Source organism: Aeribacillus sp. FSL K6-1305 (assembly GCF_038050115.1).
GTDB lineage: Bacteria > Bacillota > Bacilli > Bacillales > Aeribacillaceae > Aeribacillus > Aeribacillus composti.
In genome coordinates, this window is the sequence record NZ_JBBOQV010000002.1 from 1,340,858 (window position 1) to 1,398,528 (window position 57,671).

The window sequence follows — 57,671 nt, forward strand, 5'->3', positions numbered from 1 at the left end:
GGATGCCGTTCTTCAAGGCTCTGCAATATGGGATTCCAAGTGGCGTGAAGAGCGTGCAAGAGCTTATGGAATTTCACCGGATGAATTAGAAGATTATTATAAAAAACGAACAACATTATTAGTAAATGTGTATCCTGAAGACATTGCAGAGGCGATTGCATTTTTTGCATCTTCTAAAGCTGAAAAAACAACAGGATGCATGATCACAGTTGACGGAGGTGTTCCAGCGGCATTTACTAGATAATCTTTCGACAATACAAAAGAGCAATAGCCTATTGGCCATTGCTCTTCATGAAAATTCTCCACATAACAGTTATCGGTTATTATAACGAATTCGTGAATAAGAAAGATTTAATCATTGCAGCAGGTCATCCCCCTTCAACAACGTACGGAGACTTAACCATCAGGAGGCTTCCGGAAAGCGGAAAAGGGCATAAAAACCTTTTCCGCTTTAAAAGATAATAGATGCGCTGTGAGAAAACTGCTTTGAGCCTGATGCGCTAAAAATATTGGTGACAATGATTTAATGATTCATTTTATAATGTGGTATATTATTTTCTGGCAGCGCTTGAAATCTTTAGGACATATTGGGGTAATGTGGTATATTATTTTCTGATAACTATTGAAAAACTTTTGAACATATTGGGGGGACGTGCAAGGTGCTTGTAGCCGAAAGACATAGGAAAATAGTTGAAATCGTTAACAAAAAATTAAGTGTACGAGTATCGGAGCTTAGCAAAATGTTTTCAGTCACGGAGGAGACGATACGAAGAGATTTAGAAAAGCTGGAAAAGGAAGGGAGGCTTCTGCGCAGCCACGGGGGAGCGGTCAGCATTGAAAGAGACCAGCAGCTCGAATTGTCCTATTTAGAACGTGAAGTCACAAATGCCAAAGAAAAAAAAGCAATCGCTGCAGAAGCAGTTAAGCTCATACAACCAGGAGACCAGATTGTTTTAGATGCAAGTTCGACGGCATGGTATATGGCAAAGGAACTGCCAAATGTACCACTAACAGTTATAACAAATTCCATTAGAGTAGCAATTGAATTAAGTGTCAAAGATCAAATTAAAGTCATGTCAACCGGCGGAATGCTCTCTTCAAAATCATTATCGTATATTGGTCCTCTCGCAGAACGATCTTTGGAAACATACCATGTCAATAAAGCTTTCCTATCCTGTAAAGGTGTGCATCTTGAAGGCGGACTCAGCGATTCGAATGAATGGCAAGCATTAATAAAAAAGCAAATGATGGAGATAGCAGATAAAACCATTTTACTAGTTGACTCCAGCAAGTTTGGCGTTAGGACGTTCGCTTTAATCAATCATATTGAGAAAGTGGACGAAATTATTACAGATTCCAATATCCATCCAGCATATAAAAAAGAGTTTGAGGGAAAAAACACAAAAATCACAATCGTTCCTTTATCGTAAAAGGGGTCAAATTGTTTCAAAATAAAACAAAAAAAAAAACAAAAAATTTTTTATAATAGCACTCTTTATTTTTTTTGGTATATTTGATAATATAAAAACAAACAAAAATAAACAAAGGTTGTGTAAGCGTTGTTAAAAGGTATTCCAAAGAATCTTTCTCCTGAGCTGTTAAAAATTTTGATGGAAATGGGCCATGGTGACGAAATTGTCATTGCAGACGGGAATTTTCCGGCAGCAAATTTTGCTCAAAGATTGGTTCGAGCTGACGGACATGGTGTTCCTGAGCTGTTGGATTCTATCTTAGATTTGTTTCCGTTGGATACTTTTGTGGATAAACCGGTGGCTCTCATGCAAGTAGTAAACCAAAATGAAAGCAAACCGGCCATTTGGGACGAATATAAAAAACTTCTGGAGAAAAAATGTTCCGAACCATGGGATATAGAATTTATGGAGAGATTCAGCTTTTATGAAAGAGCCAAAAATGCTTATGCAATTATCGCAACGAGCGAGAGTGCGCTTTATGCCAATATCATTTTAAAAAAAGGTGTCATTTCATAATAGATTTCATTGGGAAACTAGTACATTTTCCGTTCAAGATGGAAGCGATAGGATGGTGGAGACAATATGGTGCAAAAATTTATTCTTGCTCATGATCTTGGGACAAGCGGAAATAAATCCACATTAATATCGCCGGACGGTGAAATCATAGCTCATACTACCTATCAATATTCCACCATTTTTTTGAAGCAGCATTGGGTTGAACAAAATCCGAATGATTGGTGGGATGCCGTGGCAAATGCATCAAAACAACTTATTGCAGAAGCAAAAATTGATCCGAAACAAATTGCATGCATTACGTTCAGCGGCCAGATGATGGGGGCTGTCCCAGTCAATCATAAAGGAGAAGCTGTAAGAAATGCAATTATTTGGGCTGATATGCGTTCGGCGCAAAAAACAGAAGCAATTGCAGAAAAGATAGGAATGAAAGAACATTATGAAATTACTGGAAACAGATTATCCCCATCCTATTCTGCAGCAAAAATTAATTGGATTCAAGAAAATGAACCAGCTGTTCATAAAGAAACATTTAAATATTTACAAGCAAAAGATTATATAATTGCTAAACTAACGGGTAAATTTGCCACCGACTATTCTGATGCAAGCGGCACGAATCTATTAAATATTAAAAAGAAAGAGTGGTCGGAAGAATTAATAAAATTATGGCAAATTGATGATGAAAAATTGCCTGAGATTTTGCCTTCAACAGCGGTTGTTGGTGAAGTTCATTCAAAGGCGGCGGAAGAAACAGGTCTGATGCCTGGTACACCTGTTGTAATGGGCGGTGCAGATGGGTGCTGTGCTGCATTAGGTGCAGGTGCGATTGATGAGGGAGATATTTTTAATTACATTGGCTCTTCTTCCTGGATCTCATTTTCGTCATCTCGTCCAGTTTTTGATCAAGAAATGCGGACATTCAATTTTATCCATTTGGATGAAAATAAATATATTCCCATCGGAACGATGCAAGCAGCAGGGACTTCCTTTCAATGGTTAAGAGACATACTGTTTCAAGACGTTTTGAAAACGGATGCAGCGAAGCATATTTATGAAATGATGAATGAAGAAGCTGAAAGCTCACCAATCGGCTCCAATCAATTGATTTTTCTTCCGTATTTAATGGGGGAGCGGTCTCCTTGGTGGAATCCAAACGCAAAAGGCAGTTTCATAGGATTGACGATCAATCATAAACGATCTGATTTGATTCGTGCTGTTTTGGAAGGGATTTCAATGAATTTAAAACTTATTTTCGATGCTCTGCAAGAAAATTATGATCGGCCATTTCAAGACATATGGCTGTTTGGAGGCGGAGCGAAAAGCAGAATATGGCGGCAAATGCTGGCTGATCTTTTCGGTGTTACCATCCGTATACCGAAAATTTTGGATGAAACGACCTCAATGGGCGCTGCGGTTGCAGGCGGTGTAGGAGTAGGCCTTCTGAAAGATTTGACAGCAGCGAAAGCTTGGTGTGTTGAAGCTGAATCATTTGAACCAGATCAACGCAACCATCAATCTTATCAAACAGCTTTGAAAGCGTTTAAACAAGTTTATAAACAAGTGGAGCCGATTTTTAATCAATGGAACGGGATTGAATAAATGTACAAACAATTGTGCGAGAAAGGGGGAAAATCATGGACATTTATTTAGACACCGCAAATGAACAAGAAATAGAATTTGCTTCAAAATATGGCTTTTTAGCAGGGATTACAACAAATCCAAGCATTATTTCAAGAGAAAATAGAGAGTTTCGGCAAATTATTGTGGATATTTCCTCCAAAATTAATGGAGAAGTCTGGTGCCAGGTAACAGGAGAAACAGCTGAAGAAATGATCCTTGAAGGGAGAGAAATGTCCACATGGGGAAAAGATATTGTCATTAAACTCCCGATGACTGAAGAAGGATTATCCGCAGCTTATCAATTGAAACAGGAAGGCATAAAGGTGAATATGACTCTTATTTATACACTGCCTCAAGTTGTATTAGCTGCCAAAGCAGGGGTGGATTTTATAAGCCCTTACATCGGAAGAATGGATGATCATGCGATTGACGGGCTGCAATTTATTAAAGAGGCAAAAGAAATTATTCATCAAATGCATGCGGAAACGAAAGTTATTGGAGCAAGCATCCGAAATCCGCAGGTTGTCGTTGATCTTGCAAAATCAGGCGCAGATGCTGTAACGATGCCATTTTATATTTTTAAGAAAATGTTTGCGTCAGATCTTACAAATATCGGGTTAAAAGGGTTTTTAAATGATTGGAAGCAGTACCAATCCGCGAAAAAATCTGAAAAATCTTATTAATGTAAAAGTGGAACAAAAATTCAGGACGGATAATGACAGTTACGTAAAGTAGGTGATAGGATGTCAGCTCAATTATTAAGAATGGAAGGGATAAGCAAAAGTTTTCCTGGAGTAAAGGCATTATCAAAAGTTCGACTGGATTTAAATTATGGGGAAGTTCTAGCATTAGTTGGCGAAAATGGTGCTGGAAAATCGACTTTAATGAAAATTTTGTCTGGAGTCTATCAAAAAGATGAAGGTGAAATCTACTTAGAAGGCAACAAAGTTGAAATTCCTAATGCGAAAGCAGCACAGGAAATGGGCATTAGCATTATACACCAAGAACTAAATTTAATGCCTGATTTAACGGTTGCCCAAAACATTTTTATTGGCAGGGAGCCTCGCACCGGATTTAATTTCTTTTTGAAGGAAAAGGAATTGAATGAAAAAACAGCAGAGTTGCTTGAGAAACTCAATATTAATTTAAATCCTAAAGAAACAGTATCAGATTTAACAGTGGCAAAGCAGCAGATGGTGGAGATTGTGAAAGCGTTATCTTACAATGCGAAAATTATCGTGATGGACGAACCAACTGCCGCTTTGACGGAATCTGAAATTAAAACATTATTTGATTTAATTGAAAATTTGAAAAACAAAGGTGTTGGCATCATTTATATTTCACACAGAATGGAAGAATTGAAAGTCATTTCTGACCGAATAACAGTCATGCGCGACGGTCAATACATCGACACGTTATATACGAAAGATACAGATATGAAAAAGGTGATTTCGTTAATGGTAGGCCGTCACATCCAGGATGAATCTCGCCCTACAACGACGGTTTCAAAAGAGGCTGAAACAGTCCTGGAAGTGAAAAACTTATCGACCAAAAACTTTTTAGAAAATATCAGCTTTACTTTGAAAAAAGGAGAAATTTTAGGCTTTGCCGGTTTAATGGGAGCTGGACGCACAGAAGTAGCAAGAGCCATTTTCGGTGCTGACAAAATCGATGAAGGGCAAATTTTTATCAATGGAAAAGAAGTGAAAATCAATAAGCCTGAAGATGCAGTAAAGCACGGAATCGCCTATTTGTCTGAGGACAGAAAACGATACGGCTTAATGCTTGAAATGGACGTGAATTCGAATATTTTAATTTCTTCACTGAGCAATTATGTGAATTGGCTGACCTTTGTCAATGACTCAAAAGGATATGTAACATCAGAAGAGTATGTAAAGTCGCTGAAAATTAAAACGCCAAGCATCAAACAGCTAGCGAAGAATTTATCGGGAGGAAACCAGCAAAAAATTGTCATTGCCAAATGGCTTGCTAAAAACTGCGACATTTTAATCTTTGATGAACCTACACGCGGAATTGATGTTGGGGCGAAAACTGAAATATATCAGCTGCTAAATGAACTGGCTCAGCAAGGAAAATCCATTATTATGATTTCTTCCGAATTACCGGAAATATTAAGAATGAGCCATCGAATCATCGTCATGTGTGAAGGAAGAATCACCGGAGAGTTGACAAACGAAGAAGCATCTCAAGAAAAGATTATGGATTATGCAACACGAACTAGATCATAAATTGTAAGTTCGATTGAAGTGTCCTTTATGTCAAAAGGATTTGGAATACAAAACGAGGAGGATCAATATGAGTACAGGAACTGCACCTAACACAGAGACAAAAAAGAGTGGAAATCTATTAAAATCCAATGCACTGCAACAAATATTGGCATTTGCTAGTTTAATTGTACTTATTCTGTTTTTTACCATTTCCTCCGATAACTTTTTAAATTGGACTAATATTACTGGGATATTATTATCAACGACAGTTATCGGAATCATGGCGTTAGGAACTACATTTGTTATTATGACTGGAGGAATTGACCTTTCCATTGGTACAGGAATGACGCTATGTGCTGTTATGACAGGGGTATTTATCGTCTTTTGGGATTTGCCAATTATAGTCGGCATTTTAGGCGGAATTCTGACTGGTGCATTAATGGGATTTATAAGCGGATTCAGTGTTTCAAAATTAAAAATTCCTCCATTTATTGCAACATTGGCGATGATGATGATCGCGAAAGGATTAGCACTTGTTATTTCAGATGCAACTCCAATTTATTTTAGTGATAAACCTAGCTTCAGTGAAATTGCATTAGGTTCAATTATACCAGGATTTAATTTGCCTAACGGTGTCCTAATTTTCATTATTATGGCAATTATTGCAGGAATTTTATTAACGAAATCTATTTTTGGCCGCTTTACAACTTCTATTGGAAGCAATGAAGAAGCGACAAGATTATCCGGTATCAATACGGATAAATGGAAAATCATCATTTACACGGTTGCAGGTGTGTTTACAGGAATAGCAGGAGTTTTAATGGCTTCAAGGCTTAATTCAGCACAGCCTGCTTTGGGAGCCGGGTATGAGTTGGAAGCAATTGCAGCTGTCGTTATCGGAGGGACTTCGTTAAGTGGTGGTAAAGGAACTATTTTAGGAACAGTTATTGGGGCTCTTATTATGAGCGTATTAACAAACGGTTTGAGAATTATGTCAATCCCTCAAGAATGGCAGACAGTTGTTGTTGGATTTGTCATTTTGGTTGCAGTTTATATCGATATTATCCGTCGAGGCAAAAGCAGTTAAATTCCGTTTTTTATCTCTAGTTACAAACTAGAGTTAAAAAATAAAAAAATTATAAGGGGGAAAATTCAGTGAAGAAATGGTTGTTAACTCTATGCGGTATTTTAATGTTGTCGCTCATTTTGTCAGCATGCGGAAGCTCCTCGAAAAACGAGAGCGAAGGAAGCTCTGAATCCGCAGGAGGCGACAGTGGAAAACCCTATATCGCTATTGTTTCTAAAGGATTCCAGCATCAATTCTGGCAAGCTGTTAAAAAAGGTGCTGAACAAGCAGCAAAAGAGTTTGACGTAGAAATTACGTTTGAAGGTCCAGAAAGTGAATCTCAAGTCGACAAACAAATTGAAATGTTAAGAACAGCTATTGATAAAAAGCCGGATGCAATTGGTTTTGCTGCTCTAGACAGCCAAGCATCAATTCCTTTATTAAAAGAAGCGGATGAAAAAGGTATTCCGATTATTGCATTTGACTCAGGGGTTGACAGCGATATTCCTTTGGCAACTGCATCTACAGATAACAAAGCTGCTGCAGCGTTAGCGGCAGACAAAATGGCTGAAAAAATTGGAGGCAAAGGAAAAGTTGCGCTAATTGTTCACGACCAAACAAGTATAACTGGTGTTAACCGCCGAGATGGATTTGTTGAGAGAATAAAAGAAAAATATCCAGATATTGAAATTGTCGACATTCAATATGGCGGCGGTGACCAATTAAAATCTACAGACTTAGCGAAAGCAATCATCCAAGCGCACCCTGACTTAAAAGGGATCTATGGTGCCAACGAAGGTTCAGCTATCGGTGTAATTAATGCAGTAAAAGAAATGAATAAACAAGGCAAAATTGTTGTCATCGGCTTTGACTCTGGTAAACAGCAAATTGAAGCGATTAAAGACGGTACAATGGCAGGAGCCATTACACAAAATCCGGTCGGTATCGGCTATGAAACAGTAAAAGCTGCTGTTCAAGCAATCAATGGCGAGAAAGTAGAAAAGGTTATTGACACAGGATTCTATTGGTATGACAAAACCAATCTTGATAATGAAGAAATTAAATCTGCCATTTACGAATAATAACCTGAAAGCTGGGGATGTATTTTGCAGCCCCAGTTATACAAATACTTGAAGGGGAAAAAGATTAACCAGCTCATAAAAACAGGGTGAAACGAAACTTAAAAATTGTTTTCAAGATGATAAACATATACTAGAGGTGGAATTTAATGTCATCAGTAATCGGAGAACTAAAAAAATATGCACATAAAATTGTAGATGCTGGTTTAGTTGTTGGAGCCGGTGGAAATCTCAGCATGCGTGATGGTGAATACATGTACATTTCACCAAGCGGCTTTGATTTAAAGGAGATTGAAGATGATCAATGGGTTAAAGTAAAAATTGACACTGGAGAAGTTTTTGGAGATTTAAAACCTTCCTCCGAATTGCTCATGCATTTAGAATGCTTTCGGCGAAATCCAGAAATCAATGCAGTGTTGCATGCGCATCCTAGCTACTCTGTTGGAGTCTCTAGTGCAGGGAAAGATATCCCAATGCTTTTCCCCGATTTTCCTGCAATGGTAAAGAAAGTTTCCTACTTAGATTATATTATTCCTACAACCAATCTTTTAGCAGAAGCTGTTGGAGAAGTCATCCATGACAGCGATGTCATTGTGATGAGGAATCATGGGGTGCTCACAGTCGGCAAAACGATGAAAGAAGCATTTTTTTATATGCAATTAACCGAAGAATCAGCCAAAGTATTTACCATCGCTTCAACTGTCGGTACTCCGAGAATTTTAACGGAACAAGAGTGCGAAGATTTACGAAATTTATCATCCGAAAAGTATCGGGCCAGTCTGTTAAAGAAGAAGTCATAAACAGGCTTATTTTACGGGAGTGCGTATGACATGAAAAGAGTACTAGCTTTTGATTTGGGTGCTTCGAATGGTCGATTAATACTCGGAGAATATGAAAATAAAAAATTAAACATAACAGAAATTCACCGTTTTCAAAATAACCCCATCACGATCGGAGATCATTTGCATTGGGATTTAAACTACTTATTTACTGAAATGAAAAAAGGAATAAAAAAATTTGTCGAGGTTTATGGAAAAAGGATCGATGGAATTGGTTTTGATACGTGGGGAGTAGATTTCGGTCTCATTTCCGAGGAAGGAGATCTATTAGAAAACCCGTATTCTTATCGGGATACACATACCGTTCTCTTTATGGATGAAGTCCATGAGAAGATAGATAAGAAAAAACTTTTTCAAATGACTGGCGTAGAGCCAGCTGCCATCAATACGCTTTATCAGCTGTATGCGATTTTGAAAACAAGGCCTGAGCTAATAGAAAAGGCAAAATATATATTAATGACACCGAGTCTGTTCGCCTATTTGTTTACAGGGGAAATCAAAAATGAATTTACAATCTCGTCGACTTCTCAACTATTAAATTGGGAAAAAAAAGATTGGGATGAGACGATTTTAAATAAGCTGTTTGCAGATAAGGTGAATTTTGCACCTCTGGTAGAAACGAATCGCATTTTGGCCAAAACGAAAGCATCTATTAATAAGGAATTAGGGATCGATCCGGCCAATGTCATCGCGGTTCCAGGACACGATACAGCTTGTGCTTTAGGTGCCATGCCGATCCAAAATGATCAAACAAGCTGTTTTATGAGCTGCGGAACATGGGTGCTGATCGGTGTGACGGTTGAAAAGCCGGTTGTTTCAGATGAAGCTTATGAATGGGGCTTCACAAATGAAGGGACATTTGACGGGAAGTTCCGTTTGCAAAAAAACAATACCGGCTTATGGTTTATTCAACAGTGTAAAAAAGAATGGAACGATAATGGCGAAGGCATCTCCTATGAAGAAGAAAGCCGGCTGATAGAAGAAGCAGAACCGTTCCGTTCTTTTATAAATCCAAATGATCCATCGTTTTTTAACCCGCCAAGCATGCTGAAAGCTATTCAAGATTATTGTCAAAAAACTTTACAGCCTATTCCGGAAACGAAAGGGCAATTTTTGAGATGTATATTGGAAAGCTTAGCTTTTCAATACCGTTTCGTGATCGAACGGCTGGAAAATTTAATCCACCATAACATCCGGTCGATTCATATGGGAGGCGGGGGAATACAAAACAAATGGTTTTGTCGATTTATTGCTGGCGCCGCAAAGCGTACCGTTTATGCAGGGCCGGTGGAAGCCAGCGCAATCGGCAATATGCTTTCTCAATTAATTGCCCTTGGAGAAATTGCAGACTTAGAAGAAGCAAGAAAAATTGTTACCAACTCCTTTAGCTTTAAAACATATGAACCCGAAAACTGTGATCATTGGGAAAAACATTATAAATCATTTCTAGCAATCATTAAATAAATAACATACAGGAGGAATGAAAGATGGCAAAAGATCCACGATATGTAGGAAATCTACCAAAGATAGGAATACGCCCGACGATCGACGGCAGAAGAAAAGGAGTTCGTGAATCATTAGAAGAAACAACAATGAACATGGCAAAAGCTGTAGCTAAATTACTGGAGGAAAATGTTTTTTATTATAATGGACAGCCAGTGGAATGTGTGATTGCAGATACATGTATTGGAGGAGTAAAAGAAGCGGCAGAAGCAGCTGAAAAGTTTGCAAGAGAAGGCGTTGGCGTTTCGATTACTGTTACTCCATGCTGGTGCTATGGAACTGAAACAATGGATATGGATCCTCACATTCCGAAAGCAGTTTGGGGATTCAATGGAACAGAAAGACCTGGCGCTGTCTATTTAGCTGCTGTTCTAGCAGGTTATAACCAAAAAGGACTTCCTGCCTTTGGAATTTACGGTAAGGATGTTCAAGATGCAGGAGATACGAATATACCTGAAGATGTAAAAGAGAAGCTCATTCGTTTTGCAAAAGCAGGACTGGCTGTTGCTATGATGAAGGGTAAATCTTATCTCTCCATTGGATCTGTATCAATGGGAATTGCAGGAAGTGTTGTGCAAGAAGACTTTTTCCAAAACTATCTTGGAATGAGAAATGAATATGTTGATATGAGCGAATTCGTGCGCAGAATTGAACTGGAAATTTACGATAAAGAGGAATATGAAAGAGCCTTAAAATGGGTGAAGGAAAACTGTAAAGTTGGTCCGGACAACAATCGCGACGACTTTAAAAGAACAGAAGAGCAGAAGGAAAAAGATTGGGAAATCAGCGTAAAAATGGCTCTTATCGCACGCGACTTAATGGTTGGCAATAAAAAATTAGAAGAAATGGGATATGGAGAAGAAGCTCTAGGAAGAAACGCCATTGTTGCTGGTTTCCAAGGACAGCGTCAATGGACCGACTATTTCCCAAATGGAGATTTTATGGAAACGATTTTAAATTCATCTTTTGACTGGAACGGAAAAAGAGCCCCATATATTTTTGCAACGGAAAATGATAACTTGAACGGCATTTCCATGTTGTTCGGCTACCTTTTAACTAATACGGCGCAAATTTTTGCCGACGTGAGAACTTATTGGAGTCCGGAGGCTGTCAAGCGGGTAACTGGCTATACTCTTGAAGGGAGAGCGGCAAACGGAATCATCCATTTAATTAATTCTGGAGCGGCTGCATTGGATGGAACAGGAGAACAAACAAAAGACGGCAAACCAGTTATTAAACCATACTACGAATTGACAGATGAAGATATTAAAAAATGCTTGGAAGCAACACAATTTAGACCTGCTTCAACTGAATACTTCAGAGGCGGCGGATATTCAACTGACTTTTTAACAAAAGGCGGCATGCCTGTAACGATTTCGCGCTTAAATATTGTTAAAGGGCTGGGTCCTGTTCTGCAAATTGCAGAAGGATATACGGTTGATTTGCCGGAAGAAGTTCATGACGTGCTTGACAAACGGACCGATCCAACTTGGCCTACCACTTGGTTTGTTCCGAATCTAACCGGAGAAGGTGCATTTAAAGATGTTTACTCGGTTATGAATAACTGGGGAGCCAACCATTGTTCCATCAGCTATGGTCATATTGGAGCCGATTTAATCACGCTGGCATCCATTCTTCGCATTCCGGTAAATATGCACAATGTACCTGAGGAAAAAATATTCAGACCAGATGCTTGGAGCATGTTTGGAACAAAAGATCTTGAAGGCGCTGATTACAGAGCATGTAAAAACTTTGGGCCGATCTATAAATAACAAGTAACAAAGGAACGGGATGCTTATGAAAAAATACGCAATCGGAGTAGATTTTGGGACTGAATCTGGAAGAGTTGTCTTAGTAGATGTTGCAACTGGTGAGGTTGCTGGTACTCATTCCACACAATATAAACATGGAGTCATAACGGAAACTCTTCCTCATAAGCAGGTGAAGCTGAAAAACAGTACAGCTCTTCAGCACCCGCAAGATTATTTAGATGTGCTGGAAACGTCCATCCCGAGAGTATTAGAGGATTCCGGGGTGAGCAAAGATGATATCGTCGGCATAGGAATTGATTTTACATCCTGTACAATTCTGCCTGTCGATGAACGATTAACACCATTATGTTTTCAGGAAAAATGGAAAGATGAGCCGCATGCATGGGTAAAATTATGGAAACATCATGCAGCGCAGCCAGAAGCAGATACAATTAATCAATTAGCAAGCGAGTCGAATGAAGAATGGTTAAAGCGTTATGGTGGAAAAATTTCGTCAGAATGGATGCTGCCGAAAATATTAGAAATTATACATGATCGTGAGGAGCTCTATCATGAAGCGGCATTGTTCCTTGAAGCAGCTGATTGGCTGACGTCGCTGATGGTCGGTGAAGTGAAACGAAATAGCTGTTCTGCCGGCTATAAAGGAATGTGGCATAAACAGGAAGGCTATGTAAGAAAAGAATTTTTAAAAAGACTTCATCCATTGATGGAAAATATTTATGAAACAAAACTGTCGGGTGAAGTGGTTCCGATCGGCAGCAAGGCTGGCGAGCTGACGGAAGAGTTTGCAGCAAAAATTGGACTAAAACCAAAAACACCGGTTGCCATTGGAATTATAGATGCTCATGCTGCTGTTCCAGGTGCAGGAGTTACCGCACCTGGAAGCATGGTTATGGTTATGGGAACCTCCACCTGTCATATGCTGTTAAGCACAAAAGAAGAGTTTGTCGAAGGAATCAGCGGAGTCGTCGAAGATGGAATAATCCCTGGCTACTACGGATATGAGGCAGGCCAGGCTGCTGTTGGCGACATTTTTGCATGGTTTGTCAAAGAGCTTGTGCCGGGTTATGTCGAAAGAGAAGCGGAGGCCAAAAATCTATCCATTCATCAATATTTGGAGCAAAAAGCCAGCACATTGCCTCCAGGATCAAAAGGATTGCTGGCATTGGATTGGCATAATGGAAATAGAACTCCGTTAGTTGATGCCAATTTGTCAGGTTTATTAGTCGGTCTTACGCTGAATACAAAACCTGAAGAAATTTACCGTGCATTAATTGAATCAACAGCATTCGGGACACGCTTGATCATTGAAAGCTTTGAGAATGCAGGAATCGAAATTAATGAATTGGTTGCATGCGGCGGACTGCCTCATCAAAATGAAATGCTCATGCAAATATATGCAGATGTAACGGCAAGACCAATCAAGATCGCATCTAACAAAATCACATCAGCCATCGGAGCTGCAATGTTCGGAGCTGTTGCTGCAGGATCAAAACTAGGTGGATACGATACGATCGAAGAAGCAGCAGCAAATATGGCCAAATTAAAAGACAAAGTTTTTTATCCGAAACAGGATCACGTAGAAAAATATAATTTGTATTATGAAGAGTATAAAAAATTGGTAAACTATTTCGGCCGCGGAACGAACAATGTGATGAAAAAAATAAAAAATTAATACAAAATACGGGGGTGTCTAATAAGTCGCTTTTACGGCTTATTGATGCCCCCTTTAATGTTTTGAAACGTTGATATATCGATGTTTATGATTTTTTGCTTTCAATGGGGCCTGATTTTATGGAGGCTTCTTTTTTTATTTTGCACTGGCGCACAAAACTACTGATGCTAAATGTTTTAATAGAATCAAAGCTTGATGCAAAATGGCGATTATGTTTCTATTAAATCAATATAATAATTAGTTTGGTCAAATTCACTCTTTTTGTTTATAGGTTTCAAATTATATCCATTTTATTTTACTTCAATCATCACGGCATCTCCCTGACCGCTTCCAGAACAGATCGCTGCGATTCCAATCCCTCCTCCGCGACGGCGTAATTCGTACGCTAGTGTCAAAAGAATACGCGCGCCGCTTGCGCCGATTGGGTGACCAAGGGCAACAGCACCGCCATTTACATTCACTTTTTCCGGATCGATTCCCGCAATTTTTATACTAGCGAGTGCAACTACTGCGAATGCTTCATTAATTTCGAACAAGTCGATATCATCGACAGATTTCCCCGTCTTTTTCAATAGCTCAAGAATGACAAGGCCCGGTGTTATTGGAAAATTTTCTGCTTCAACCGCAACTTCTGCATGGCCAATGATGGTTGCAAGAACGTTTTTACCTTCTCTTTTTGCCCGTTCATCGCTCATCAGTACAAGCGCTGCTGCCCCATCATTAATTCCAGGTGCGTTGCCGGCTGTAATCGTTCCATCTTTGTCAAATACAGGAGGTAATGTTGCCAGAATCTCTTTCGTTGTGTCTTTTCGCGGTGATTCATCTTTATAAACGACAAGCGGGCTGCCTTTACGCTGCGGAATTTCAACCGCTGCAATCTCTTCTGCCATCTTGCCTTCTTCGATTGCTGCAATTGCTCTTTTATGGCTTCTCACAGCCCAATTGTCCTGTTCTTCACGCGATATTTCATACTCTTTCGCAATTTTGTTTCCGTACGTCCCCATATGAACACCAGTAAAACTGCATGACAGGCCATCATGAATCATTAAATCAACCATCTGTGCATTACCCATTCTTAACCCCCATCTTGCGTTCTTCAATGCATATGGAGCGTTTGACATTGACTCCATGCCGCCTGCCAAAATGATTTCTTCGTCGCCTGCCCGAATGATTTGATCAGCCATTGTTACACTGCGAAGACCGGATGCACAAACTTTATTCACTGTTTCTGTTTTAATGCTCCAAGGAATACCTGCTTCACGTGCTGCCTGGCGCGACGGGATCTGTCCCTGTCCAGCCTGAAGAACATTTCCGAAAATGACTTCATTCACATCTTCAGGCTTTACTTCTGCTCGCATTAAAGCCTCTTTCATCGAAATACCGCCAAGCTGTGATGCTGTTAATTGAGCAAGCGATCCGTTAAATTTTCCAATCGGGGTACGCGCTCCTTCTAAAATAACTGTCTTTACCATTTAATTCACCTCCGAAAGTTCAGGAGAAACTGTGAATTTTGCCTCTGTTTTTGCTATCACTTCATCAACTGAAACACCATCCATTGTTTCAATCAGCACCATCCCTTGATCTGTAAAGTCAAACACGGCTAAATCGGTAATCAATCGATGGACGACGCCTTTTCCAGTAAGTGGAAGTGTACATTCTTTCTTCACTTTCGATTCCCCGCTCTTGTTCAAATGTTCCATAATGACGATGACGCGTTTCGCACCGTTTACAAGATCCATTGCTCCGCCCATACCTTTGACCATTTTTCCTGGAATCATCCAATTGGCTAAATCGCCGTTCTCTGAAACTTCCATACCTCCTAAAATAGCAAGATCAATATGTCCTCCACGAACCATTGCAAATGATTCGGCACTGTCAAAAAATGAAGCGCCGAGCACTGTAGTAATCGTTTCTTTACCAGCGTTAATCAAATCGGGATCTTCCTCCCCTTCAACCGGATAAGGTCCAATGCCAAGCAGCCCATTTTCTGAATGTAATAAGATGTTGAAATTGGACGGAATCTCATTGGCAATAAGTGTTGGCATTCCGATGCCAAGATTGACAATCATTCCGTTTTCAATTTCCTTTACCGCACGCTTAACAATCTTTAATCGATTGTTAGACATCCTGATCACTCCTTCTTTTATTTAGTAACCACTGTTCTCCGCTCAATGCGTTTTTCATAATTCGTTCCTACCAGTAAGCGTTGAACATAAATACATGGTGTGTGAATTTCGTCCGGATCAAGTTCACCAGGTTCAACAATTTGTTCCACTTCCGCTATGGTGATTTTACCTGCCATTGCGGCAAGCGGATTAAAATTTCGCGCTGTTTTCCGATACACAAGATTCCCATAAGTATCAGCCTTCCACGCTTTTACAAAAGCAAAATCTGCAACGATGGCTTCCTCTAGCAAATATGTTTTTCCGTTGAACTCTCTTTCTTCTTTTCCTTTTGCGATCGGCGTTCCGACACCTGTTGCGGTATAAAAAGCCGGAATTCCTGCTCCGCCTGCTCTCATTCGTTCTGCAAGAGTACCTTGTGGAATAAGTTCTACTTCTAAATCGCCGCTTAAAAATTGCTGTTCAAAAATTTTATTTTCCCCGACGTAGGAAGCGACCATTTTTTTGATTTGTTTATTTTTGAGTAGAAGACCAAGTCCCCAATCATCGACACCACAATTGTTGCTGTAAATAGTCAAATTCTTTGTCCCCTTGTCACGTAAAGCTTGAATAGTCTTTTCTGGAATTCCGCACAACCCAAATCCGCCTACAACAATGGATGCACCGTCTTGAATGTCTGAAACCGCTTCCGAAAATGAATTCATGATTTTGTTCATGAAACATCTCCTCCTTTCTTTGTCTTATGTAAGAGTTTACATTCCCATTATCTATAAGTAAAATAGATAAAAAGAATACAATTTATTCCAATATTGAATAAATAAGGGGGGAGTATGGTGGAATTTCGTGATATTCAATCTTTCATTGATGTTGCCAATCATAACAGCTTTACAAAGGCTGCTGAATATTCCTACTTATCACAGCCTTCATTGAGCAAAGCCGTTAAAAAGCTTGAAGCTGAGCTGCATGTTGAACTGATCGAAAGGTCAACTCGTCATCTCCGTTTGACAGATGCAGGTCAAATTGTATATCAGCAAGGAAAAAAATTGATTGAAACGTTGGAAGAAATGAAAATGTTATTAGATGAACTTTCTAATCTTGCGACCGGAGAGATTAAGATGGGGGTTCCGCCGCTCATTGGAACTTTGTTTTTTCCTTCTATTGCTAGAATGTTTCATCAAAACTATCCGAATGTGAAACTTGAACTTATAGAGCTTGGGGCAAAGGTCATCGAACAATTAGTGGAAGAAGGAGAGATTGACATTGGCATAGTTGTACTGCCTATAGACGAATCCGTTTTTCATATTCATCCGTTTATTACAGAAGAATTTGTCTTGTTTATTCATCGCGACCACCCAATTGCACAAAAACAAACAGTTTCAGTACATGAATTAAAAGATGAACCGTTTATATTGTTTTCGAAAAACTTCAAACTCCACGATTACATCATCAACACATGTAAAAATGCAGGATTTACTCCAATTGTTTCATATGAAAGCTCGCAATGGGATTTAATTCTTGAGCTTGTTTCATCAAAACTAGGTATTACTTTAATGCCGAAAATGATTTTTCATAAACAGAACAGCCCCAACATCACGATTGTTCCGCTTAAAGATCCGCCTCTTCTTTGGAGACTCGGCATCATTACGAGAAAAGGCAGATATCACTCATTTGCTTTAAAAAAATTGCTGGAAATGCTTAAAGAAAATCCATTATGATTTTTCAAACGTATTTATCGTTTCGATAATGGGGACTTTCATCAAAGTATCAACTGTTTCCGGTGAAAATTTGAGAACATTCAAACTTGTTTTTTACTTAGAAACAAAATGAAACTACAGTTACTGTTCATCAAATTTTCCATCATAAAATTAGGACGGTACAATAGTGGCTTTGTCATTCAAGTCGTCTTTGTTGTCCCTTGGAAAATTCCTTGTCGTTATTTTTATGTTTACTAGACTAAAAGATGGTCTATTTTTTTACAAAAAATCTCTTGATCGAGCTTAAGCTGTCTGTCGAATAGTATGGAGCAAGCAACAAAATTCTATTGGCGAATTGCAACAAATTCTTTTTTAGCTGTATTGTTGTACGAAAAAATTGTAGCGAAACAGTGTAGCGATTCGCTACAATTCATCATTCTCTTTCACCATTCTCTAATTTTCGAAAGCCTTTTCTCTTCTTAATTTTTTGATAATTTTTAATATTGGCACGAATGTTGCAAAGTAAAAAGCGAAAACAAAATCAATTTTTGAAAAAAGAAAGGAGAGAAATGGATGGAAGCAGTAACAACTCGCAATGCACAAATACTTGCTATCGATGCAGGGGGAACGATGACAGATACCTTCATTATTGACGACAATGGTGAATTTGTCGTCGGAAAAGCACAATCCACACCTGAAGATGAATCAATTGGTCTTCTCAACTCTGCAAGGGATGCACTAACTTACTGGAACACAACAGTAGAAGAAGAATTTCCTAAATTGCTTGCGGGTGTCTACTCCGGAACAGCGATGCTGAATCGTCTCGTGTCAAGGAAAGGACGCCGCGTCGGTCTGATCGTTAATAAAGGGATGGAGGATTTCCATCGAATGGGCCGGGCGATCCAGGCTTACCTAGGATATTCTTATTCAGACCGTTTACACTTGAATACTCATCGTTACGATCCTCCACTTGTACCGAGAGAATTGACAAGAGGCGTAACAGAAAGAGTCGATTTATTTGGAAACGTTGTCATTCCACTTTATGAACATGAAGTGGAACCAGCAGTATTGGACCTTCTGGAACAGGATGTCGAAGCAATTGTGATCAGTTTGCTTCATTCTTACAAATATCCGCAGCATGAACGAAAAATTAGGGATATTGCAAAGGAAGTCATGAAGAAAGTCGGAAAAGAAGTGCCTGTGTTTGCATCGGTTGATTATTACCCTGTTAGAAAAGAGTCTCACCGCACAAATACAACCATTATTGAAGCATATGCAGCAGACCCGTCTCGGGAGACATTGTCGAAAATTGATAACATGTTAAGAAATCACGGGGCAAAATTTGATCTTCGGGTCATGGCCAGCCACGGTGGAACGATAAGTACGCGTGCAAATGAACTGGCAAGAACGCTCGTTTCAGGTCCGATTGGGGGAGTAGTTGGCGCGAAATATCTTGGTGAACAACTTGGTATTCGCAATATTGCATGCTCGGATATCGGCGGAACAAGTTTTGATATGGCTCTTATTACTCAAGGGGATTTGAGTATTAATACAAGCCCAGATATGGCAAGGCTTGTACTATCATTACCGCTTGTTTCCATGGATACTGTTGGAGCTGGGGCCGGCAGCTTTGTGCGAGTGGATCCGAACTTCAAATCATTAACACTTGGACCGGACAGCGCAGGTTCGAGAGTCGGCGTTTGTTATCCGGAGGGCGGCATAGAAACGGTAACAGTAACCGACTGCCACGTGGTTCTTGGACTAATCAACCCGGATAATTTCCTTGGCGGCGAGGTTAAGCTATATCCGGAAAGAGCTTATGAAGCATTGAAGAAGCAGGTCGCCGATCCGCTCGGATTATCTGTTGAAGACGCAGCATACGGTGTTATCGATCTGCTTGAGTCGCAACTGCGCAATTACCTTGAATCTATGATCCTTGGAAAAGGGTATTCGCCATCTCAATATGTATGCTTCTCTTATGGAGGCGGCGGTCCGCTTCATACTGCCGGCTACACAAAAGGTCTTGGCTTTGAAGATGTTCTAGTACCGGCGTGGGCAGCTGGATTTTCTGCTTTTGGCTGCGGTGCGGCAGACTTTGAATACCGCTATGATAAAACACTTGATATCAATGTAAACAACGGAGATGAAGACAGCAGTAAGCTGAAGGCAGGTAAAGAATTGCAGGATGCTTGGGATGAACTAATCGAAAAAGTGGAAGCTGAATTTGAGAAAAATAACTTTAAACGACAAGATGTGAGTTTCCGTCTTTATTTCCGCATGCAGTACCAAGGTCAGTTAAACGACCTTGAAATTGAATCGCCGATTCAAAAGTTTAAGGATATTAACGACTGGGAAGAGCTTGTCAAAGCATTCGAAGAAACGTATGCGAGAATTTATGCAAAAGCGGCCAAATCGCCTGAACTCGGTTACAGCATCACAGGAGCAATCGTACGCGGTATTGTTGAAGTGGCAAAGCCGAAAATTCCTGAGGAGCCTTTATCTGGAGAAACTCCGCCGTCAGAAGCGTTTCTTGGCCAGCGTGATGTGTATTGGAAGGGCGAGTGGATCAAAGCAAACATTTGGGAAATGGAAAAATTGAAGCCAGGGAACAAAATCGGTGCATTTTCAATTTTAGAATCTCCAGCCACAACGTTTGTGATTCCGCCTGGTTTTGAAACATATCTTGATGAGCATCGCATTTTCCACTTAAAAGAACTTTAAGGAAAAAGGAGGGTATTTTTTCATGACGATTACTGAAAAAACAATACAAAGCCAGAAAAATATTGGTTGGCACGGAAAAACACTCAAGCAAATGCGCAAAGAAATTGATGAAATCAGCCGAGAGACAGGACATTACGCAGGTTTAAAAACATTGCCATTAAAAGAATCATATCCAATCCGCTATGAAAAGATCTTTTCAAAATTGCGGGGAGGAGTTGTGCATGCAAGGGAAACGGCCAAAAGAGTGGCGGCCTCCCCGATTGTTGAGCAAGAAGGGGAATTATGCTTTACTTTATACACTCCGGAAGGAGATTCGATTGTAACTTCTACTGGAATTATCATTCACGTCGGGACGATGGGCGCAGCGATTAAATACATGATTAAAAACGATTATGAAGAGAATCCGGGAATTGAAGACGGAGATATTTTCTGTAACAATGATTGCCAGATCGGAAATGTGCACCCATGTGACGTTCATACAATTGTTCCAATCTTTTACGAGGGCGAGCTGATAGGCTGGGTTGGCGGAGTTACCCACGTAATTGATGTTGGGGCGACTGCACCAGGAAGTATGACCGTTGGACCAGTTAGCCGTTACGATGACGGTTATCAAGTGGCCTGCCGTAAAATCGGTAAAAACGATACGCTCTTAAAAGATTGGCTTATTGAAAGCCAGCGTTCTGTTCGAACAACAAAGTACTGGCTTCTTGATGAACGGACTCGCGTTGCCGGCTGCCATATGATCAGAGATCTTGTCCTTGATATTGTCAAGGAGGAAGGCGTCGACACTTATAAACAATTTATTCGCGAGGTAATTGAGGATGGACGGCGCGGTTTTGTCAATCAAGTAAAAACGTTGCTGATTCCGGGTAAATACCGCCAAGTTTCATTTGTGGACGTACCATATAAAAACCTTGATGTTCCTCCTTACGCTCGTGTAAACACGATTATGCATGCCCCAACAGAACTGACTGTTCACAAAGATGGCAAGTTCCAAATCGACTTTGAAGGCGTTAACAGATGGGGATGGCACAGCTACAATGCTACACCTGTTTCGATTACGAGCGGAATATGGGTCATGATGTCGCAAACGCTCATCCCGAACGATCGGGTTAATGATGGCGCTTATTATGCGAGCCAGTTCGACTTGCCTTACGGTTCATGGCTAAATCCGGACGATATTCGGACCGCTCACAGCTATGCATGGCACTTCCTTGTATCTGCATGGAGTCCGTTATGGCGTGCACTTAGCCGCAACTACTTTGCACGCGGGTATTTAGAAGAAGTTAACGCCGGAAATGCCAACACTTCTAACTGGCTGCAAGGAGGAGGATATAACCAATTTAACGAAAATCATGCCGTTAACAGCTTCGAATCAGCAGCCGAAGGGGTCGGAGCAAGTGCGGTAAGAGACGGTATTAACCATGCGGCAGCCATCTGGAACCCTGAAGGTGATATGGGAGATATGGAAATTTGGGAGCTCGCAGAACCGCTTCTTTATTTGGGACGAAGCATAAAACCAAATACAGCAGGGTATGGAAAATACCGGGGAGGCAGCGGCTACGAGACTTTGCGGATGGTATATGGTGCAAAAGACTGGACGATGTTCTTTATGGGAAATGGCTTTATGTCAAGTGACTGCGGTTTAATGGGAGGCTATCCAGCAGCATCAGGATACCGTTTTGAAGCACATGGAACGAATTTGAAAGAACGGATCGAAAAAAGACTGCCTATTCCTACAGGGGGAGACAGTGATCCAGATAATCCAGAATACGATACTTTAATGGAAGCAAAGGAAATTATCCGTGATAAGCAATCCATTACAACAGAAACAATTTTTGAAAATTACGATCTGTATTTAAATTACCTTCGTGGGGGTCCTGGTTTTGGGGATCCGCTTGAGCGCAAGCCGAAAATGATTGAGGATGATTTAAATGAAGGACTGCTGCTGCCGCGTTATGCAGAAAGCGTTTACGGAGCAGTTGTCAGCAAAAATGAAAAAGGCAAGTATATCGTTGATGAAAAAGCGACAGAAAAACGCCGCAAAAAAATAAGAAAAGAGCGTCTAAAGCGCGGGGTTCCTGTAAAAGAATGGATGGAGCAGGAGAGACAAAAAATTCTAAACAAAGAAGCGGCTGTGCAGGTTCGTCATATGTATGCCGGCAGCTTTGCCTTAAGTGAAAAATTTGCGAATGAGTTTAAACAGTTCTGGAATCTGCCGACAGAATGGCATTTATCAGAAGATGAGTTAGGTGTACCAACCTTTGGAGCAAAAATAAATCATCAGAAAAAAACGGGGTGAGAACATGGCACAATATGATCGTAAGACGATTGAAGAGCTGATCGACGGAACAATTGATTTTTACAAATTAAAAGAAATGCTTTCAAATTTTAAGGATACTGACCGATTTGATAAATATATCAGCATTTTGCAGGAAAGAGTTCCATGGGATGATCCAATTCTATTGCCGGCTGGACTTCACCTTTATATCGTTTTGAAGCCAGATGGCAAACGAGTCGTAAAGTGTGATTGCGGACATGAATTTTGTGAGGCAAGTGACAACTGGAAACTTCATGCGCTTATACACGTTCGTGATACAGAGGAAAAAATGGTGGAGCTGTATCCGAAGCTGCTTGCTCCAGATCCGGAGTGGCAGGTTATACGTGAATACTATTGCCCAAATTGTGCAAGTCAACTGGAGGTAGAAGCTGTAACACCTTGGTATCCAATCTTAAAAGATTTTGAACCAGATATTGATGCATTTTACAATGAATGGCTGAAGCGTCCGATACCTCAAGTGAAATAAACCATCAACCAGGAGTTCGTTTCTGACTAAAGTCTGACACAATCGAACAGCAAGTGGATAACCTAGTGTTTTCATCACAAAGGTTATCCACTTTTATTTAAAGCAGTTTTAAAAAAACTATAGAAAGTTGACACATTATTTCATTTTTAGAGAGAATACCATAAAGAAACAGAATTTTTTACGACAAGCAGTTCAAAACGTATTGCTCAAAATTAATCTGTCGCATGCACACTTGAGCAAATGCGTTAAACATTTGACATCGTTTTGATAAAGCGATGGTGAACGCATGAATTTGATTCAAAAGATTAAAAATGCGAATCTAGACACTTGATATCTTCGAGTAAATACGTTAATAATTGTGGTAACACTTGTCACTTCCTTGCTTATCATCACTGGTGTGTAATTCCTTAAGAACTACGGGGGTGGTAAGTTTTTTACTTTTAAAGCCCCGAATAAAGTATTTTTATAATCTATTTTCGAAAAATTTCGATAATATGTTCAAGAGGAGGGGGGAGTACATGGGCAATCCATATATATCTATTTTCTCTACGCACAACTTGCCAGATAAAAAAAGAGATTTGGAAACTTTATGGGAAATGTTTGTGGAAAGATCGTGGGAAGATAAAATATCGGGCAAAATACGAAAAAATGTTTTAGATTCTTGGAGCCGCTGTCAGGAAACTGGAGTTGACCCGATGCAATTGCAAACGAAGGCAGCTTTAACAGAATACGAATTAAATCATCTGTTAAAAGGATCTGAGCTATATCAAATTGCGAAACCGATTATTGATAATTTATTTTATAAGTTGAAAGGTACTCGGTATCTTATCACGCTGACAGATGAAAACGGTTGCATAATTTATTTGAAAGGTGAACCGTATGTTTTGCGGGAAGCGGAAAAAATGAATTTCACAGTTGGCATGGACTGGAGCGAAAATGCAGCAGGTACAAATGCGATTGGAACGTGTATCGTCACCCAAAATCCCATTCAAATTTTTTCTGCAGAACACTTTTGTCAAGGATGTCATCCATGGACATGTTCTTCAGCTCCTATCATTCATCCCTTCACAAAAGAGGTCATCGGTGTCATCGATTTTACAGGATTTTGGGAAGATGCTCAGCCTCATACACTTGGTTTAGCTGTATCCACTGCACAAGTGATTGAAAAACAGCTTGCATACGTCTATATGAAAGTGAATAACTATTTAATAGATTATTTTTTTCAATGTGCAAATAAATGGAAAAATGATCATATTCTAGTACTGAACCATGCCTTTTATGTTGTGAAGAGCAGTGAAAAGCTAATGGAATTATTTAACCTGAAACATGCAGGAGATTTGACGGTAAATCCTGATTTTCATCCTTTAATAAATGAGATGAAAAGGATGTCCAAATTCTCTGCGAAAAACGATATTTCCAGCGATTTGCTAGTTCGAGATTTCAAGGTTTTAGCAATCGAGCCGATTCATTTTAAAGGGGAAGTTGCTGGATATATGGTCGTGTTGAAGGATAACAAAAAGGTATTCCGTACCACTGCGCGATACATTCTCAAGGATGAACCATGGAACGATATTATTGGGACATCGGATGCATTGTTAACAGCACTAAACAAATGTTATAAAGCTGCTCCTTCAAATGTTCCGATTCTTCTGTTGGGAGAAAGCGGTACAGGAAAGGAAAAAATTGCAAAATCAATACATCAATCCAGTCAGAGAAGAGATAAACCTTTTTTAGCAATAAACTGTGGCGCAATTCCGAAAGAATTGATTGGAAGTGAACTGTTCGGTTACGAAAGTGGAACTTTTACCGGAGGTTCGAAAGAAGGGAAGAAAGGAAAATTTGAGGAAGCAAACGAAGGAACCTTGTTTTTAGATGAAATCGGCGAGATGCCGCTAGATCTGCAAGTCCATTTGCTTAGGGTGCTGCAAGAAAAGGAGATTATGAGGCTGGGTTCATCTCAAACGATTCCAATTAATGTGAGAATTATTGCTGCAACGAATAAGAACTTATATGCCTTGTGTAAACAAGGGCTTTTTCGCGAAGACTTATTTTTTAGACTTAACGTTGTTACGGTTAATATTCCTCCTCTTCGTGAGCGAAGGGGAGATATTCCTCTGATTGCTGATTATTTCTTAAAAAAATTTGCAAAAAAGTATGCGAGAGAATCCCTTTCCATTGCGCAAGAAACTTTAAATTACTTTTTAGAATATTCGTGGCCCGGCAACATAAGAGAAATGCAAAATGTCATTGAGTATGCCGTCATATTTAGTGATTCTCCTGTTATTAGGATAGAAGACTTACCGGCATACTTTATTGAAAACAGAATGAGCCTCTCCATCAATAACCAGCTTAAAGATTTATCTTTAATAGAAGTCGAAGAGCAAAAAGTGCTTGTCAGGCTTTTAGAGGAAACAGGCTGGAATTTATCAGCTGTCGCCAAAAAAATGAATATTGCCAGGTCCACTCTTTATCGGAAGTTAAAAAAATATCAGCTAAAACAAACATAAGCCGATTTTCTCGCGTAAATCCAATCATATTCACTAAACTCTTCACATGTCATCACATCTCAAATTTTTTAAAACAAAAAAATGCCTAGGCAAGGCGCTTTTTTTTACGGTGTCATAGATAATAGAAGCTAGTGTGTTGAAAAATAAAAAGATCCTCAAACAAAGCTATCATACCTTATCCATTCCTTCCATACAATTGAAATGAACGACGATCATGGGAGGATGGATGATGCAATTTTATTACGGTCAGCAAATGCCGCTTCGCATATTGGATGAAGCGGAGTTTTGGAAGCATCAAGAGGAAGAGCATACTGTTGTGATCCGAGAGCTGGTGGCAAATTTAGAGCAAAACTATGTAGATGCTTTGTTAAATTGGGAAGAAGAATTGTCGAAGACGCATCAAAAGGTTGTGCGCTATATTGAGTCTGTCATACGCTCCCCTTACTATATTCCAGCAAAGCTTTATCAACGAGTATTGAATTTGGTGTCATTTTGCTTAAAGCAAAGTCTCGATTTTATTAAATTATGCCGGCAAATTAAAACGGAAAGCGCTGCTGTTCGAAAAAATCCGACCGCCAAAGTTGTTTTGGACCATATTATTCGTGAATCAGAATATTTTGTCGGCATAGCGCAAGTGCTGTTGTATGGCAGCAAGTAAATTTTCAAGGGAATTCCTTTTTTGAAGGAGTTTCCTTTTTGTTTTCCTGGATTTTATATCTATGATGTGTAATTTCGAGAGTATGAGGATATTTTTACATACTATGGAATACTAGTAAGAAAAAATTTTATTTATAAAAACCGCTGGAATATTGATTTTTATGCGGTTTTTACATTAACTAATTAGATATAGGAATTGTTATTGTTAGTTATAGGATTTAGTTAAAGACATCGGTTAGATTAAACCGGTGTCTTTAATTATAGAGGTTGTTATTTAGAAATGTTGAATTCTAAAATCACAGGGTAATTATTTTGGAGAGAATAAGGGAGGAGTTCAGTATTTTAATTAATTGGTACATGATTTGAGAAATGTCCGACATTTCTTTTGAAAAGCCGTTGACATTCTTTTATAGTTTCAGTAGGTTGATAGTAGATTACAAAGGGTGGGATGTCAGTGAAGGCTTTTTTATTCAGAGTGTTTGTTTTTGCCGTTTTATGGACGTACTTTTTATTTTCAGCTTTTTTGGATCATTCAGCACATCTCACCTTATTGGTATTTTTAAGTGCTTGTACAATTGGCTGCTATTTTTTTCTGCCTGTTGTCAAAAATACTCTTCTGTTGTACATCATCGTGGATCTTTTCATTTTGTCAGCGGGATGGCTTCAGTCTGCTGCAGGCAATCATGCCTCTCTTTTATTAATTTTATATCTTTATGTCGAAGCAATTTTTCAGCTAAAAAAACAGCCCTTTCGTCTGTTTGCCGTCATTCATGTTTCTGTTTCGATCCTGATCGCCTTATTCCTTCCTAATCCTTTTGAATGGCTGACGGTGTTTGCTATATTTACTTTCATTTCTGTTGTTTTAAATGAATATATCTTTGAAAGGAAGGAACAAAGGGAGCTGTATGAACAACTATTAGGAGAATATAGAGGATTAAAGCGTATCAGCTATGAAAACGAGCGGTCGGCCAGATTGGAAGAACGAACGAGAATTGCCCGTGATATTCATGATTCTGTCGGGCATAAATTAACGGCATTGCTGATGCAGCTTGAGATGCTTTCGATCAAAGAGAAAAGGAAGGAATATGAAGAATTAAAATCTTTAGTTCGCGAAAGTTTAGAGGAAACGAGACATGCAGTTAGGGCGCTAAAAATGGATGAAAGTGAAGGGATTTCGTCAGTGCTTCAGCTCATTCGTAAGCTGGAATCGGAAAGTCATATTATGGTGCATTTTACGACGAAGCAAGGGGTTTTGTCGGCCCGTCTTACTAATCAGCAAAATGTCGTTTTGTACCGAGTCATCCAAGAGGCGCTAACGAATGCGATGCGGCATGCGCAATCAAGGGAAGTGTATATCATATTAGGAAAAAATGCGATCGGTGACTTGGAATTTACGATAAAAAACCGGATATCGGATGCCAAACCGTTTCAAAAAGGCTTCGGTTTAACGAATATGAAAGAGCGTGTGAAAGAAGCTGGAGGAAGCTTGAACATATTTCAAACAAATGATGAGTTTGTTGTTCATGGGACTTTGCCAATAAAGGAGTATGAATGATGACCATCCGTATTTTACTTGTTGAAGATCAAGCCATTGTCCGCCAGGGCTTGAAAATGATGATCGAACAGGACGAGCAATTAAAAGTAGTCGCGGAAGCTGATCATGGGTTAAAAGCAATCGAAATAATGGAAAAGACAATTGTAGACCTGATTTTAATGGATATTCGCATGCCAGTTATGAACGGAGTAGAAGCGACTAAAAAAATAAAAGAGCGGTGGCCTGATGCGAAAATTCTTATTTTAACAACGTTTAATGATGAGGAATATGCCGTACAGACGTTGAAGGATGGGGCAAGCGGTTTTTTGCTGAAGACATCTGAACCGGCAAAGCTGATTGATGCGATACATAGCTGCATGAAAGGCGGAATGTCCATTCATGAAGATGTAGCGGCAAAAATGGTACCGAAGCTGCTGGAAAAGCCAAAAAAAGAGATGGTGAACGTGCCTTTAACACCGCGTGAGCTGGCGATTGTGAAGCTTGTCGGCGAAGGAAAAACGAACAAAGAAATTGCGTCTGACCTTCATTTGTCCGTCGGAACTGTCAAAAACCATATGACGCAAATTTTAAATAAAATTGGGCTGCGGGATAGAACACAGCTCGCTATTTATGCCATTAAACATGATATTTGCTAGCTGTTTGATTAGGATCGGCTATTTAGGCCGGTCTTTTTTGTATTGAAATAATGCCGTGAAATTTTAAAGCTCTATGTTAATGAAGCGTTCATAATTGAAAAATGTTTGCTTCGACTCGGAATGTTTGCTGATTTTCAGCGCTATTCCTAGAGACTTTGTAAATGTATGACCTAAGTCATAGTTTTTCAGTGAAAAGAGTGACTGCAGATAGTATGTGAGAAAGTGCGGACGCTGTAATATACAAATAGAACGTTGAGAGGGAGGATAAAAAATGCTGGAAGCTGTTGAAATAACGAAAAGGTTTAAACAAACGCATGCTGTAAACGGTGTGAATTTATTTTTGGAAAGAGGGGAAATCATCGGGCTTTTGGGGCCAAACGGCGCCGGCAAATCGACCACCATTTCAATTATTTCTACTCTGATTCCGCCGACAAGCGGTGATGTTCGTTTGAATAACGAAAGTGTCATCAAAAGGCCGGAAAAGCTCAGAAAAATTTTAGGGGTTGTACCGCAAGAAATTGCATTATATCCCGATTTATCAGCGCGGGAAAATTTGCTGTTTTTCGGCAAAATTTATCGGCTGTCAGGTTCGCAATTAAAACAGAAGGTAGAGGAAGTTTTGGAAATGATCGGTTTAACGGATCGCCAGCATGATCTTGTCAAAAATTTTTCAGGCGGAATGAAGAGAAGATTGAACATCGGGGCTGCCTTGTTGCACGAACCTGAATTGATTATTATGGATGAACCGACAGTCGGCATTGATCCGCAATCAAGAAATTATATTTTGGAAACGGTCAAAAGGTTAAATAAAGAGAAAAAAATGACCGTATTGTACACGAGCCATTATATGGAGGAAGTCGAATTTTTATGCAATCGCATTTACATTATGGATAAAGGGAATATTTTGGCGGCCGGTACTAAAGAGGAGATAAAAAATATTTTATCGGCAGAAAACACAATCCAAATTACTGTCGAGCGCGTGAACGATTCATTTATTCAAGCGCTGCGTGATCATCCGGTTGTCAATCGCGTGACTGTGCAAGATCGGGTAATTACCGTATTAACGCCAAAGGAAGCGAATGCTTTTTCCATATTGTTCAAAATTGCTGAGGAAACAAACACAATGTTGACATCTATCGAGATTAAAACACCTACTTTGGAAGATGTGTTTCTTCATTTAACTGGAAGAGCATTACGAAATTAAAAGGGTGATGACCATGATTGGACAATTTATTAAGAAACAATTTTTAATAATGATCCGCAATAAGCAGGAATTGCTTCTTCTATTAGTAATGCCGTTCACTCTTATATCTATTTTAGGTTTTGCGCTCACAAGTGTAATGGACAGCAAAAAAATGGATATTCAAGCGAAAGTAGCGATTGTCGAACATGGCAATGAACAAAAGGACTTCGAAAAATTCGCCAACGACGTAAAAAACGTGCAAATGCCGGATGAGGAAAAGGAATTTCTATTAAAACAAGTGGAAAAAATGATGCCTATTTCCATTTTAAAACAAGAAATTTTAGGCTCAAAAGAGCTAGAACCGTATATACAAATGGCAGAGTTTCAGCCTTCTGAATTGGAGGAAATTCGTGAAAATGACAAATATACAGTCATTGTTGAAGTGCCGGAGCATTTTTCATACACGTTGTTAAACCATTTAATATTTGGTGAGAAAACGAAGCCGAAGCTTAGTATATATGTCAACGAAGGCAAAGAAATTACAGCCCAATTTGTTCAAGAACTCATCACTGAATTTCAAGAGCAATATTCTTTGATTTCTAAACTGGATCAGGCTGGCTTAAACGAATCACTTGAACTGCCTGTCGTAAAAGTAAAGGGAGAAATGGAAACCGTGACAAAACGGGAGCCTATTAATTCTTTTACTTATTATACAGTCGGCATAAGCGTTATGTTTGTGTTGTATCTGGCCTCGTATATTTCGTCTCATGCTTTGCAAGAAAAACAGTCGAACGCATTCCATCGTTTGTTGCTTGCCAATGTACCGAAAAATTTATACATGGCTGCTATTTTCATAACTTCCTTGATCATTGCCTTTTTTCAGCTCTCCTTGTTATATGCTTTAGCAGCCGTTTTTTACAGTGTCAAGTGGCCGGATCTCGTCTCGTTTATCATTGTTACGCTTGCTCTTTGTGTGGCAGTCGGAGGAATAGGAACCTTTTTAACATCATTGAGCTATCGAATAAATTCAGATAATGTTTCCATTTTCTTCTCAAGCGGAGTCGTTTCTATTTTGGCTTTTCTTGGTGGCAGCTATTTCCCGGTTTCGCAAATGTCGGAATTTATGCACAAATTGGGGGATATGACGCCAAATGGAGCCGGCATGACAGCTTATTTAAAAATTTTGCAAGGCTATGATCTGTCGCAATTTATTTGGCCTGTCATATACTTATGTCTTTTCGGTTTTGTTATGTTCGTATTGAGCTTGCTAGTTTTCCCAAAAAGGGGTGAAATGGCGTGATCGGAGTTTTGACAGCAAAGCTGCGTCTTTTTATCCGGAAGCCTTGGCTATTTTTAATGGTGTCGATCCTTTCTGTCGTTTTTGCTATGCTCATCAGTTCCGTAAACAAACAGACTATAGTTGTTCCAGTATACAGCGCACTGCCTGAAAGTGAAGTGAAGGAAATCATTCGCTCTCTTGAGCAGTATAATCTATTTTCGTTTAAAAGGATGAAAAAAGAGGAAGTTGAAAAGCTGGTTGGCGAAGGTAAGGCGGAAGCAGGTGTGGAGCTTAAAAAGGACGATTTCCGCATAATCGTTGCTTCCAATACCCCCAATAGCTATTTGGTTCAGCAAACGGTTCAAAAAGTTTACGCAAAAGCATTACAATCCAAGTCGATCATCGATCAGGTGAAGGAAAAACAAGGAGAATCAAGCGCAAAGCAAGTGGCAAAATCGCTTACGGAAGCGAAAAACGATCCGGTGTTTACCGTAGAGACAAAACATTTCCGTGCGGATGAAACTGTTATCATCAACAGCAAAATGCAATCGATTTTCGGCAGTGTCTTATTTTTTGTCATTTATACGATTGCGTACAACGTTTTCAATATATTAATGGAAAAGCGAAACGGCATTTGGGATCGAATGATTTTGTCGCCGGTCAAAAAATGGGAGATGTATACCGGAAATTTAATTTACAGTTTTGCAACCGGCTATATTCAGGTGGCGCTCATTTTTGCAGTCTTTCACTTTGTGTTTGATGTAGATTTCAGCGATAAATTTTGGTTTGTGCTCGTATTGCTCATCCCTTATGTACTGGCAATTGTCGCAATATCAATTTTTATAGTAGGAATTGTCAATAATGAGCAGCAGTTTCATGCGGTGCTTCCGCTTGTTTCTGTCAGCATGGCGATGCTCGGAGGAGCTTATTGGCCGCTGGAAATTGTTTCTTCGGATGCACTTCTCTTGCTTTCAAAATTTGTCCCCGTTACGTATGGAATGGACCTGTTAAAAGGGGCGGTAGTTTACGGCTACTCATTCAGCGATTTGCTCTATCCGATGAGCATCCTATTCTTGATGGCTGTTGTGTTCATGGGGTTAGGGATCAACATTATGGAGCGGAAACGGGCTTAAGCGGTCAGCTTCCATTTGTAAATTATATGCGGCTCCCGCCTTAATCGTTGGCGGGAGCAAAATTTTGCATTTGTCGGCTGACAAGCTTTTGATACAACGGATGGGACTGCAATAGCTCATTATGTGTTCCCTGACCGGTAATTTTACCATTTTCGAGGACGATGATTAAATCTGCATTAATAATAGTTGAAAGTCGATGGGCGATGACAAATGTTGTACGATTTTTCATAAGATGAAGGAGAGCGTTTTGCACTTTTTGTTCGGAGTTGCTGTCTAAATTGGATGTAGCTTCATCCAGCAGAAGAATTTTTGGATTTCTCAACAGTGCCCTCGCGATGGCAATGCGCTGACGCTGCCCACCGGATAGTTTGATCCCTCTTTCGCCGACTTCCGTTTCATAGCCGTCTTGCATTTGTTCGATGAATTCATCTACATTGGCCAATTGCGCTGCTTTTCTCACTTCTTCTTCGCTGACTGTACGATTTAGCCCGTAGCAAATATTTTCACGAATCGTGCCAGACATAATCGGGCTTTCTTGAGAAACGTAACCGATCTGTTGGCGCCACTCAAAAAGCGGAAATTCGCGAATGTCGGTATTCCCTAATTTTATTGCCCCGTTTGTTGGCTGATAGAACCGTTCAATAAGGGAAAAAATAGTTGTTTTACCAGCACCGCTTGGTCCGACGATCGCGACGGTTTGGCCGGGCTTCACTTCAAAATGAACGTTTTGCAAAATCGTTTTTCCTTTTTCATAAGCAAACGAGATGTCTTGAAACACGATTGGTTTATGAACATCAATTCTTGTATTTCCATTACTATGTTCTGTTTCTGTATTCAAAAGCTGCTGAATTCGTTCTGTCGCACCCATTGCCTTTTGGAAAGCTGTAAAGAATCCTGCCATTTGACTAAAAGGTACAATAATTTGCACCATATATATTATGATGGCAACAAGCGAACCTGCGGATAATTCCCCTGCGGCAACACGAATTCCTCCATAGCCGATAATGACGACTAACACCGCCATAATAATCGTTGCCATTAAAGGTGCAATAATCGCTTGGATTTTTGCTTCCTTCAAGCCGAATCGGAACAACTGCTGAATTTTTTGATTTCCGTTTTGTTTTTCGACAGGTTCGGCAATGTTTGATTTTACCAACCGGATATCGCTCAGCACGCGGCCTAGATTGCCGCTGAAAGTGGCCATTTCGTCTTGGGTTTGCATGGAAATTTTATAGATTTTCTGTCCAAGTGGAAGAACCAATACGATAGCAAGCGGTACAAAAATAAACAGAATGAGCGTCATTTTCCAATCAATGATAATTAAAATAGCGACAGCCCCTAAGACCGTAACAATTCCTGAAACGAAATTAGCTAAATGCTCGGTCACGAGCGACTTTACTGTATAAGTGTCCTGTGTTATGCGGCTCATCAATTCTCCAGATTCATGGCGGTCAAAATAAGGTATCGGCAAATACAGCACATGGTTCCAAAGCTTTGAACGGATTTTTGCCACAATATATTCGCCAATATAAGACATAAGATAATAGGAGAAGCCTGATGTGGCTGACTGAAGAATAAAAACTGCAATCAATAAAAAGATTAAATGAGTTTCAATACTTGAAGTTGAAAAACGATCAATCAAATCCCGTGTAAAGATCGGAACGACTAATCCTGTAGCTGCTTCCAAAAGACTTAATGCGATTGCCGCAACAAAAATCCAGAAAGGAGGGTTAGCCATTTTTATCAGCTTTTTAAAATTTTGCCAGGAAGTTTGATTTTTTTCAAAATTATCCACAATGAATCTCTCCTTTACGTTCGGGCCATTTTGAATCAGGATTGCTGGATAGCTTCTCTCCTTCTTAGTTTTATCTTAAAACCTGACGTAACGTTAGAATCAATATATTTTTTGAAAAAATGATTTAAATTTTGAAATTGTATGGAAAGGAAGAATTGCGGCTGTCTAAGTGGAACAGATTTGACGTCTCAGTCCTTTTCATATCGTTAAAACGGTTACATGAAGCCCGCCTCTAAGCAAGTGGGAGGGGGTAGTTCATCGAAATATTTTAAAGAAAGAATTAATGAATCACTAAGTGCAAGAGAGAAGAGTTTGGCTTTGTGTTGCGCCGGCTAGTATCCAGCAAGCCCGGCCAAACAACGAAAAGCGAGCGCGAATCTTGACCTTTGATTATTTTTTCAATTTGAAAGGGTTTTGCTTCTTGGTTGTCAAAATATATTTTTGTATCAATCATAGATGGGGAAGGAGAATTCATCATGAAAACTGCTGATTTATGCGATCAATATTTAGAAAAGCTTCAAGTTTGTAAATTGCCGCTTATCAGTTATGGGGGACAAAAGGAATTTTCAGGTCCAATTGCAACGGTTGAAGTGTTTGAAGATAATGTGCTAGTTCGTCAGGCTCTAGAAACGATCCCAAAAGGTTCAGTTCTAGTTGTGGATGGAAAAGGTTCACGAAACTGCGCGCTTTTAGGAGATCGTTTAGCTCAGATTGCATGTGAACGTGAATTATCTGGCGTGATTATAAATGGATGTATACGCGACTCCGCTGAAATTGCGACGATGCCGATTGGGGTAAAGGCACTCGGCACCTGTCCGGTTAAAAGTAAAAAAGAAGGGAAAGGAAGCCGTGATGTCGTACTTGAATTTGGTGAAGTGCACTGGATCCCAAATGCGTATGTGTATGCTGACAGTGATGGCATTGTTGTTTCGGAGGAGTCCCTAAATATCGATTCATTTGATTGATTCGCATACCGTCATTATGTAGGAATCATAGTAAAGGTACGCATAAGTGATAAGCAGTCAAATGATACAGAATACAAATTGAAAAAAATGTTTTTTTCTAAATACATGCGTGTACAGCAGCATACATAATAACAACAGTTCAGCAATGTAAGATTTATGGATATAAGTCAGATTTTTGAACACAAATTTTTTCATGAAGTTCCTGTCCGTATAAGTGTGGTAAGGCAGTGACACTCGACAATGAGCCTCTGCGGGCGTGATTCTTCTGTCAAGAAGGAGATGTGTAAAACATCGGCAGGCAATCATGTCCGTTGCTCCAGTAAAGTTGCTGTAATCTCCATTCTATTTAATGTATATTAAATGTACGTTTTTTATTGGTATTGACGATTTAAAAAAGAAATAAAAGATTTTCGGGTCGTTTTTACTGTAGAAGCGGAAAAACAAATTGACAAAAAATTCAATGTAACTAAGACATTTTCCATAAAAAGGGGTGTGATATACAAAATTACTCCTCAGAGCTGAAGGATTTCTACTTCACTTGATATGACGGGTACTAGCCCGTTCGCAACTTTATTATAGAGAGTAAAGGCATATATCCTTATTTGGTAAGCCCAAAATGCTTCAAATAGTCGAGAAGAGAATACTGGTGAGATGGCACATACATTCTAAAAAGAACATTGTAATTACTGTTTGAGGAAAGAATATACAAACTAGGGGGAAACAGAAGAAATTGAAACCATTTATGTACTTTTCGTAGTAGATTAATAGGGTAACTTGACAAGCTCTTTTATCGATTGTTACAGTTTATTCATAAAATATCAAAGCAGTGTGCTAGTAATTTTACTTTTTACTGTAGATGGGCAAATGAACTACATAATCTGTAGGTGAGCAAATTATCTAACAAATATTTACATCCAAATAAGAAAATAGGCATGCCCCCGCCTCCTTGGTTAAAATAGATGTGCCAACAAACCATTTATACAAGAAGGTTCATGTCTTATGAATAGATTAGCACATTGGCACTTTATTTATTAAAAACCTATCATGAAGCATTCCGTTCATCTTGAAGATGCGATGATTATGAAAGGCTTTCTAAAACATTTACTGATCACTACCTGGGAACTTTCACCGAATCATCGCTCGACACTTAGCCATTTTTCTCAAAAAAACCTGGAATGAAGAGACATTACTTCGCAAACTCAGTATCAGTAGGGGATGCTTCATCGCATTGAACGCATTGCTAAACATGAAAATCAATCCATTTTTGTTTCGCTCGACGATACAATTTGGCAAAAAAAAACAAATCCTTCGTCACGGACAAAGCATATCATTCAAGGATGTTGATTGGAATGATTCTCACGCCGATAAATAGTTAATCTGGGTACATTCTCTCGCTTGGCTCACGGTTCATGTGATGACTCAAGACTTTCTCTTTCGTGTTTCGCCCCTACGACAATACGGCTGGGGAAAAAAGTGGAAACTTGCGGTTGAAATGCCTTCTTCTTTGGATGTGAACCGTCCCGTTTATGTGCTAATGGACTCTTGGTATCAATCTCAAACGCTCATGGAAGCTTGCTTGAAAAAAAGATTCCACGTGATTGCAACGCTCAAGACCAATCGTTTTTTATCCAAAAGACATGGCGGTTCAGGCAAAGGAGTTTGACCACTCTCTTTGAAAGACACTCATCTCGTCCATGGTGGGAGAAGAACGTTATCGCGTTGACCGCTACGAAGGGGCGCACAAAAGTATCAGATATGCCGTGGTGCTACTCTGCTTAAAAAGACGATCAACCATGACGCTTGACAATCTTCATTGCGTTTTGAGTACCGATCGAAAGCTATGTAACAAAGACATCTTTGCGCTACTATGTCGACGTTGGTCGATCGATTCTTTTTCCATCAAGCGAAAGACCACTAAGCCCGATGGGTACCGTATTAGCAGGCGTTGGGCGGTGAAACGGTATTGGATTCTAGTTTTATTAGTTTATGTGTACAGTATGACGAGAAATCCAACAGCGACTTTAACTAGAAGGGACGCATCTTTGTCGAGTTTATTTATCAGAAAACAAAGCAAGATACTCCCAAAAAAACAGTTTCATATAGCAAAAGGGATACTTGTTTGTTGTTTTTTTTAGATGACAATTGTTGTGTAATTTACATGGCGTAACTATAGTTATTTATTGTATTTTTAAAGTAAGGGAGTGACTTATTTGAAAGAAAAAGCATCTAGCCAAACATGGGCAATGATATTATTTACAATTGGCGTGTTTATGGCTGCTTTAGATAATGGAATCATTAGTGCTGCACTGACAACGATTAACAATTCGTTCGAAGTTTCTGCTAATTGGGGGGCATGGGGAGTTACCCTTTATACATTAGGATTAGCTATCAGTGTCCCGATCATCGGAAAAATATCGGATCGATATGGACGAAAAAAATTATTTATTGTTGAAATTGCTTTGTTTGGTTTGGGATCTTTACTTGTTGCTTTAAGCCCAAATTTTATTTTTTATTTAAGTGCTCGATTCTTACAGGCTCTTGGTGGAGGGGGAATCTTCATTATCGGTAGTTCACATGTACTAAGTACGATGCCGGTTGAAAAACAAGGAAAAGCCCTTGGAATGTTGGGTGGAATGAATGGGATTGCCGCCGTTTTGGGACCGAATATTGGCAGCATGTTATTAGATTTAACAGGTAAATGGCATGTATTATTTTTTATCAATGTCCCGATAGCGATATTTTTAATTATCTTTGGATGGGTAAAATTAGAAGAAACGAAAGACCCGGAAACTGGGCGTCTCGATTTGTTCGGAACGGTTTTACTATCTCTTTCCGTTTTAGGAATCATGTATGGATTGACGAATATCGAAGGTGTCGAATTTGTAGACAGCTTGTTGAGCCCAAATGTGTATGGTTTTATTTTATCGGGGATTGTTCTTTTCATTGCTTTGATTTTTCATGAAAGCAAACTCGAAAGAAATGGCGGCGACCCTGTTCTTCCTTATCGTTTGTTAAAACAACCTACGTACCTTTTAACTTTATTAATAGGGACTTTCTCTGGGGCGTTGCTGGCAGCCATGATTTTTATCCCGGCATTTACAGAACAAGTGCTCGGGATTGCGTCAGAAAATTCCGGGTATTGGTTAACACCCCTTGCAATAATGGCGGGAATCGGTGCATCTATGGGTGGAGCATTCGTTGATAAAAGAGGACCAATTTCAGCGGTGATATTATCGGGAATCATAACTTCCATCGGTTTTCTCTTGTTCCCGACATGGATTGATTCAAAATGGCAGTTCATTATTTCTTCGTCGGTTGCAGGTTTGGGAATGGGAATACTTCTCGGTGCCCCGTTAAATATTTTAGCGACAGAAACGCTGAAGTCGGATAAAGGTTCCGCACTTTCTACCTTATCGTTAAGCCGACAAATCGGTATGACCCTCGCTCCAACGATCTACGCAGGTTTCATCGCTAGGGGATTCAATCACATTCCCGAGTTATTTAAATCCCATTTTCCTATTATACTAAAGGAAAAGATAGGAGGGACGAGTTTAAGTTCGGAAGCCATGAAGGAGTTTTACCAACTATCTCAACAATTTGGTACGTCATCTGGGGAATTTTCCGAAAATCAGATGCTGGGAATCATCAATCAAGTCAAAGATCCAGGGTTAAAAGAAGTGATCCAATCGAGTGTCGATCAAATCACCTTAATGGCAGCACAAGATGGTTACAATGGACTCTTTTATTCTGCCGTAACCTTAGCGATCATGACAATTTTCGTTACTTTGATCCTAATTCCCATTCGCAAAAGAAAACTTGGGGAGACAAAGCAAGTTCATTCTTCATAAGCAGTTGATCATGTTTAAAGATGTTCACTTTTCATAAAGAATGAAGATCACCGGGAGGAGAAATGAAATTCGGTTAGTTAAGATGGTTTACATTTATCCGTTGGCTTTTACCTCCTAAATTCTTGCAAAAGAGAAATAACCTACAAAAATGTATATGACATTACCCATGGTGCTAGTTGAGCGTCAACGCTCAACTAGCCCAAGAACAACGAGCGAATAGGCCAATAAAATGGCATCAAGCGCCGTTTCAAATCCAGAGATCGAATTGGCGCGAATTTTCGTGATCCGAAATGAATCCACTAAAACCGAGAACGCGGTTTCGACGATTTTGCGTTTTCACTTCATCCATTGTTTCCATTCTTTTGATTGCACCACACGTTGATTTTTTCGGGCAGGCGTCCAAAAAGCGATCTTGTATTCATCGTACAGCTTCTTTTGCAGGGCTTGGCTCACATATCCTTTGTCGCCAAGTGTATACGGATGAGGAAGTTGAGTCATCACTGTTTCCGCAGCTGTCCGATCGTGGCAGGATGCCTCGGTCAGGACATATCCCATCGGAAGCGCTTGGTCGGTAATCTGAAGATGAAGCTTAAACCCATAGTAAACCATCTTTTTGGATGCACAATACCCAATATCTGCGATTCCTTGAAATCGTTTGACGCGATACATTCGTGCGTGGTGGCAGAGTTCAATGGGTAAGCTGTCCACTACCGCATAAGCGTGATGTTGTCCACGTTTGGCGAGTTGGTGACGAATCCATTTGATGGCCCAACGCAAAGAACGGCATCGACGGTTGTATCGAGAGCGCTCTAGGAACTTTTCCTTGGTGAACAGGTTTCCAATGACAAATCGATGCCAAGCCCGTTCCGAAGTAAAACCCAGCAATTTTCCAAGAACGTGAATGGCGATGATAACCTCATCCTCTTGCTTCAACAAATGACGATTTCGACGTTGCAAATACATCTGAATACAAGACAGTTGTGCTGATACAACGAATAAGATCGCGGTATATTGCTTTTGAATTTTTGCTTGGTTTATTGTAAAATGAAAGTGCTCTTGCATGGAACTTCTCCTTTTGAATGTTTGTTCGCACTTTCATTTTAAAGGAGATCCTCATGCAAGGGCTGTTTTTATGTCTCGAGATTTTATCTAGCACCACGGGTATATGACATTATCATTGTACACACATTTTAGCCGATTGTATCAATCGGCTTTTTTTTTTGTATGTCATGTAAAGCCTGATTCAAAAGGTCAAGATGTTTTATGTTTTTATCTAAAATTTGTTGAACAAGTCTGTAGCTTTGGTCATCTAAAGTTCCATTTACAATGTTCTGTGATATTTCAATACCACGTTTTTCACCAGCTAGTGCATCTTTTACTATATGGTCCGGTTCATTGTTGTGGTCTGTTAACATTTTAAATATCTCCATACTTTTCCCTTTGATTCCAGGATGATCAACTGGTTTTCCGCCAAGATCTTGTATTCTTTTCGTTATCTCCATCGCATGTTGCTGATGATTTTGCTGTAACTGTTGTAACAGTAATTTAAGTTCCGGTTGCTTAGCACGATTTATATATTCATTATAAGCGTGAATTGCCATATAATTTCCTTTTAAAAATTCATTTAAACTGTTTATAGCACGTCTCACTTCATGTCCTCCGCAATTTATTTTTAAAAGTATTTATAGTTTGATTTGTGTGGTAAAAAAATATGCAAGCTTTATTGTAACAGTTGGTCTTATATGTATTTTCCGATTTATATTTGTTATGATAAGACAAAGAAGAAATGGTTGTATGATGTCAATATGAAAACTCCTAAAGGTCGCACAATTGAGACATCATTGAATTGTTCAAATTCGTTCAAAAAACGATCGTGGATATAACACAATAAGGTTTAAAGTATCGTCTAATAGGGTTTCCGTAACTAGGAGCTGACTGTCAGTATACAAATTCATATTTGTATAAAAACGGAGGTTGATATTAATGAAAATCGTTATTAACGATACTGAATTGGAGGTAATAAAAGGCGATATTACAAAGTGTACTGTTGACGCGATTGTTAATGCGGCTAACAACGGACTTTTGGGAGGCGGGGGTGTCGACGGCGCGATCCATAGAGCAGGCGGGCCGGAGATTATGGAGGAATGCAAAAAGATCAGGGAAAGAACAGGAGGATGTCCGACCGGGGAAGCAGTTATTACTACTGCAGGAAATTTGCCCGCCAAATACGTTATTCATACTGTCGGACCAGTATGGAAAGGCGGAGCCTATCAAGAAAGGGAGCTGCTAAGAAATTGCTACATAAACTCCTTAAAGCTTGCGGAAGAGCATTTCGTGAAAACGATCGCATTTCCAAATATCAGTACTGGTGTTTATCGTTTTCCAAAGCATGAAGCGGCCCAAATTGCTTTAGAGACCGTTAAGGAGTGTATTCAAAATCAATTCATCCGAAGCATTCAATCAATATTGTTCGTTTGTTTTGATGACGAAAATTATCATATTTACAAGACGATGATCAGATAGGAAAAAACACTTTTTCGAATCAATGGCCACCATACAAAAATCATTTATTCGTTGGCGAGCTTTAATTGTAAACAATAAGTTTTTGCGACATATTTATCAAAAACTAAGAAAATATGCAGCGTTGAGACGAAAATCTCCATCGCCCGTTTCGTTTATAATGAAACTTTTTCAATGAATGCAGAAATTTGGAAGTCGGAATACAACATTTGATGATTTTCAAAGCGATCAACTTCAAAGGTCGCAATATTCCAAAAAATTTTTTCCATAAAACATCAAGCAATCGGCAGTTGTTTATTTTATGTGAAATGTGCACAGTGAATATGAAAATACGAACGACTTTGGAGATGAATTCAATGTATTTGAAAAGCCTCGAAATTTTAAGAAATAAAGAAATTGATTTAAATAGCTACCCGTTTTCGATTCCTGCAATAAAAAATTTAAAATCCATTTCGTTTCGTTCCAATATTACTTTTTTTGTCGGGGAAAACGGTTCCGGAAAATCAACGCTCCTTGAGGCAATAGCTTATCAGTGTGGCTTTAATACAGCCGGAGGAGGCAAAAACAATAATTTTCATGTAGATGCTTCCGATGCGGCCCTTGGGGAATACATACGGCTGTCATGGATGCCAAAAGTGACGAACGGGTTTTTTTTGCGAGCTGAGACCTTTTATCATTTTGCGTCGTATCTCGATACAATTCCTGAAAGTCTCCCTTATTATGGAGGCCGTTCTCTTCACAAACAGTCGCACGGGGAAGCTTTTCTCTCACTTTTAACAAATCGTTTTGGAAAAAAAGCGATCTATCTGTTGGATGAGCCTGAAGCAGCACTTTCACCTGCTAGACAGCTGACTTTATTAAGGATCATAAAAGATTTGGAAAACGATGCGCAGTTTATTATTTCTACTCATTCTCCCATTTTACTCGGCTATCCAAATGCCCAAATCTTAAATTTTGATGAACATCCGCTAAAGGAAGTAAAATATGAAGAAACTATGCATTATATTATTACTAGGCGGTTTCTCGAAAATAGAAAAAAGGTGTTAAGTGAACTGTTTAACGATTGAGACACAACAGCCTGTGTTGGGGATGCCGTCCATTTATATTTTTCATCACATCACTCATCCTGAAATATTCTGCTTTTGGAGAGGTATAAACAATGAACACAAAAACAAACGCAATGCGAATTCTTGATAAAGAAAAAATACATTACAACGTGATTACTTACGATGTCCAAAAGGGGAAGGTTGATGGGATTTCTGTTGCACAAATGATTGGCAGAAGCCCTGAATCAGTATATAAAACATTAGTTGCTAAGAGCAGCGCCGGCAACATTTATGTATTTGTCATCCCTGTTGAGGCAGAATTAGATTTAAAAAAAGCTGCGAAAATAACAGGAGAGAAAAAAATCGAAATGCTGCCAGTAAAAGATTTACAAAAATGGACAGGCTATATCCGCGGAGGCTGTTCGCCGATCGGCATGAAGAAACATTACCCGACGATTATCGATTCAACTGCATTGGAACACGAGCATATTATTGTCAGCGGGGGCAAAATCGGCGTGCAAATGGAGCTCAGCGTCAAAGATTTGCAGCAAGTAACAGAAGCGAAGCTGGAAGATGTGACGAAATAACAAAAATAGCCGAATTTTATAAGATGTGGCTGTTGTTTTACACTTCGAAAAGAAAGTGAAGGAATTTTACTGAATAAAATAGAAGATTAAGGTGATAACAAGGATAAAGCCTCGTGTTGAAATTCGAAAGAAATGGAGGGCAAGCATAATGGATTTATTCAAAAAGGGATTGGCGTTCGGACTTGGTTTAGCTGTAGCAAGCAAAGAACAAGTGAAAAAATTTGTAGATGAACTCGTGAAAAAAGGCGAGATATCGATTGAAGAATCAAAAGAAGTTTTTAACCAGCTAATCAAGCGCGGTGAAGAAGAAAAAACTGAACTGCAGCGTCTTGTTCGAGAGCAAGTGGCTCAGGTGATCAACAAACTAGATATAGCAACGAAGGAGGATATCCGAGAACTGGAAGAAAAGATTCGCAAATTGGAAAAGGAAGATGAGTAAAAGAGGACCTGTTAAAAGGTCCTTTGTTGTTGAGGAGGCGGTAAAGTGGTTGGAAAAAGGATGCGGCATATTGGCCGTTATCGGGATATCGCGTCTGCTTTAATTCGCAATGGATTTGGATTCGTCGTAGAGGAAATGGGTATTTCGCAATTTCTTTCTTTGCCGCAAAAAGCTTTTTTTGGCAGAAAAACTGAGCATCATTCCAAAACGATAGGTGAACGGGTAAGGCTTGTATTGGAAGAATTAGGCCCGACATTTATAAAATTAGGTCAAATTGCGAGCACCCGTCCTGATTTGCTGCCGGAGGAGATTATTAGTGAATTGGAAAAATTGCAGGATCGAGTTCCGCCTTTTTCTTTTGATGAGGTGCGTGAGATTGTTCAATCAGAATTGGGCGGTGAAATAGAAAAAATTTTTCGGCACTTTGATCATGCTCCGTTAGCTGCTGCTTCAATAGGACAAGTTCATCAAGCCGTTTTGCATTCGGGTGAAAAAGTGGCTATAAAAATTCAACGCCCTCATATTTCGAATGTGATTGAAACGGACTTAGAAATTCTTCAAGATTTAGCGGTATTAGCGGAGCATAGGCTAAAATGGGCTGCAAAGTATCAGGTCAGGGACATGATTGAAGAGTTTTCAAAGGCTCTTCGTGCTGAGCTCGATTATACCATTGAAGCCCGAAATGCAGACAAATTTTCTAAACAGAGTGCAAATGAACAAGCTGTCTACATTCCGAAAGTGTTTTGGGAGTACTCGACGAAAAGAGTATTAACAATGGAATATGTAGAAGGAATTAAACTAAATGAGATTGAAAAACTAAAAACAAATGGATACCATTTGGATCATATTACAGAAATTTTATCAAAAGAAATTTTCCGGCAAATATTTATGGATGGTTTTTTTCATGCCGATCCCCATCCTGGAAATGTCATCATTAAGCAGGGCGGAATCATTGCCTTCATTGATTTCGGAATGACCGGCCGGCTTACATCGGACATGAAGCATCATTTCTCATCATTAGTGATTTCTTTAATGAGACAGAGTACGGATGGCGTCATGAAAGCCATTTTGCGCATGGGCATCGTTCCTGAAGATATCGATTTAAAGCAATTGAGAGCGGACATCGAAGATTTACGGGAAAAGTATTACGGTGTTCCGTTACACCAAGTCAGCATCGGTGAAGCTGTGAACGACCTTTTTCGAGCAGCTTTCAAACATTCCATCAAAATCCCTTCTGATTTAACACTATTAGGAAAAACGCTTTTGACGGTTGAAGGCGTGGTCGAAAAATTGAATCCAGATTTTAGAATTATCGATGTTGCTGAGCCTTTTGGTCGCCGGCTGGCAAAGGAGCGCTTGCATCCGAAGTATATCGCTGAAAATGCATGGAAACACGTAACAGATTATACAGAACTGCTAATGGATTTTCCAGCTTATGTAGCAGAGATCGCTTCTTTAATGAAGCGGGGCAGACTCCGCCATGAGATCACGATTCCGGAATTAGATCTTTTTCTGAAAAAACTTGACCGCATCAGCAATCGGTTATCGTTCAGCATCGTGTTATTGGCATTCAGTATTATTATGGTAGGGATTATTATTGGTTCTTCAATGGGAAGGCAATCAACACTGCTTTGGAAAATTCCAGCGATTGAAATCGGTTTTGGCGTAGCAACGCTCATGTTTTTGTGGCTGTTATTTTCCATTTTTAAGTCAGGACGGTTTTAGTCAAAAAAGAGCCGTCCAGAAAGTCAAATCCCCATTGAAAACAAAAATCATTAACGTCGATATTTCAACGTTTTCTAAAACATTAATTCATATCTCCAAAAGAATTTAAAAAAGTACTTGACTGAATGTAAGAAAGGGGTGTCAATAAGCCGAAAAAACGACTTATTAGACAAGCCCCTTTTATTAAAGCGGAGATGTGATGATAAATGTTTTTTGCCGCTCTTTATAGTATTTCGTACTTTTTATAAAAAGCTCCCAGCTCTCCTTTATAGTTTTTTTGCCAAGGCTTGTCTTTCCCGCAATAATGAATAAAAACAGTATTCTCTTTTATCCACTCCATCCCATGCTTTGCATTTGGAAGCAATTTAATAATTTCATAATATCTTGCATCATAATTGTATCGATAACAATCAACAGGTTTAATTTTATCCCAGTATAAAGCATTGAGCACATCTTGATCAGGAAGGACAAGCTTTAAACGGTTTTCATTAATAAATGCATATATATCTTCCAATTTTACTTCTTTTCGAATCCGTTCCAAATTCATAAGCAAAACGCCTGTATTAAAATATCCTTTCGCATTCGGGGTTTTAAGCCTTAATTTATTAAAAAGGTTGGCAACTTTTGTAGAGTGTGTATGTTCAGAAGCAATAAACAAGCAATTTTCAAAATCACTATAGTAAAAATCTTTGATGGGATTGATTACAACGATGTCGGGATCAAGGTACAGAATTCGGTCCAAATCGTCTGGCAAAAATTGATGGGAAGCTAATCGATAATACATTTCTGATGTATAATGGCGAAAAACGGGTGCATCTTCAAAGAGCTTAGGGTCTACGTATATTGGATATAAACTTTGGTTATGACGTTTTACAAATTGATCCAATTCGTGTAAATCTTGATCGGAAATATTTGAATACATGATATATATCGAAAATTTTTCTTCAATATTATTTTGGAATAATGAATTTAACATAACTTTCAGCGGGGGAATATAATTTGAATTCAGTGTGACAAGAATATTGATCATTTGTACCATCCTCGCAAAAGATCGTAGCAAAATTTTTAAAAGCGTGGATAAAGCCGCAGCTATTTAACAAATTACCATCAACGTTTTCATTTTTCAAATAAAATTTGTACGCAGCATTTGTTTTTGTTTAAATTGAATTATAGCATGTTTTTCATTTTTTGAAATATTGACACAAGCTTCTTCAAAAAGGAGGAGTCCTCTTTGACAGAATCAAAACGGGAAAAATTAATGAGAAAGATTGAAAATCATTTGCGAAAAACGGCTAGACATCTAGTGAAAATTGATACGGAGGAAGAGGCATTGCAATTTTTGGCTGATTCCTTCCGCTCCCAGTTTTCATGTGATTTTGTCGGCATCATTTTACAAGAGGGAGAGGAGCTGAGTTTGAAAGTTTGGAGCGGAGATTTGCAGAAAATAACGGAATCCTTTCCGCTGCAGGTTCAAAACTGTTCGCCGAATCTCCTTCACCAAAGCTTAACATATGATAAAGCAGAGCAAGCAGGCGACTGTCAGTTTACCAATTTAATGAAAAAAGAAAAAGTAAAAACGTGGTTTACAGTTCCTCTCAAAGACGATATGAGCAGCTTGGGCTTTTGCATTATTGCCTATCTTGACTACGTGCCTCTGTTGGATATGAAGGCACATTTTGATGAATTCGGCAAAGATGTAGCTGTTGCGATTGCAATGGCAAAACAAAAAGAAGCACAAATTAAAAAAATCGAAGGGATCGAGTGGATCAGCAAAAATTTGTCGCTTGATGTGCCGCTTGAAAAAAATATTGAAACACTTGTGGAACGCGCCGGAAAAGGAACTAATGCAAGGATGGCTTGTATTTATTTATATAACGAAAAAGAAAATCATTTTATTTTTCAGCCTCCATCCTATGGTCCATTTGAAAAACCGGAACGGATTAATATTGAAACAAATTATGTTTTAAAGGAATACTTTCCGTTTTTGGATACTCCAGGCGGGTCTGAACTGACCGTTCCATTAATATTTGATTTGAAAACAATCGGTGTGCTTCATGTAGAAGAGAAACAAAAGGGAGTTTTTAATGAAGATGATTTGGAGATATTAAAGCTGCTTTCCAATCATATTGCCGCTATTTTGGAAAATGCCCGTTTATATAAAAACGAAAAGGAGCATAAAGAACGTCTTTACTTTCTGCTTGATTATCAGCACGCCCTCGTGAAAGAAACAGTTGAACATGACAATTTTGACGGTATTACGTCTGCTTTAAGAAGTCTTTTTTCCAAATCCGTCCTTTTGTTCGACCGTTTTATGAGGCCGATTTCTTGTTCCTTCCATCATTATGATTTATCAAATAAAGATGTAGAAAGGCTGATGGGCAGCGGAAATAAAGAGAGATTGATAGAAAACGGAAGGAAACTCCACATCCAATTGGATGACGGGGAAGAGCTTCATTTCCGGCTGTGGAAGGTGAACGGCGGAGGAAATTTGCTTGGGTTTTTGGCTGTCGAAATTGGCGAAAATGACATGGATGAATTTGATCAGCTGACAATTGATTTGGCAAGAAATATTTGTTCGATCCAATTTATCAAGCAGAAGCTTGTTTTGGATACAAAAGAGCAGGTAAAGGATAGTTTTGTCAGCAAATTGCTTGTGGAACGTATAGAGGATCAAGAGCGGATTTTACAATATGCGAATTTATTCCAATGGAACTTATTTCATCAGCACCGATTAGCGGTGTTGTCGATTTTATTAGATGAGAAGGAAACGGAAAACAGTAATTTGCTTGTTCAACAATCTAAAAAAACATTGATTTGGGACCAGTTGAAAACACAAATTTCCCGTTTCAGCAAAGAAATTATCATGGCGACAAACGATGGAAACTATATATTGATTGTTCCGGTAAAAGAAGAAGGCAAGCATCCAAAAAACTATTGGAAAGTATTTTATAGAAATATAAAAAATTGGGTTCGAGAAGGCAATATTGAATGCCAAGTATTCATGGGGATCGGCGGTAAAACTGAAAATTTAAATGATTATTATATTAGCTATCAGCAGGCTATCCAAGCTTTGAATGTCGTGTTTCACAGGTTTCGCCACAAAGGGTTTGCTTTGTTTGAGGAATTGGGTGCTTACACTATTTTACATCATTTAGATAATAAAGAAGCGGTGGAATTTTTCATCAAAAGGCATCTTGAACCGTTATTGAATTATTCGGAAGGGAAAAGTATGGATTTATTCCATACGCTGCGAGCGTTCCTTTATAACAACGGAAATATTAAAAATTCGGCAGAAGAGCTGTTTATTCATCGAAGCTCCCTTCTTTATCGTCTTGAAAAGATTGAATCGCTGCTGGAAATTGATTTAAATGATGCTGATCATCGATTTAATATGATGATGGCTTATAAGCTTTATGACCTGTATTATTCAAAAACAACTGAAAGAATATAAAAGCGCCGCAGCGTTTTTTCCACAAAATTGTTGATAGAAGAGAAGCTTTTTCCGTATTTTGTAGGTGTTTATTTCATTTTATATTTTCTATAATAATTTACAGAATATTAATAAAGTTATGTTTTTAAAAGGAGTTGTGACTATGACGATATCTAAAGTCGGGGTAGTTGGAGCAGGCTCGATGGGAAGCGGCATCGCCAATTTGGCCGCCATTTCAGGATTTCAAGTTATCTTGCATGATGTCGAACAAAAATTTCTTGATAACGGCTTATCAAGAATAAATAAATTTATGGAAAAAAGCGTTGCAAAAGGAAAAATGACCGAAGAGCAAAAAAAGGAAGTTTTGGAACGAATTCAAGTTACGACAAATTTGGAGGATTTTAAACAGGCTGATATTGTGATTGAAGCTGTTATAGAAGATTTGGAAGTAAAAAAAAGCGTTTTCGCGAAATTGGATCAAATTACATCTGACCATGTGATTTTGGCAACAAATACTTCTTCCATGTCCATAACAGAGATTGCGTCTGCAACGAACAGGCCGGAACGCGTCGCAGGAATGCATTTCTTCAATCCTGCGCAGATCATGAAATTAGTGGAAGTTGTTCGAGGATATAAAACAAGCGATGAAACAGTAGTAGAACTGAAGGAATTTGCGAAAAAGCTGAATAAAGAGCCGGTGGAAGTGAAAAAAGACACTCCAGGATTTATTGTCAACCGTATTATGATTCCGCAATTTATTGAAGCGATTAAGCTGCTCGAAGAAGGGGTAGCTACAGCGGAAGATATTGATAAAGCGGTTACGCTCGGGCTGAACTATCCTATGGGGCCGTTCACACTTCAAGATTTTGCCGGTGTTGATATCGGCTACTACGTAATGGAATATATGAAAAATGAGTTTAATGATAACCGCTTCGCACCTCCAATGCTTCTAAAGCAATTAGTAAGAGCAGGAAGACTTGGAAGGAAAACAGGAGCCGGTTTTTACGACTATGACTAATCATGAGAATGGGGGACTGAAGATGAGCTTGGAATTTTTAACATGCGATATTGAACAGCATGTAGCAGTTGTCACCATCAACCGCCCGCCTGTCAACCCGCTGAATTCAAAAGTATTTAAAGAGCTTGTAACCATTTTTAACGAGCTGGAAGAAAACAGCCAAGTAAGAGTCATTATTTTAACAGGCAGCGGTGAAAAAGCATTTGTTGCCGGAGCAGATATTAACGAAATGGCTGATCTCGATCTTGTTGGCATGATGAATATGAACCGTGTGTCAAGGGAAGCTTTTTCAAAAATTGAAAACGCATCCAAACCTGTCATTGCTGCCATTAACGGTCTTGCTTTAGGCGGAGGCTTAGAGCTTGCATTGGCTTGTGACCTGCGGATTTGCTCGGAAAAAGCTAAATTTGCTTTCCCTGAAGTCGGTCTTGGCATTATTCCTGGCGGCGGAGGCACCCAGCGTCTGCAAAAAATTGTCGGTCAAGGCATTGCTAAAGAATTACTTTATTTTGGCGACATGTTTGATGCTAACAGAGCGTTGGAGCTTCATATAGTGAACAAAGTTGTACCTGGCGAAGAACTGCTGGCAACTGCCAAACAATGGGCAGAAAAGCTAGCCCAAAAACCGCCTGTAGCTCTTCGTATGCTGAAAATAGCTGTCAATGCTGGCAGCAATGCTGATCTGGAAACAGGATTGACCCTTGAAGCATCTAGTTTTGCCAATGCCTTTTCAACTGAAGATCGAAAAGAAGGATTGAAAGCGTTTGTAGAAAAGCGCAAGCCGGTTTACGTTGGAAAATAATAAAAGCGATACAACCGACTTCATGTTGAAAAGGTTATTTTATATAGAAAAAGTCATCGAACAAATCATGTAATTTCACGAAGTGTCCGATATGAAATGACTCAGGATGCTTCGTGTCTTACATGTTTTGAATATTTGCGTAAGAGGAGATGGCGAAGCAATGAACAATTATTTGTTTTCGGTGTACGAGTTGGTAGAACATACGGTGAAAGCCTATAAAGATAAAGAAGTGCTCTATGACCTGAAAAACAGATTGACCTATGGCGAATTTTTTCAAGAAGCTAACCGGCTGGCTGCGGGTTTGAAAAAGCTGGGGATCAACAAGGGAGATCGAGTCGCTGTTTGCTTGCCAAACTGGAACGAAACAGCCGTTATTTTTGTAGCAGCGGCCAAAATAGGTGCAATTCTAGTTCCGTTTAATCCGAAGTATAAGCATCACGAAGTGGAATACATTCTCAAAAATTCGGAGCCAAAAGTGTTGTTTGTAACGGAACAGTTTGATGAAAACATTGGATTTAAGCAAGCGTTCCAAGTTGTAAAAACTTTGATTTCTGTTCGTTTTGAACATCCTGATCTATTATCCTATCAAGAAGTAGCGTCTTCCGCGTCAGAAGATGCTCCAGCTGAAAAGCTTGATGTCAACAACGATTTGTTTTGTTTATTGTATACATCAGGAACGACAGGCATTCCGAAAGGTGTAATGATTAGCCATCGCGCCATTGTTCAATCAGCTAATATTATGGCTAAAACGATTAGATGTACTGAAAAAGATGTGTTTATCGTTCCTGCTCCTTTATTCCATATTTTTGGAATGGCCGTCAATTTGTTTTGTGCGATCTCTTGCGGCGCAAGAATCATTTTGCAAGAGAAATATCATCCGAAGGAAACATTAAAATTAATTGAACAGGAAAAAGTGACGATCAAACAAGGAGTTCCCGCCATGTTTATAAAAGAATTAGAACAAGAAGATTTTGAAGATTATGACCTTTCTTCATTGCGAGCGGGTATTGTCGGGGCATCACCTATTCCACCAAACAAAGTGAAAGAAATTCGGGAGCGGATGGGAATAAACTTGTGCCAATCATACGGAATTACCGAAACAGGATCTGTTACTGCGACTGACTATGATGAACAGGATGAACGAGTGATATTGGAAACTGTAGGAAAACCGATCGAAGGTGTAAAGCTGAAAATTGTAGACGAAAATCGGCAGGAGCTCCCTCCAGGCGAAGTTGGTGAAATTGCCATCCACAGCTTTGGCACCATGAAAGGGTATTACAAAATGAAGGAACAAACAGAGCAGGTTTTGGATAAAGAAGGATGGTTTTATACGGGAGATCTCGGAGTGTTGGATGAAAAAGGAAACCTTCGTTTCGTCGGGCGAAAAAAAGAAATGATCATTCGTGGAGGCTTCAACATTTATCCGCAGGAAGTCGAGGCAGTTTTAACTAAACACCCTCAAGTTGTCGAAGCAGCTGTCATAGGCTTGCCTGATGAAGTAATGGGCGAATCAGTTTGTGCTGTTATAAAGCTGAAAAAAGGCGCAGCTTGCACAGAGGAAGAATTAAAAGAGTTTGTTAAAGCGCAAATGGCATCATACAAAGTTCCAAACAAAATTATTTTCACAGAAGATTTTCCTGTCACAGCGAGCGGTAAAATTCAAAAGGTAAGACTGAAAGACCAAGTGATGGAAAAATTTAATTTCAATGCGTAAATGGTTCGATGAAAAGAAGAGTTTAAGAACAGCTTATCGGCTGAAGCATTGAAACTCCGGCGATGATTTGGAAAATATCGGGATATCTTATGAAGTAAGCATCAATTCCATATAATGTTTCCTGTTGGTTTCTTTACACTGCCGGCCGGCATTATTATTTATTTAACTCGTCGTAACGGACAGTTTTGCCATGGTATTGAAGTTATTCATGCGTTTGATGTCCATGCTGCGATTTGGAAGCTGGTTTATTGACTGAATAAACGAGTTATAATTTCCGAAAATTCAGATAAAATAACAATATCTCAAATCTATTATTTTTACTTCCAATCTTTTAAAATTTGAAAACGATTGCAAAAAATGTTCATAAGCGTTTGGTGATTGTGCATGCTCATTTGATTTCATTTGCGAGATCCGGATTTTCTTAATCTTTTGGCGGCTCCCTGCTTCTATTCTTGTCTTTTTTCGATATTGCAGCAGCAATTACTTACCTTCCATATAAATTGTCGTCTCATGATGAGTTTTTCAGCCGTTATTTCGGCTGGCTCCGCCTCTTTTTTTTGGACGCAAAGGAAAAGTGATGTATGATTTGGAATTTCCCGCTATTCTTTCGTGCCTTTAGCTTTTGTTCTTTCCATTAAGTATGTGATGCCATTATGTTTTGCGCTTCCATTCAGCAAGCTTATACAGATGCCGGTAGTTATGGGGACTGTTTTCAGCTTATTGGAGCAAATGCACTTTTCTTGATTTTGCTCTAATAACAGATGAAGCAGCTTTGGGAGAAAAATGAATGGTAAAAAACAGAGGTGTTATAAAATGGAACAATTTTCAAGCAACCCTTTTTTGAAAAAAGTGATTTCTTTAGATGATATATTTACACCGGAGAATTTTACTGAAGAACATCGCATGATAGCTAGTACTGCATCAGCCTATGTGGAACAAGAAGTTTTGCCTGTTTTGCCGGAAATAGAAAAACAACAATTTGATCAATCGATTGAGCTCTTGAGAAAAGCAGGAGAATTAGGTCTATTAGGATCAGATGTGCCTGAAGAATACGGAGGGCTTGATTTAGACAAAATCAGCTCGGTTATCATCATGGAGGAAATTGGAAAGACGAGATCTTTCTCAACAACATTTGGAGGGCAAATTGGAATTGGCTCCCTTCCGATTGTGTATTATGGAACAGACGAACAAAAGGAAAAATATTTGCCTTACGTAGTTAGCGGCGAAAAAATTGGTGCGTATGCATTGACAGAACCGTCGGCAGGAACGGATGCCTTAAGTATCAAAACGACAGCACGATTGTCTGATGACGGCAAATACTATTTAATTAATGGCGAAAAACAATTTATTACTAATGCATCTTTTGCAGATTTCTTTATTTTGTACGCGAAAGTGGACGGTGAGAAGTTCACCGCCTTTATTGTCGATAAAAGTGAAGGGATTACAATAGGGCCGGAAGAAAAGAAAATGGGTTTAAAAGGCTCTTCAACAACACCGGTCATTTTGGAGGATGTAAAAGTTCCGGTTGAAAATGTATTAGGGGAAATTGGCAGGGGACATTTGATTGCGTTTAACATTTTGAATAACGGCCGCCATAAAATATCAGCGGCAAGCCTCGGCATGGCAAAAAGAGCATTGGAGCTCGCCGTTCAGCATGTAACAGAGCGGAAACAATTTAATCGGCTGCTGTCGCAATTTCTGTTAATTCAAGAAAAAATAGCCGGCATAGCTGCAAAAATATTTACGATTGAAAGCATGGTATATCGTTCTGCCGGCGAGTTGGATCGGGGATATCAGTACTGTAAAGAAAATAATATACCGTATAGAGATATTTTAAAGCAATTTGCAGTGGAAGCTTCGATCAACAAGGTGTTTGCTTCCGAAGCGCTGGATATCATTGTGGATGAAGCGCTGCAAATGCATGGAGGATACGGTTATATTTCCGAATATGAAGTGGAGCACCTTTACCGCGATTCAAGGATTAACAGAATATTTGAAGGAACAAACGAGATTAACCGGATGATTATTGCCCAAACACTGCTGCAATCAAAAGCGGAATGGCCGGATTTCAGAAAGCTGGATGAAGGTCCATCTGAAGAAATGGCGCAGGAGTGGGAGCTGCTGTCCAACTTGAGAAGGCTCGCGGGACAAGCGATGGAAATGATTTTACAGTCATTTGAAAATTATAAGGAAGAACAAGAAATTTTAGCATGGTTGGCAAATTTGGCCATTTCGATTTATGCAATTGAAAGCAATTTATTTCGAGTGGAAAAATTACTTGCAAATAAAGCTCAGAAAAAAATAAAAGAAAAGAAACTATTGGCAAAAATTTTCGCATATGAGGCATCTAGTAAAATCGTGTCGGAAATGTTCAAGTTCAGTGTGTTACACGATGAACAAATAAAGCAGCAACAAGAAAAATTATTTAAAACGATTCAATCAAGCAACAATGATTTTGTTCATGATAAACGATTGATAGCATCTGCCGTTATAACTGCCGGAAATTATTCAGGCATTCACAAGCTATAATCGATTGTTTCTTACATGGATGTCCGATAAGTTCCAAAAATAATTCAAGTAGGGCTGTTCAGGAAGTCAATTCTCCATTGAAAACAAAAAATCATAAGCATCATATATAACGTTTCTAAAACATTTAAGGGGGCGTCATAAGCCGAAAAAACGACTTATTTGACAGCCCCCTTAATATATTTCGATTTTTGTTTGAAGGGGCTGTCCAAAAAGTCAGGGTTAACTGACTTTGGAGCCCCTTCATTTTAGGGACTTATCGGACAAACCATTTTTTCTATCTGTTTATATCCTTCAGAAGTCTTATGAAGGACTTTTTTTAATTACGTTCTCCAAACGTTTTATGACGGACATTCAGCACATACAATTGCTTCTTGTTGAACTTCATGACCTATATGAAGGACATTTGCAAATTTTATTCGATTATTTTGTCCTTCACGGTAGTATTTCTCCCAAATCCTTCATTTTAGGAACTCATCGGACAGCCCCTTTCAGCATGTATGAGCTGATGCCGCAATCCCAAACTCAACATATACCTTATCGAGCTCCCGCAAAGAAAATCTGGCACCTTGCAGACGCGAGGGGCATTCAATTTAAAAAAATAGCAAAGGTATTTTATTTGTCCCGCATAGAGGAACAAATGAGTGACGAATAAAGAAAAAATGCCATTATAATAGAATCATAGTAAGCGTTTCCATCAATCAATCCATCCATTTCATTTATGTAAAGGAGAGATATGTCATGGGCAACAAGCGTACAGTTGTCGTTGTAGGCGCCGGTCCAGTTGGCCTTGTAGCAGGATTGGCACTCAAAAAAAGAGGAATTTCTTCTGTCGTGATTGAAGCAGAGCCGAAAGGGCGGCCAAGACCTGGAAGCCGAGCAATTTATATTCATAACGCAACGTTGAAGCTGCTTGAAAGCATTGATGAAGGACTTGGTTTTGAAATTGCGAGAAATGGTGTTGTCTGGCCGATAAAACGCACGATTTATAAAGGGAAAGAAGTGTACGTAAGAAATTACGGTGTGACGGATACTAGTGATCCGACAAAGCTTCCTCCATTTACGTCATTACATCAAAATCATATTGAATCGATTATATATGATTATTGTGAAAAAGCCGGCGTTGAATTTGTATGGGATGCCCCTGTGAAAGAAGTGATTTCAGAAGAAGACGGCATTAAAGTGGTGACAGAAAAAGGGGATGTTTGGGAAGCGGAATATGTGATTGGTTGTGACGGCGCTCGTTCTGTCGTCCGTGAAACAGCAGGATTAAAATTTGAAGGACCAAGAACAAAAGATACATTTCTTGTCGTTGATGTTGAAGAAGATGAAAATGATCCGCTGCCGCTTGAAAGGGTTTTCCACTATCAGCATCCGGCAATGGGCGGGCGGAATGTGATGTTTGTACCGTTCAAAGGCGGGTGGAGAATCGACCTTCAACTGCTGGAAGACGATAATCCAGATGAATATTCGGAAGTGGAAGGAGTAAAAAAATGGCTTCCGAAAGTTATGGATCCTAAATATGCAGAACGGATTACGTGGGTATCATCATACAGATTTCATCAAGTTGTCGCCAATTCATATACAGACGAAAAACGAAGAGTTTTGTTGGCCGGAGAAGCTGCCCACTTATTTGCACCATTTGGTGCTAGAGGGCTGAATTCGGGGGTTCCTGATGCTTTAATTGCTGTTAAAGGAATTGAAAAGGCTCTTGATGCTTCAAGCGAAGAGAAAAGACGCGAAGCGATTGAAAAAGCGGCAAATGAACGGAGAATTGCAGGCTTGTGGAATCGCAACAGCTCTTCGACTGCATTGCATCACCTGCAAGGAAATTCTCCAGAAATGAATTTAAAAAGGGAAATTGCAGCATCTTTAACAGCCATTGTGCCGAAATTAGGAAGATGGCTTGATGAAGGTCCTTATGGCCCAAAATTTGGTCCGCCTGAATTAACAACAAAATATTAATCGCTTTTGATTTTATATAAAGGGGTGGAAAACATGTCAATTACGCTCATTGAGAACCATGCTTCATATGATTTCAAGCATGAACGAGTCAATCAAATGGCGGATCGTCTGCTAAACATTAACTGGTACCAGCATGTCGGAACAATTCATGATGACGTCCAGAATAAAGCAGAAAAATTTTTGCAATCACTGAATATAGAAAATTGCGAAATTAAGTGGATTTCAAAAGATGAAATTGGAAATATATACGATACCATTCGGTTAACTAACAGCTCTTTATGGGAAGCATTGAAGGTGCTGCCTGACAGGCTGAAAGAGAAAATTGATCAATCCGGACAAGAGGAAATTTTGAACGAAATCGTCTATCATTTGCCGGAAGCTGTATTTCATGAAGTCTATAAAGGTGCCTTCAAAACATTTTCAGATGAATCATTCATTCGGTTTTTAGTTGGCCATGCCATGTACATCAGCTTGTTGGCATGCGCATGGGAATTGGTTGCAAATATAAACGAATGGGGAGAAAATCCATTTGCCTATTTAGTTGATATTTTAGAAATGGGACATATTCCATTAGGTTCAAACAACCAAACATTTTATATAATGTAGGGGTTCCATATGTGTGCGGCAGCCATATTTTCGTGCGAAAAGCATGTAAAGGAATCGCTGAAGCTGTTAGATGCACCGCATGTCATAATATTAAGTCATTACACGAAAAAGAAATGCAAGTTTTGTCAGAAAAAAGCCGTTTTTAAGTTTGAAGAATAAAATTATGCAAAATAGCAGCCTTGTCTTCTTACAAATGAAGCAAGGCTGCTTTATGTGCGCCCGGCATGTACATGAACTATAGGGTGTAAGTCCCGAACCCCGAAGACAGAAGTAGAGGTTAGCTCAACGAAAGGGTGTCCGTGGTGACGCGGAATCTGAAGGAAGCTGGAGGCAAAACACCGGTCCGAGGAACACGAACCTCATATAAGGCTAGGTATGATTGAGTGAGTTTGCAAAACAAAACAAAGCTCTTTCTGTCGAAGGTCATATCGAGTAAATGAGGCGGATAGATGGTGTGAAAGTGCATGTACTTACCCGGGGAGGTCTGGCGGATATGTGAAGTACTCTTCATAACCTACTTAGTGATAAGTAGCTGAACCGTCAGAAGTCAGCAGAGGTCATAGTATTAGTTGGTCTAGAACAACTAAGAAGGACCGAACAATTAAGAGAGAATAGCCCTTGGCA

Annotated in this window: 43 protein-coding genes and 2 pseudogenes (1 of these 45 cut by a window edge); 38 read left to right on the top strand and 7 right to left on the bottom strand. The window is 39.3% G+C overall.

All coding sequences use genetic code 11. The features are described from left to right. The 12 genes from NST97_RS16300 to NST97_RS16355 form a co-directional block, all read left to right on the top strand. Positions 1–244, top strand: the 3' end of a protein-coding gene (locus tag NST97_RS16300) for a bifunctional aldolase/short-chain dehydrogenase (RefSeq protein ID WP_341343475.1). It extends 1,826 nt beyond the left edge of the window; the window shows 244 of its 2,070 coding nt (coding positions 1,827–2,070); the start codon falls outside the window, past its left edge; its stop codon occupies positions 242–244. 415 nt (positions 245–659) lie between these two features. After that, positions 660–1,430 carry a DeoR/GlpR family DNA-binding transcription regulator gene (locus NST97_RS16305; protein ID WP_066246791.1) on the top strand — a complete coding sequence of 257 codons (771 nt, stop codon included), beginning with the start codon at positions 660–662 and terminating at the stop codon, positions 1,428–1,430. 129 nt (positions 1,431–1,559) lie between these two features. Continuing rightward, a complete protein-coding gene (locus tag NST97_RS16310) occupies positions 1,560–1,988 on the top strand; it encodes an RbsD/FucU family protein (RefSeq protein ID WP_063389250.1) in 429 nt (142 codons plus the stop codon). A gap of 66 nt (positions 1,989–2,054) precedes the next feature. Continuing rightward, a complete protein-coding gene (gene xylB / locus NST97_RS16315) occupies positions 2,055–3,584 on the top strand; it encodes a xylulokinase (protein WP_341343476.1) in 1,530 nt (509 codons plus the stop codon). Positions 3,585–3,619: 35 nt separating this feature from the next. Continuing rightward, entirely contained in the window at positions 3,620–4,288 is a 669-nt protein-coding gene (locus NST97_RS16320) for a transaldolase family protein (protein ID WP_066246789.1), read from the top strand. 60 nt (positions 4,289–4,348) lie between these two features. After that, positions 4,349–5,854 carry a sugar ABC transporter ATP-binding protein gene (locus NST97_RS16325; RefSeq protein WP_063389248.1) on the top strand — a complete coding sequence of 502 codons (1,506 nt, stop codon included), beginning with the start codon at positions 4,349–4,351 and terminating at the stop codon, positions 5,852–5,854. A gap of 67 nt (positions 5,855–5,921) precedes the next feature. Further along, the gene (locus NST97_RS16330) at positions 5,922–6,920 is read left to right on the top strand and encodes an ABC transporter permease (protein WP_063389247.1); all 999 of its coding nucleotides are present in this window, start codon (positions 5,922–5,924) and stop codon (positions 6,918–6,920) included. A 104-nt stretch (positions 6,921–7,024) separates the two neighbouring features. Continuing rightward, positions 7,025–7,981: an ABC transporter substrate-binding protein gene (locus NST97_RS16335; RefSeq protein ID WP_066246995.1), complete on the top strand. Its 957-nt coding sequence runs from the start codon at positions 7,025–7,027 to the stop codon at positions 7,979–7,981. A 146-nt stretch (positions 7,982–8,127) separates the two neighbouring features. Beyond that, positions 8,128–8,778 carry a class II aldolase/adducin family protein gene (locus NST97_RS16340; protein ID WP_339194297.1) on the top strand — a complete coding sequence of 217 codons (651 nt, stop codon included), beginning with the start codon at positions 8,128–8,130 and terminating at the stop codon, positions 8,776–8,778. A 30-nt stretch (positions 8,779–8,808) separates the two neighbouring features. Beyond that, positions 8,809–10,281: a rhamnulokinase gene (locus NST97_RS16345; protein ID WP_311066879.1), complete on the top strand. Its 1,473-nt coding sequence runs from the start codon at positions 8,809–8,811 to the stop codon at positions 10,279–10,281. Between the two features lie 23 nt (positions 10,282–10,304). After that, positions 10,305–12,092 carry an L-fucose isomerase gene (locus tag NST97_RS16350; RefSeq protein ID WP_094245159.1) on the top strand — a complete coding sequence of 596 codons (1,788 nt, stop codon included), beginning with the start codon at positions 10,305–10,307 and terminating at the stop codon, positions 12,090–12,092. A 25-nt stretch (positions 12,093–12,117) separates the two neighbouring features. Then, positions 12,118–13,767 carry a ribulokinase gene (locus tag NST97_RS16355; RefSeq protein WP_341343477.1) on the top strand — a complete coding sequence of 550 codons (1,650 nt, stop codon included), beginning with the start codon at positions 12,118–12,120 and terminating at the stop codon, positions 13,765–13,767. Positions 13,768–14,057: 290 nt separating this feature from the next. Here NST97_RS16355 and NST97_RS16360 read toward each other — a convergent pair whose 3' ends face one another. From NST97_RS16360 to NST97_RS16370, 3 genes are read right to left on the bottom strand one after another with little or no spacing between them, the layout of a single operon-like run. Beyond that, positions 14,058–15,239 (bottom strand): acetyl-CoA C-acetyltransferase, encoded by a 1,182-nt coding sequence (locus NST97_RS16360; protein WP_327848459.1) that lies wholly within the window; start codon positions 15,237–15,239, stop codon positions 14,058–14,060. After that, positions 15,240–15,893 (bottom strand): CoA transferase subunit B, encoded by a 654-nt coding sequence (locus tag NST97_RS16365; RefSeq protein ID WP_063389241.1) that lies wholly within the window; start codon positions 15,891–15,893, stop codon positions 15,240–15,242. Between the two features lie 17 nt (positions 15,894–15,910). Continuing rightward, on the bottom strand, positions 15,911–16,606 hold the full coding sequence (locus NST97_RS16370) for a CoA transferase subunit A (RefSeq protein WP_094245162.1): 696 nt from the start codon (positions 16,604–16,606) through the stop codon (positions 15,911–15,913). Between the two features lie 117 nt (positions 16,607–16,723). On the opposite strand from NST97_RS16370, the gene NST97_RS16375 reads away from it, so the two are divergent. The 11 genes from NST97_RS16375 (at position 16,724) to NST97_RS16425 (ending at position 32,061) form a co-directional block, all read left to right on the top strand. Next, on the top strand, positions 16,724–17,605 hold the full coding sequence (locus tag NST97_RS16375; protein ID WP_341343478.1) for a LysR family transcriptional regulator: 882 nt from the start codon (positions 16,724–16,726) through the stop codon (positions 17,603–17,605). 552 nt (positions 17,606–18,157) lie between these two features. Next, a complete protein-coding gene (locus NST97_RS16380; protein ID WP_341343479.1) occupies positions 18,158–20,305 on the top strand; it encodes a hydantoinase/oxoprolinase family protein in 2,148 nt (715 codons plus the stop codon). A 22-nt stretch (positions 20,306–20,327) separates the two neighbouring features. After that, complete coding sequence (locus NST97_RS16385; protein ID WP_339198811.1) at positions 20,328–22,607, top strand: hydantoinase B/oxoprolinase family protein; 2,280 nt, start codon at positions 20,328–20,330, stop codon at positions 22,605–22,607. Between the two features lie 4 nt (positions 22,608–22,611). Further along, complete coding sequence (locus tag NST97_RS16390) at positions 22,612–23,112, top strand: acetone carboxylase subunit gamma (RefSeq protein WP_144598056.1); 501 nt, start codon at positions 22,612–22,614, stop codon at positions 23,110–23,112. A gap of 518 nt (positions 23,113–23,630) precedes the next feature. Next, the gene (locus NST97_RS16395; RefSeq protein ID WP_341343480.1) at positions 23,631–25,619 is read left to right on the top strand and encodes a sigma-54-dependent Fis family transcriptional regulator; all 1,989 of its coding nucleotides are present in this window, start codon (positions 23,631–23,633) and stop codon (positions 25,617–25,619) included. Between the two features lie 229 nt (positions 25,620–25,848). Continuing rightward, positions 25,849–26,277 (top strand): DUF2935 domain-containing protein, encoded by a 429-nt coding sequence (locus NST97_RS16400; protein WP_339195668.1) that lies wholly within the window; start codon positions 25,849–25,851, stop codon positions 26,275–26,277. A gap of 453 nt (positions 26,278–26,730) precedes the next feature. Beyond that, entirely contained in the window at positions 26,731–27,831 is a 1,101-nt protein-coding gene (locus tag NST97_RS16405) for a sensor histidine kinase (RefSeq protein WP_066246778.1), read from the top strand. Further along, positions 27,831–28,466: a response regulator gene (locus tag NST97_RS16410; RefSeq protein WP_066246776.1), complete on the top strand. Its 636-nt coding sequence runs from the start codon at positions 27,831–27,833 to the stop codon at positions 28,464–28,466. Before NST97_RS16405 ends, NST97_RS16410 begins: the two co-directional genes overlap by 1 nt. A gap of 271 nt (positions 28,467–28,737) precedes the next feature. Further along, on the top strand, positions 28,738–29,670 hold the full coding sequence (locus tag NST97_RS16415; RefSeq protein ID WP_063389232.1) for an ABC transporter ATP-binding protein: 933 nt from the start codon (positions 28,738–28,740) through the stop codon (positions 29,668–29,670). Between the two features lie 13 nt (positions 29,671–29,683). Then, positions 29,684–30,949 carry an ABC transporter permease gene (locus NST97_RS16420; protein ID WP_063389231.1) on the top strand — a complete coding sequence of 422 codons (1,266 nt, stop codon included), beginning with the start codon at positions 29,684–29,686 and terminating at the stop codon, positions 30,947–30,949. After that, entirely contained in the window at positions 30,946–32,061 is a 1,116-nt protein-coding gene (locus tag NST97_RS16425; RefSeq protein ID WP_066246774.1) for an ABC transporter permease, read from the top strand. Before NST97_RS16420 ends, NST97_RS16425 begins: the two co-directional genes overlap by 4 nt. 40 nt (positions 32,062–32,101) lie before the next feature. Here NST97_RS16425 and NST97_RS16430 read toward each other — a convergent pair whose 3' ends face one another. Then, complete coding sequence (locus NST97_RS16430) at positions 32,102–33,799, bottom strand: ABC transporter ATP-binding protein (protein ID WP_066246993.1); 1,698 nt, start codon at positions 33,797–33,799, stop codon at positions 32,102–32,104. A gap of 533 nt (positions 33,800–34,332) precedes the next feature. Here NST97_RS16430 and rraA point away from each other — a divergent pair. The 3 genes and pseudogenes from rraA (at position 34,333) to NST97_RS16445 (ending at position 38,669) form a co-directional block, all read left to right on the top strand. Next, complete coding sequence (gene rraA / locus NST97_RS16435; protein WP_339211010.1) at positions 34,333–34,821, top strand: ribonuclease E activity regulator RraA; 489 nt, start codon at positions 34,333–34,335, stop codon at positions 34,819–34,821. Between the two features lie 946 nt (positions 34,822–35,767). After that, a pseudogene (locus NST97_RS16440) lies at positions 35,768–36,988 on the top strand (transposase). Positions 36,989–37,022: 34 nt separating this feature from the next. Further along, positions 37,023–38,669 carry an MFS transporter gene (locus NST97_RS16445; RefSeq protein ID WP_422386923.1) on the top strand — a complete coding sequence of 549 codons (1,647 nt, stop codon included), beginning with the start codon at positions 37,023–37,025 and terminating at the stop codon, positions 38,667–38,669. A gap of 183 nt (positions 38,670–38,852) precedes the next feature. On the opposite strand, the pseudogene NST97_RS16450 reads toward NST97_RS16445, so the two are convergent. Further along, positions 38,853–39,731: pseudogene (locus NST97_RS16450) on the bottom strand (IS982 family transposase). Between the two features lie 128 nt (positions 39,732–39,859). Further along, the gene (locus tag NST97_RS16455) at positions 39,860–40,318 is read right to left on the bottom strand and encodes a ferritin-like domain-containing protein (RefSeq protein ID WP_130158378.1); all 459 of its coding nucleotides are present in this window, start codon (positions 40,316–40,318) and stop codon (positions 39,860–39,862) included. Between the two features lie 334 nt (positions 40,319–40,652). Here NST97_RS16455 and NST97_RS16460 point away from each other — a divergent pair, with 334 nt between their 5' ends. From NST97_RS16460 to NST97_RS16480, 5 genes are all read left to right on the top strand, one after another. Next, positions 40,653–41,192 carry an O-acetyl-ADP-ribose deacetylase gene (locus NST97_RS16460; protein WP_144597367.1) on the top strand — a complete coding sequence of 180 codons (540 nt, stop codon included), beginning with the start codon at positions 40,653–40,655 and terminating at the stop codon, positions 41,190–41,192. A 353-nt stretch (positions 41,193–41,545) separates the two neighbouring features. Beyond that, positions 41,546–42,256 carry an AAA family ATPase gene (locus NST97_RS16465; RefSeq protein WP_339211014.1) on the top strand — a complete coding sequence of 237 codons (711 nt, stop codon included), beginning with the start codon at positions 41,546–41,548 and terminating at the stop codon, positions 42,254–42,256. 92 nt (positions 42,257–42,348) lie between these two features. Continuing rightward, positions 42,349–42,822, top strand: coding sequence for a Cys-tRNA(Pro) deacylase (gene ybaK / locus NST97_RS16470; RefSeq protein ID WP_130158380.1), 474 nt, complete (start codon positions 42,349–42,351; stop codon positions 42,820–42,822). A gap of 148 nt (positions 42,823–42,970) precedes the next feature. Next, complete coding sequence (locus NST97_RS16475) at positions 42,971–43,261, top strand: phasin family protein (protein ID WP_063389222.1); 291 nt, start codon at positions 42,971–42,973, stop codon at positions 43,259–43,261. Between the two features lie 45 nt (positions 43,262–43,306). Further along, a complete protein-coding gene (locus tag NST97_RS16480) occupies positions 43,307–44,986 on the top strand; it encodes an ABC1 kinase family protein (RefSeq protein WP_130158382.1) in 1,680 nt (559 codons plus the stop codon). Between the two features lie 223 nt (positions 44,987–45,209). Here NST97_RS16480 and NST97_RS16485 read toward each other — a convergent pair whose 3' ends face one another. Then, positions 45,210–46,016, bottom strand: coding sequence for a glycosyltransferase family 8 protein (locus tag NST97_RS16485; protein WP_066248838.1), 807 nt, complete (start codon positions 46,014–46,016; stop codon positions 45,210–45,212). 201 nt (positions 46,017–46,217) lie between these two features. Between NST97_RS16485 and NST97_RS16490 the strand changes: the two genes are divergently transcribed. The 7 genes from NST97_RS16490 to NST97_RS16520 all read left to right on the top strand — a co-directional run bounded on the left by NST97_RS16490 (position 46,218) and on the right by NST97_RS16520 (position 57,047). Then, positions 46,218–48,437 (top strand): helix-turn-helix domain-containing protein, encoded by a 2,220-nt coding sequence (locus NST97_RS16490; RefSeq protein WP_130158384.1) that lies wholly within the window; start codon positions 46,218–46,220, stop codon positions 48,435–48,437. A 142-nt stretch (positions 48,438–48,579) separates the two neighbouring features. Further along, entirely contained in the window at positions 48,580–49,434 is an 855-nt protein-coding gene (locus NST97_RS16495) for a 3-hydroxyacyl-CoA dehydrogenase family protein (RefSeq protein ID WP_063389218.1), read from the top strand. A 22-nt stretch (positions 49,435–49,456) separates the two neighbouring features. Then, positions 49,457–50,236, top strand: a complete 780-nt coding sequence (locus NST97_RS16500; protein WP_063389217.1) for an enoyl-CoA hydratase/isomerase family protein — start codon at positions 49,457–49,459, stop codon at positions 50,234–50,236. Positions 50,237–50,396: 160 nt separating this feature from the next. Continuing rightward, the gene (locus tag NST97_RS16505; RefSeq protein WP_130158388.1) at positions 50,397–51,950 is read left to right on the top strand and encodes a class I adenylate-forming enzyme family protein; all 1,554 of its coding nucleotides are present in this window, start codon (positions 50,397–50,399) and stop codon (positions 51,948–51,950) included. A gap of 813 nt (positions 51,951–52,763) precedes the next feature. Beyond that, complete coding sequence (locus NST97_RS16510) at positions 52,764–54,479, top strand: acyl-CoA dehydrogenase family protein (RefSeq protein WP_341343481.1); 1,716 nt, start codon at positions 52,764–52,766, stop codon at positions 54,477–54,479. A gap of 738 nt (positions 54,480–55,217) precedes the next feature. Further along, positions 55,218–56,441, top strand: a complete 1,224-nt coding sequence (locus tag NST97_RS16515) for an NAD(P)/FAD-dependent oxidoreductase (RefSeq protein ID WP_341343482.1) — start codon at positions 55,218–55,220, stop codon at positions 56,439–56,441. Positions 56,442–56,474: 33 nt separating this feature from the next. Then, positions 56,475–57,047 carry a hypothetical protein gene (locus tag NST97_RS16520; RefSeq protein ID WP_339194334.1) on the top strand — a complete coding sequence of 191 codons (573 nt, stop codon included), beginning with the start codon at positions 56,475–56,477 and terminating at the stop codon, positions 57,045–57,047. The last annotated feature ends 624 nt before the right edge of the window (positions 57,048–57,671 follow it).

Bases quoted from the DNA above. Each gene is read 5' to 3' on its own strand.
- NST97_RS16350 (WP_094245159.1), top strand. From the start codon at position 10,305: ATGGCAAAAGATCCACGATATGTAGGAAATCTACCAAAGATAGGAATA.
- xylB (WP_341343476.1), top strand. From the start codon at position 2,055: ATGGTGCAAAAATTTATTCTTGCTCATGATCTTGGGACAAGCGGAAAT.
- NST97_RS16370 (WP_094245162.1), bottom strand. From the start codon at position 16,606: ATGAACAAAATCATGAATTCATTTTCGGAAGCGGTTTCAGACATTCAA.
- NST97_RS16430 (WP_066246993.1), bottom strand. From the start codon at position 33,799: ATGGCTAACCCTCCTTTCTGGATTTTTGTTGCGGCAATCGCATTAAGT.
- NST97_RS16385 (WP_339198811.1), top strand. From the start codon at position 20,328: ATGACGATTACTGAAAAAACAATACAAAGCCAGAAAAATATTGGTTGG.
- NST97_RS16515 (WP_341343482.1), top strand. From the start codon at position 55,218: ATGGGCAACAAGCGTACAGTTGTCGTTGTAGGCGCCGGTCCAGTTGGC.
- NST97_RS16465 (WP_339211014.1), top strand. From the start codon at position 41,546: ATGTATTTGAAAAGCCTCGAAATTTTAAGAAATAAAGAAATTGATTTA.
- ybaK (WP_130158380.1), top strand. From the start codon at position 42,349: ATGAACACAAAAACAAACGCAATGCGAATTCTTGATAAAGAAAAAATA.
- NST97_RS16340 (WP_339194297.1), top strand. From the start codon at position 8,128: ATGTCATCAGTAATCGGAGAACTAAAAAAATATGCACATAAAATTGTA.
- NST97_RS16460 (WP_144597367.1), top strand. From the start codon at position 40,653: ATGAAAATCGTTATTAACGATACTGAATTGGAGGTAATAAAAGGCGAT.
- NST97_RS16380 (WP_341343479.1), top strand. From the start codon at position 18,158: ATGGAAGCAGTAACAACTCGCAATGCACAAATACTTGCTATCGATGCA.
- NST97_RS16420 (WP_063389231.1), top strand. From the start codon at position 29,684: ATGATTGGACAATTTATTAAGAAACAATTTTTAATAATGATCCGCAAT.
- NST97_RS16500 (WP_063389217.1), top strand. From the start codon at position 49,457: ATGAGCTTGGAATTTTTAACATGCGATATTGAACAGCATGTAGCAGTT.
- rraA (WP_339211010.1), top strand. From the start codon at position 34,333: ATGAAAACTGCTGATTTATGCGATCAATATTTAGAAAAGCTTCAAGTT.
- NST97_RS16400 (WP_339195668.1), top strand. From the start codon at position 25,849: ATGCAATTTTATTACGGTCAGCAAATGCCGCTTCGCATATTGGATGAA.
- NST97_RS16330 (WP_063389247.1), top strand. From the start codon at position 5,922: ATGAGTACAGGAACTGCACCTAACACAGAGACAAAAAAGAGTGGAAAT.
- NST97_RS16475 (WP_063389222.1), top strand. From the start codon at position 42,971: ATGGATTTATTCAAAAAGGGATTGGCGTTCGGACTTGGTTTAGCTGTA.
- NST97_RS16335 (WP_066246995.1), top strand. From the start codon at position 7,025: ATGTTGTCGCTCATTTTGTCAGCATGCGGAAGCTCCTCGAAAAACGAG.
- NST97_RS16520 (WP_339194334.1), top strand. From the start codon at position 56,475: ATGTCAATTACGCTCATTGAGAACCATGCTTCATATGATTTCAAGCAT.
- NST97_RS16345 (WP_311066879.1), top strand. From the start codon at position 8,809: ATGAAAAGAGTACTAGCTTTTGATTTGGGTGCTTCGAATGGTCGATTA.
- NST97_RS16365 (WP_063389241.1), bottom strand. From the start codon at position 15,893: ATGTCTAACAATCGATTAAAGATTGTTAAGCGTGCGGTAAAGGAAATT.
- NST97_RS16390 (WP_144598056.1), top strand. From the start codon at position 22,612: ATGGCACAATATGATCGTAAGACGATTGAAGAGCTGATCGACGGAACA.
- NST97_RS16360 (WP_327848459.1), bottom strand. From the start codon at position 15,239: ATGGTAAAGACAGTTATTTTAGAAGGAGCGCGTACCCCGATTGGAAAA.
- NST97_RS16355 (WP_341343477.1), top strand. From the start codon at position 12,118: ATGAAAAAATACGCAATCGGAGTAGATTTTGGGACTGAATCTGGAAGA.
- NST97_RS16395 (WP_341343480.1), top strand. From the start codon at position 23,631: ATGGGCAATCCATATATATCTATTTTCTCTACGCACAACTTGCCAGAT.
- NST97_RS16485 (WP_066248838.1), bottom strand. From the start codon at position 46,016: ATGATCAATATTCTTGTCACACTGAATTCAAATTATATTCCCCCGCTG.
- NST97_RS16320 (WP_066246789.1), top strand. From the start codon at position 3,620: ATGGACATTTATTTAGACACCGCAAATGAACAAGAAATAGAATTTGCT.
- NST97_RS16325 (WP_063389248.1), top strand. From the start codon at position 4,349: ATGTCAGCTCAATTATTAAGAATGGAAGGGATAAGCAAAAGTTTTCCT.
- NST97_RS16505 (WP_130158388.1), top strand. From the start codon at position 50,397: ATGAACAATTATTTGTTTTCGGTGTACGAGTTGGTAGAACATACGGTG.
- NST97_RS16415 (WP_063389232.1), top strand. From the start codon at position 28,738: ATGCTGGAAGCTGTTGAAATAACGAAAAGGTTTAAACAAACGCATGCT.
- NST97_RS16495 (WP_063389218.1), top strand. From the start codon at position 48,580: ATGACGATATCTAAAGTCGGGGTAGTTGGAGCAGGCTCGATGGGAAGC.
- NST97_RS16510 (WP_341343481.1), top strand. From the start codon at position 52,764: ATGGAACAATTTTCAAGCAACCCTTTTTTGAAAAAAGTGATTTCTTTA.
- NST97_RS16410 (WP_066246776.1), top strand. From the start codon at position 27,831: ATGACCATCCGTATTTTACTTGTTGAAGATCAAGCCATTGTCCGCCAG.